This window comes from Nocardioides salarius, assembly GCF_016907435.1.
Lineage (GTDB): Bacteria > Actinomycetota > Actinomycetes > Propionibacteriales > Nocardioidaceae > Nocardioides > Nocardioides salarius.
The window spans coordinates 4,009,187-4,064,814 of the sequence record NZ_JAFBBZ010000001.1 but is presented as its reverse complement, the minus strand read 5'-3'; the positions used below and the strand labels follow the sequence as shown (position 1 = coordinate 4,064,814).

At 71.3% G+C, this 55,628-nt stretch carries 58 protein-coding genes, 2 tRNA genes and 3 rRNA genes; 20 read left to right on the top strand and 43 right to left on the bottom strand.

All coding sequences use genetic code 11. The features are described 5' to 3' along the window. Positions 1–111: 111 nt before the first annotated feature. Entirely contained in the window at positions 112–1,077 is a 966-nt protein-coding gene (locus tag JOE61_RS19530) for an alpha/beta fold hydrolase (protein WP_193670232.1), read from the bottom strand. Positions 1,078–1,367: 290 nt separating this feature from the next. On the opposite strand from JOE61_RS19530, the gene JOE61_RS19525 reads away from it, so the two are divergent. From JOE61_RS19525 to JOE61_RS19495, 7 genes are all read left to right on the top strand, one after another. Then, positions 1,368–2,561 carry a PucR family transcriptional regulator gene (locus JOE61_RS19525; protein WP_307823111.1) on the top strand — a complete coding sequence of 398 codons (1,194 nt, stop codon included), beginning with the start codon at positions 1,368–1,370 and terminating at the stop codon, positions 2,559–2,561. Positions 2,562–2,697: 136 nt separating this feature from the next. Beyond that, positions 2,698–3,882, top strand: coding sequence for an acyltransferase domain-containing protein (locus tag JOE61_RS19520; RefSeq protein ID WP_193670231.1), 1,185 nt, complete (start codon positions 2,698–2,700; stop codon positions 3,880–3,882). After that, positions 3,882–4,901 (top strand): beta-ketoacyl-ACP synthase III, encoded by a 1,020-nt coding sequence (locus JOE61_RS19515; RefSeq protein WP_193670230.1) that lies wholly within the window; start codon positions 3,882–3,884, stop codon positions 4,899–4,901. Before JOE61_RS19520 ends, JOE61_RS19515 begins: the two co-directional genes overlap by 1 nt. Positions 4,902–4,951: 50 nt before the next feature. Then, on the top strand, positions 4,952–5,197 hold the full coding sequence (locus JOE61_RS19510; RefSeq protein WP_193670229.1) for an acyl carrier protein: 246 nt from the start codon (positions 4,952–4,954) through the stop codon (positions 5,195–5,197). A gap of 105 nt (positions 5,198–5,302) precedes the next feature. Beyond that, positions 5,303–6,553, top strand: coding sequence for a beta-ketoacyl-[acyl-carrier-protein] synthase family protein (locus tag JOE61_RS19505; RefSeq protein ID WP_193670228.1), 1,251 nt, complete (start codon positions 5,303–5,305; stop codon positions 6,551–6,553). 17 nt (positions 6,554–6,570) lie between these two features. After that, a complete protein-coding gene (locus JOE61_RS19500) occupies positions 6,571–8,022 on the top strand; it encodes an acyl-CoA carboxylase subunit beta (RefSeq protein ID WP_193670227.1) in 1,452 nt (483 codons plus the stop codon). Between the two features lie 89 nt (positions 8,023–8,111). After that, on the top strand, positions 8,112–8,564 hold the full coding sequence (locus JOE61_RS19495; protein WP_193670226.1) for a hypothetical protein: 453 nt from the start codon (positions 8,112–8,114) through the stop codon (positions 8,562–8,564). A 9-nt stretch (positions 8,565–8,573) separates the two neighbouring features. On the opposite strand, the gene JOE61_RS19490 is transcribed toward JOE61_RS19495, so the two are convergent. Continuing rightward, positions 8,574–9,107: a DUF3145 domain-containing protein gene (locus tag JOE61_RS19490; RefSeq protein ID WP_193670225.1), complete on the bottom strand. Its 534-nt coding sequence runs from the start codon at positions 9,105–9,107 to the stop codon at positions 8,574–8,576. Between the two features lie 138 nt (positions 9,108–9,245). Beyond that, positions 9,246–10,181 carry an alpha/beta fold hydrolase gene (locus tag JOE61_RS19485; RefSeq protein ID WP_193670224.1) on the bottom strand — a complete coding sequence of 312 codons (936 nt, stop codon included), beginning with the start codon at positions 10,179–10,181 and terminating at the stop codon, positions 9,246–9,248. An 86-nt stretch (positions 10,182–10,267) separates the two neighbouring features. Between JOE61_RS19485 and JOE61_RS19480 the strand changes: the two genes are divergently transcribed. Continuing rightward, positions 10,268–10,789 (top strand): hypothetical protein, encoded by a 522-nt coding sequence (locus JOE61_RS19480; protein WP_193670223.1) that lies wholly within the window; start codon positions 10,268–10,270, stop codon positions 10,787–10,789. Between the two features lie 29 nt (positions 10,790–10,818). Here the strand turns inward: JOE61_RS19480 and JOE61_RS19475 are convergent, their stop codons facing one another. The 6 genes from JOE61_RS19475 to tyrS form a co-directional block, all read right to left on the bottom strand. Beyond that, a complete protein-coding gene (locus JOE61_RS19475) occupies positions 10,819–11,772 on the bottom strand; it encodes a tetratricopeptide repeat protein (protein WP_193670222.1) in 954 nt (317 codons plus the stop codon). Positions 11,773–11,851: 79 nt separating this feature from the next. After that, positions 11,852–11,968 (bottom strand): 5S ribosomal RNA (rrf, locus tag JOE61_RS19470). 151 nt (positions 11,969–12,119) lie between these two features. After that, positions 12,120–15,254, bottom strand: a 23S ribosomal RNA gene (locus tag JOE61_RS19465). 422 nt (positions 15,255–15,676) lie between these two features. After that, a 16S ribosomal RNA gene (locus JOE61_RS19460) occupies positions 15,677–17,200 on the bottom strand. The 16S, 23S and 5S rRNA genes sit together here, the layout of an rRNA operon. Positions 17,201–17,620: 420 nt before the next feature. After that, the gene (locus JOE61_RS19455) at positions 17,621–18,688 is read right to left on the bottom strand and encodes an alpha-hydroxy acid oxidase (protein ID WP_204797319.1); all 1,068 of its coding nucleotides are present in this window, start codon (positions 18,686–18,688) and stop codon (positions 17,621–17,623) included. Position 18,689: 1 nt separating this feature from the next. After that, positions 18,690–19,961: a tyrosine--tRNA ligase gene (gene tyrS, locus JOE61_RS19450; protein ID WP_307823109.1), complete on the bottom strand. Its 1,272-nt coding sequence runs from the start codon at positions 19,959–19,961 to the stop codon at positions 18,690–18,692. A gap of 162 nt (positions 19,962–20,123) precedes the next feature. On the opposite strand from tyrS, the gene JOE61_RS19445 reads away from it, so the two are divergent. Both JOE61_RS19445 and JOE61_RS19440 read left to right on the top strand, forming a co-directional pair. Next, positions 20,124–21,566, top strand: a complete 1,443-nt coding sequence (locus tag JOE61_RS19445; protein ID WP_193667311.1) for a serine/threonine-protein kinase — start codon at positions 20,124–20,126, stop codon at positions 21,564–21,566. Positions 21,567–21,614: 48 nt separating this feature from the next. Continuing rightward, entirely contained in the window at positions 21,615–24,860 is a 3,246-nt protein-coding gene (locus JOE61_RS19440) for a response regulator (protein WP_193667312.1), read from the top strand. A 1-nt stretch (position 24,861) separates the two neighbouring features. On the opposite strand, the gene JOE61_RS19435 is transcribed toward JOE61_RS19440, so the two are convergent. Next, on the bottom strand, positions 24,862–26,412 hold the full coding sequence (locus JOE61_RS19435) for an LCP family protein (protein ID WP_193667313.1): 1,551 nt from the start codon (positions 26,410–26,412) through the stop codon (positions 24,862–24,864). Positions 26,413–26,536: 124 nt separating this feature from the next. After that, complete coding sequence (locus tag JOE61_RS19430) at positions 26,537–27,157, bottom strand: sulfotransferase family protein (RefSeq protein ID WP_193667314.1); 621 nt, start codon at positions 27,155–27,157, stop codon at positions 26,537–26,539. 79 nt (positions 27,158–27,236) lie between these two features. Between JOE61_RS19430 and JOE61_RS19425 the strand changes: the two genes are divergently transcribed. Further along, entirely contained in the window at positions 27,237–27,479 is a 243-nt protein-coding gene (locus tag JOE61_RS19425) for a DUF3072 domain-containing protein (RefSeq protein ID WP_193667315.1), read from the top strand. 48 nt (positions 27,480–27,527) lie between these two features. Then, positions 27,528–28,376, top strand: a complete 849-nt coding sequence (locus JOE61_RS19420) for a formate/nitrite transporter family protein (protein ID WP_193667316.1) — start codon at positions 27,528–27,530, stop codon at positions 28,374–28,376. A gap of 72 nt (positions 28,377–28,448) precedes the next feature. Here JOE61_RS19420 and JOE61_RS19415 read toward each other — a convergent pair whose 3' ends face one another. From JOE61_RS19415 to JOE61_RS19400, 4 genes are all read right to left on the bottom strand, one after another. Beyond that, positions 28,449–29,189 carry a GAF and ANTAR domain-containing protein gene (locus JOE61_RS19415; protein WP_193667317.1) on the bottom strand — a complete coding sequence of 247 codons (741 nt, stop codon included), beginning with the start codon at positions 29,187–29,189 and terminating at the stop codon, positions 28,449–28,451. Between the two features lie 397 nt (positions 29,190–29,586). After that, complete coding sequence (locus tag JOE61_RS22650; RefSeq protein WP_204797318.1) at positions 29,587–30,693, bottom strand: tail fiber protein; 1,107 nt, start codon at positions 30,691–30,693, stop codon at positions 29,587–29,589. Positions 30,694–31,056: 363 nt separating this feature from the next. Then, positions 31,057–31,133 (bottom strand) — tRNA-Ile (locus JOE61_RS19405). 38 nt (positions 31,134–31,171) lie between these two features. Then, positions 31,172–32,056 (bottom strand): mechanosensitive ion channel family protein, encoded by an 885-nt coding sequence (locus tag JOE61_RS19400; RefSeq protein WP_193667318.1) that lies wholly within the window; start codon positions 32,054–32,056, stop codon positions 31,172–31,174. 66 nt (positions 32,057–32,122) lie between these two features. On the opposite strand from JOE61_RS19400, the gene JOE61_RS19395 reads away from it, so the two are divergent. The 3 genes from JOE61_RS19395 (at position 32,123) to JOE61_RS22325 (ending at position 34,315) form a co-directional block, all read left to right on the top strand. Further along, positions 32,123–32,893 carry a PIG-L deacetylase family protein gene (locus JOE61_RS19395; protein WP_193667319.1) on the top strand — a complete coding sequence of 257 codons (771 nt, stop codon included), beginning with the start codon at positions 32,123–32,125 and terminating at the stop codon, positions 32,891–32,893. A 180-nt stretch (positions 32,894–33,073) separates the two neighbouring features. Then, entirely contained in the window at positions 33,074–33,394 is a 321-nt protein-coding gene (locus JOE61_RS19390) for a hypothetical protein (RefSeq protein ID WP_193667320.1), read from the top strand. A gap of 105 nt (positions 33,395–33,499) precedes the next feature. After that, on the top strand, positions 33,500–34,315 hold the full coding sequence (locus tag JOE61_RS22325) for a tyrosine-type recombinase/integrase (RefSeq protein WP_193667321.1): 816 nt from the start codon (positions 33,500–33,502) through the stop codon (positions 34,313–34,315). On the opposite strand, the gene JOE61_RS19380 is transcribed toward JOE61_RS22325, so the two are convergent. Further along, on the bottom strand, positions 34,312–34,536 hold the full coding sequence (locus JOE61_RS19380; protein WP_193667322.1) for a hypothetical protein: 225 nt from the start codon (positions 34,534–34,536) through the stop codon (positions 34,312–34,314). The two genes, JOE61_RS22325 and JOE61_RS19380, sit on opposite strands and share 4 nt — an antisense overlap. A 99-nt stretch (positions 34,537–34,635) precedes the next feature. Between JOE61_RS19380 and JOE61_RS19375 the strand changes: the two genes are divergently transcribed. The 3 genes from JOE61_RS19375 to JOE61_RS19365 are packed head-to-tail and all read left to right on the top strand — an operon-like array spanning position 34,636 to position 36,198. Then, positions 34,636–35,115, top strand: a complete 480-nt coding sequence (locus JOE61_RS19375; protein WP_193667323.1) for a hypothetical protein — start codon at positions 34,636–34,638, stop codon at positions 35,113–35,115. A 28-nt stretch (positions 35,116–35,143) separates the two neighbouring features. Then, positions 35,144–35,491, top strand: a complete 348-nt coding sequence (locus JOE61_RS19370) for a hypothetical protein (RefSeq protein WP_193667324.1) — start codon at positions 35,144–35,146, stop codon at positions 35,489–35,491. Next, the gene (locus tag JOE61_RS19365) at positions 35,488–36,198 is read left to right on the top strand and encodes a hypothetical protein (protein WP_193667325.1); all 711 of its coding nucleotides are present in this window, start codon (positions 35,488–35,490) and stop codon (positions 36,196–36,198) included. The genes JOE61_RS19370 and JOE61_RS19365 overlap by 4 nt, the downstream gene beginning before the upstream one ends. Before the next feature lie 63 nt (positions 36,199–36,261). Here the strand turns inward: JOE61_RS19365 and JOE61_RS19360 are convergent, their stop codons facing one another. From JOE61_RS19360 to JOE61_RS19260, 21 genes are all read right to left on the bottom strand, one after another. Then, positions 36,262–36,711, bottom strand: coding sequence for a hypothetical protein (locus JOE61_RS19360; protein WP_193667326.1), 450 nt, complete (start codon positions 36,709–36,711; stop codon positions 36,262–36,264). A gap of 1 nt (position 36,712) precedes the next feature. Beyond that, complete coding sequence (locus JOE61_RS19355) at positions 36,713–37,087, bottom strand: hypothetical protein (RefSeq protein ID WP_193667327.1); 375 nt, start codon at positions 37,085–37,087, stop codon at positions 36,713–36,715. A 3-nt stretch (positions 37,088–37,090) separates the two neighbouring features. Further along, positions 37,091–37,243, bottom strand: a complete 153-nt coding sequence (locus JOE61_RS19350) for a hypothetical protein (RefSeq protein ID WP_193667328.1) — start codon at positions 37,241–37,243, stop codon at positions 37,091–37,093. Beyond that, a complete protein-coding gene (locus JOE61_RS19345; RefSeq protein ID WP_193667329.1) occupies positions 37,240–37,590 on the bottom strand; it encodes a hypothetical protein in 351 nt (116 codons plus the stop codon). Before JOE61_RS19345 ends, JOE61_RS19350 begins: the two co-directional genes overlap by 4 nt. 33 nt (positions 37,591–37,623) lie before the next feature. After that, positions 37,624–39,522, bottom strand: coding sequence for a hypothetical protein (locus JOE61_RS19340; RefSeq protein ID WP_193667330.1), 1,899 nt, complete (start codon positions 39,520–39,522; stop codon positions 37,624–37,626). Beyond that, on the bottom strand, positions 39,522–39,956 hold the full coding sequence (locus JOE61_RS19335; RefSeq protein WP_193667331.1) for a hypothetical protein: 435 nt from the start codon (positions 39,954–39,956) through the stop codon (positions 39,522–39,524). The genes JOE61_RS19340 and JOE61_RS19335 overlap by 1 nt, the downstream gene beginning before the upstream one ends. Positions 39,957–39,959: 3 nt before the next feature. Beyond that, positions 39,960–40,610 carry a M23 family metallopeptidase gene (locus tag JOE61_RS19330; protein WP_193667332.1) on the bottom strand — a complete coding sequence of 217 codons (651 nt, stop codon included), beginning with the start codon at positions 40,608–40,610 and terminating at the stop codon, positions 39,960–39,962. After that, on the bottom strand, positions 40,607–41,227 hold the full coding sequence (locus JOE61_RS19325; protein ID WP_193667333.1) for a transglycosylase SLT domain-containing protein: 621 nt from the start codon (positions 41,225–41,227) through the stop codon (positions 40,607–40,609). The genes JOE61_RS19330 and JOE61_RS19325 overlap by 4 nt, the downstream gene beginning before the upstream one ends. A 2-nt stretch (positions 41,228–41,229) precedes the next feature. Next, positions 41,230–42,069 (bottom strand): hypothetical protein, encoded by an 840-nt coding sequence (locus JOE61_RS19320; RefSeq protein ID WP_193667334.1) that lies wholly within the window; start codon positions 42,067–42,069, stop codon positions 41,230–41,232. Then, positions 42,069–42,407: a hypothetical protein gene (locus JOE61_RS19315; protein WP_193667335.1), complete on the bottom strand. Its 339-nt coding sequence runs from the start codon at positions 42,405–42,407 to the stop codon at positions 42,069–42,071. Before JOE61_RS19315 ends, JOE61_RS19320 begins: the two co-directional genes overlap by 1 nt. Before the next feature lie 6 nt (positions 42,408–42,413). After that, positions 42,414–42,551 (bottom strand): hypothetical protein, encoded by a 138-nt coding sequence (locus JOE61_RS19310; protein WP_193667336.1) that lies wholly within the window; start codon positions 42,549–42,551, stop codon positions 42,414–42,416. Positions 42,552–42,590: 39 nt separating this feature from the next. Continuing rightward, the gene (locus JOE61_RS19305; RefSeq protein ID WP_193667337.1) at positions 42,591–42,830 is read right to left on the bottom strand and encodes a hypothetical protein; all 240 of its coding nucleotides are present in this window, start codon (positions 42,828–42,830) and stop codon (positions 42,591–42,593) included. Between the two features lie 91 nt (positions 42,831–42,921). Further along, the gene (locus JOE61_RS19300) at positions 42,922–43,317 is read right to left on the bottom strand and encodes a hypothetical protein (RefSeq protein ID WP_193667338.1); all 396 of its coding nucleotides are present in this window, start codon (positions 43,315–43,317) and stop codon (positions 42,922–42,924) included. Positions 43,318–43,520: 203 nt separating this feature from the next. Next, on the bottom strand, positions 43,521–43,775 hold the full coding sequence (locus tag JOE61_RS19295) for a hypothetical protein (protein ID WP_193667339.1): 255 nt from the start codon (positions 43,773–43,775) through the stop codon (positions 43,521–43,523). A 3-nt stretch (positions 43,776–43,778) separates the two neighbouring features. Continuing rightward, positions 43,779–44,939 (bottom strand): hypothetical protein, encoded by a 1,161-nt coding sequence (locus JOE61_RS19290; protein WP_193667340.1) that lies wholly within the window; start codon positions 44,937–44,939, stop codon positions 43,779–43,781. 81 nt (positions 44,940–45,020) lie between these two features. Beyond that, the gene (locus JOE61_RS19285) at positions 45,021–45,170 is read right to left on the bottom strand and encodes a hypothetical protein (RefSeq protein ID WP_193667341.1); all 150 of its coding nucleotides are present in this window, start codon (positions 45,168–45,170) and stop codon (positions 45,021–45,023) included. Positions 45,171–45,398: 228 nt separating this feature from the next. Continuing rightward, positions 45,399–46,130, bottom strand: coding sequence for a hypothetical protein (locus JOE61_RS19280; RefSeq protein WP_193667342.1), 732 nt, complete (start codon positions 46,128–46,130; stop codon positions 45,399–45,401). Between the two features lie 127 nt (positions 46,131–46,257). Then, positions 46,258–47,247 carry a peptidoglycan recognition protein family protein gene (locus JOE61_RS19275; RefSeq protein WP_193667343.1) on the bottom strand — a complete coding sequence of 330 codons (990 nt, stop codon included), beginning with the start codon at positions 47,245–47,247 and terminating at the stop codon, positions 46,258–46,260. Then, positions 47,234–47,734 (bottom strand): hypothetical protein, encoded by a 501-nt coding sequence (locus JOE61_RS19270; RefSeq protein WP_193667344.1) that lies wholly within the window; start codon positions 47,732–47,734, stop codon positions 47,234–47,236. Before JOE61_RS19270 ends, JOE61_RS19275 begins: the two co-directional genes overlap by 14 nt. Continuing rightward, the gene (locus tag JOE61_RS19265) at positions 47,734–48,327 is read right to left on the bottom strand and encodes a helix-turn-helix domain-containing protein (protein WP_193667345.1); all 594 of its coding nucleotides are present in this window, start codon (positions 48,325–48,327) and stop codon (positions 47,734–47,736) included. Before JOE61_RS19265 ends, JOE61_RS19270 begins: the two co-directional genes overlap by 1 nt. Positions 48,328–48,573: 246 nt before the next feature. Further along, the gene (locus JOE61_RS19260) at positions 48,574–48,726 is read right to left on the bottom strand and encodes a helix-turn-helix domain-containing protein (RefSeq protein WP_239553333.1); all 153 of its coding nucleotides are present in this window, start codon (positions 48,724–48,726) and stop codon (positions 48,574–48,576) included. Between the two features lie 84 nt (positions 48,727–48,810). Between JOE61_RS19260 and JOE61_RS22750 the strand changes: the two genes are divergently transcribed. Then, positions 48,811–49,104 carry a helix-turn-helix domain-containing protein gene (locus JOE61_RS22750; RefSeq protein WP_193667667.1) on the top strand — a complete coding sequence of 98 codons (294 nt, stop codon included), beginning with the start codon at positions 48,811–48,813 and terminating at the stop codon, positions 49,102–49,104. Here the strand turns inward: JOE61_RS22750 and JOE61_RS19250 are convergent. The 5 genes from JOE61_RS19250 to JOE61_RS19230 form a co-directional block, all read right to left on the bottom strand. Continuing rightward, positions 49,066–49,138 (bottom strand) — tRNA-Asn (locus tag JOE61_RS19250). The two genes, JOE61_RS22750 and JOE61_RS19250, sit on opposite strands and share 39 nt — an antisense overlap. Before the next feature lie 55 nt (positions 49,139–49,193). Continuing rightward, positions 49,194–49,700, bottom strand: coding sequence for a hypothetical protein (locus tag JOE61_RS19245; RefSeq protein WP_193667347.1), 507 nt, complete (start codon positions 49,698–49,700; stop codon positions 49,194–49,196). Then, positions 49,697–51,619 (bottom strand): DNA primase, encoded by a 1,923-nt coding sequence (gene dnaG, locus JOE61_RS19240; RefSeq protein WP_193667348.1) that lies wholly within the window; start codon positions 51,617–51,619, stop codon positions 49,697–49,699. The genes JOE61_RS19245 and dnaG overlap by 4 nt, the downstream gene beginning before the upstream one ends. Before the next feature lie 30 nt (positions 51,620–51,649). Then, positions 51,650–52,585 carry a 2-hydroxyacid dehydrogenase gene (locus tag JOE61_RS19235; RefSeq protein ID WP_193667349.1) on the bottom strand — a complete coding sequence of 312 codons (936 nt, stop codon included), beginning with the start codon at positions 52,583–52,585 and terminating at the stop codon, positions 51,650–51,652. A gap of 9 nt (positions 52,586–52,594) precedes the next feature. Further along, a complete protein-coding gene (locus tag JOE61_RS19230) occupies positions 52,595–53,875 on the bottom strand; it encodes a deoxyguanosinetriphosphate triphosphohydrolase (RefSeq protein ID WP_193667350.1) in 1,281 nt (426 codons plus the stop codon). 43 nt (positions 53,876–53,918) lie between these two features. On the opposite strand from JOE61_RS19230, the gene JOE61_RS22320 reads away from it, so the two are divergent. Further along, positions 53,919–54,917, top strand: a complete 999-nt coding sequence (locus tag JOE61_RS22320; protein WP_193667351.1) for a GNAT family N-acetyltransferase — start codon at positions 53,919–53,921, stop codon at positions 54,915–54,917. Here the strand turns inward: JOE61_RS22320 and JOE61_RS19220 are convergent, their stop codons facing one another. Then, positions 54,918–55,538, bottom strand: coding sequence for a DUF4328 domain-containing protein (locus JOE61_RS19220; RefSeq protein ID WP_193667352.1), 621 nt, complete (start codon positions 55,536–55,538; stop codon positions 54,918–54,920). It lies immediately after the preceding gene. Positions 55,539–55,628: the final 90 nt, after the last annotated feature.

The window sequence follows — 55,628 nt, the reverse complement described above, 5'->3', positions numbered from 1 at the left end:
CGGAGCCCGTGGCACACGGGTGAGGGGCGACGACGACGGCCCCGGAGCAGCTGCTCCGGGGCCGTCGTCGCGCTCGCCCGGGGCGCGACCGGTCGGCGTACGCCGCTGGGGTCAGGCGCCCGCGTCGGCGGCCGTCAGCGGCACGACCTGGGCCACGGCGCCCGGCGGGCTGGCGGGACCGTTCTTGAGCAGGCGGCGCCAGCGGGCGCGCGAGTAGGTCGCCGGGCTGGTCGTGCGCACGAAGTCGTGCACGACCTCGACGAACCGCTCGGGGTGGTCCTTGTGCGGGAAGTGCCCGCTGCGCGAGATCACCTCGATGCGTGCCTTGGGCGCCAGCGCCGCGGCGTTGCGGGCGTGCCGCACGGGGATGACGTGGTCGTCGCGGCCCCACACCACGCACATCGGCATCGCCTCGGTCAGGTAGGCCCGGTCGGCCATCGTGACGATCTGGCCCTTCCAGTCCACGACCGCGCGCACCACGTGGCGGATCGCCGCACGGGCGCGGGGGTCCTTGAAGGAGTCGTAGATGTCGGCGACCTCGGCGAGGTCCCGGGTGGCCCCGGTGGGCAGCGCGGCCAGGCCGCGCAGGCCCGCCGCCCCCACGTGGCGCACGCCCGGCAGCGTCAGCAGGCCCATCGCGTGGTGGAAGCCGGGCGTGGTGATCGCGCGGATGGCCGGCGTCACCTCCGGGCCCAGCCCGCCCGAGGCGACCAGGATCATCCGCTCGGTGCGCTCGGGGAACTGGTAGGCGAACTGCATCGCGACCCCGCCGCCGAAGCTGTGGCCCACCACCGTGACCTTGTCGATGCCCAGCACGGTCAGCAGGTCGCGCACGCCGTTGGCGTAGCCGCCCACGCTGTAGTCGGCACGCGGCTTGTCGGAGAGCCCGTGCCCGAGCAGGTCGGGCGCGACGACCGTGTAGTGCTCGGCGAGCCGGTCGATCACCGGCGACCAGGTCGTGTGGTCGCAGCCCAGGCCGTGCAGGAGCAGCAGCGCCGGCCCCTCGCCCACCTTCACGAAGGCGCGCTGGTGTCCGTGGACGGTGAGGTGCTGGACGTGGTGACGGCTGGGGGGCACCGGTGTCCTCCTGTCGGGGCGACCGCGGCCGACTCCCCGCGTGGGGGTCGTGAGCACCACGGCGTCGGGACACCCTGTCGCACAAATCCCTTGCACGTAAGGGTTATCACCCCTTCGCGGCCAAAACTTGACCCTCCGCGCACGGTCGGCGCCGCCCGGAGCTGACGCGTGTGCATGAGTCCCCGGTCAGCCGGGGACTCATGCACTTGTCAGGGGTTGCAACACCTGACAAGCGACGGAGTCCCCGGCCGGCCGGGGATTCCTGCAGCCGGTCGCACTAGCCTGCAGGGGTGGTCGACCATCCCCCGGCGTCGCGCAGCCGCGCCGCCCAGACGCTGCTGCGCTCCACGGGGGCGCTGAGCACGGCCGCGACGGGGCGGATGGAGACCGCGCTGCCGTGGTTCCGCGACCTGGAGGCCGAGCACCGCTCCTGGGTGGGGCTGATCGTGCAGGCGGGCGTGCGCCACTTCGTCAGCTGGTACGCCGAGGACGGCGACAGCGCCCCGTCGGGCGAGGGGGCGCTGGCCTCCTCGGTCTTCGGCGCCGCACCACGCGCCCTGGCCGGGGTGATCAGCCTGCAGCAGACGGTCGACCTGGTGCGGCTGTCCATCGACGTGATCGAGGCCAACGTCGACTCCCTGCTGCAGCCGGAGGACGCGCTCGAGGTGCACGCGGCGGTGCTGCGCTACGCGCGCGAGGTCGCCTTCGCCACCGCCGAGGTCTACGCGCGCGCCGCCGAGTCCCGCGGTGCCTGGGACGCCCGGCTGGAGGCCCTGGTGGTCGACGCCGTGCTGCGCGCCGAGGCCGACGAGACCATCGCCTCGCGGGCCAGCGCCCTCGGGTGGCGGGGCCAGGGCCAGGTCGCGGTGGTGCTCGGCAACGCGCCGGCTCGCCGGGCCGAGACCGACCTCTTCGAGGAGGCCCGGCGCGCCGCCCAGGCCGCGGGCATGGACGCGCTCGGGGCGGTGCAGGGCGATCGCCTGGTCCTGCTGCTGGGCGGCGTCACCGAGCCGCGCGCCGCCGCCGCCCGCGTCGTGGACGTCTTCGGCGATGGCCCGGTCGTCGTGGGACCGGTCGCCGACAACCTCGACACCGCCCACCTCTCGGCGCGAGCGGCGGTCTCGGCGCACCGGGTCGCGGTCGGCTGGCCGGGCGCCCCCCGCCCCGTCCGCGCCGACGAGCTGCTGCCCGAGCGGGCACTCGGGGGCGACGGGCACGCGCGGCGCCACCTCGTCGACGAGGTGTACGTGCCGCTGCTGCGCTCGCGCGGCACACTGACCGCCACGCTGACCGCCTACTTCGAGTCCGGCACCTCGATCGAGGCGACCGCGCGCACCCTCTTCGTGCACGCCAACACCGTGCGCTACCGGTTGCGCCAGGTCGCCGACCTCGTCGGGCTCGACCCGACCGAGGCACGAGAGGCCTTCACCCTCCAGATCGCGCTCGTCCTGGGCCGGCAGTCCGGTCGATCCGCCGACGACTGAGCCCGACACCCCCGCCCGTACGCCGGCGGAGTGAGCGCCCCCCGCGGGTTCTTGTAGGAAACTCACAACAAAACCGCCCTCATTATCGTCAGTGGCGCTCGTGAGTCGTAGGACCTGCTGCGGCACAGTAGGAGTCGTGCTTGTCATCGTCGCTCCCGGACAGGGAGCCCAGACCCCCGGTTTCCTCACCCCCTGGCTCGAGGACACCAACTTCGCGCGCCGCTTCGAGTGGCTCTCCACGGTGGCGGGCCTCGACCTCGTGCACTACGGCACCGAGGCCGACGCCGACGCGATCCGGGCCACCGAGGTGGCGCAGCCGCTGCTGGTCGCCACCGGGCTGATCGCCGCCCTCGAGCTGTTCCCCCACCCCAGCGACGCCTTCGAGCGCATCGGCGCCGTCGCGGGCCACAGCGTCGGCGAGATCGGCGCCGCCGCGGGCGCCCGGGTGATCACCGCCGAGCAGGCCATGGTGCTGGTGCGCGAGCGCGGGCTCGCCATGGCGCGCGCGGCGGCCCGGACCCCCACCGGCATGACCGCGGTCCTCGGCGGCGACCGCGACGAGGTGCTGGAGTCCCTGGCCACCCACGGGCTGACCCCCGCCAACGACAACGGGCCCGGGCAGGTGGTGGCCGCCGGCACGCTCGAGCAGCTGGCCGCGCTCAAGGACGCTCCCCCGGCCAAGGCACGCCTGGTGCCGCTGTCGGTGGCCGGCGCCTTCCACACCCACCACATGGCCCCGGCGGTCGAGCACCTGGGGGCGCTGGCGCGCTCGGTCTCCACCCACGACCCGCGCACCCGCGTGATCTCCAACCGCGACGGCCAGGTCGTGCACGACGGCCGCGAGGTGCTGCGCCGGATGGTGGGCCAGATCGCCCACCCGGTGCGCTGGGACCTGTGCCTGGAGACGATGGAGGACCTCGGCGTCACCGGCATCCTCGAGATGCCCCCGGCCGGCACCCTGACCGGCATCGCCAAGCGCGCCCTCAAGGGGGTCGAGACCTTCGCCCTCAAGACCCCCGACCAGCTCGACGACGCCCGCGCCTTCGTCGACAAGCACGGCGAGTCGGCCGGGCTCGAGATCACCCCGACCTGGCGGGTCGTGGTCTCCCCCACCAAGGGCACCTTCCACCTCGACGAGGCCGCCGCCGCCAGCGCCGTGCTGAGCGCCGGCACGCCCATCGGCGACGTCGCCAGCTCGCGCGACCGGATCACCATCACCGCCGCGCACGGCGGCCAGGTCGTCGAGTGGCTCGTCGAGGACGGCGACCCGGTCTCCCCCGGCCAGCCGCTGCTGCGCCTGCACCCCGAGGGCGTCGCCTGATGGCCGGCACGACGACACGGCCCGCGCTGCGGCCCTCCGCCGGCGCCCCGTACGCGCGCCTGCTCGGCCTCGGGGCCTACCGGCCCTCGCGGGTGGTCCCGAACTCCGAGGTCGTCCTGGGCATCGACTCCACCGACGAGTGGATCCGCCAGCGCTCCGGCATCGAGGAGCGGCGCTGGGCCACCGACGACGAGACCCTGCGGATGATGTCGGTGGCCGCTGCCCGCCGGGCACTGGAGGACTCCGGGGTCGACGCCCGCCAGATCGACTGCGTCGTGGTCGCCACGGTCAGCCACTTCATGCAGACCCCCGCCCTGGCCACCCTCGTCGCGCACGACCTCGGCACCGACCAGGCGGCGGCCTTCGACGTCTCGGCGGCCTGCGCCGGCTTCTGCCACGGCGTCGCGATGGCCTCCGACATGGTCCGGGGCGGCAGCGCCCGCCACGTGCTCGTCATCGGCGCCGAGCGGCTCTCCGAGCAGACCGACCCCCACGACCGCGGCACCGCCTTCATCTTCGCCGACGGCGCCGGCGCCGTCGTCGTGGGTCCGGGCGACGAGCCGGGCATCGGCCCCGTCGTCTGGGGCTCCGACGGCGAGCAGTACGACCTGATCCGCTCGCGCGAGGACTGGCGCGACGTGCTGACCTCCGAGTCGCCGCGCATGCCGCACCTGGTGATGCAGGGCAACGCGGTCTTCCGCTGGGCCTCCTTCCAGATGGCCAAGACCGGCCTCCAGGCGCTGGACCGGGCCGGCATCGGGGTCGACGACCTCGACTGCTTCGTGCCGCACCAGGCCAACAACCGCATCACCGACGCCATGGCCCGGGCGATGAAGCTGCCCGACAGCGTGGCCATCGCCCGCGACATCGTCCACCAGGGCAACACCTCGGCCGCCTCCATCCCGCTCGCGCTGGACCGGATGCGCGAGGAGGGCCAGGCCCGCTCGGGCGACACCGCCCTGCTCATCGCCTTCGGCGCCGGCCTGGCGTACGCCGCCCAGGTCGTCGTCCTGCCCTGATCCCGCACCGTCCAGCACCACCCAACAAGAAACAAGGAGACAGCCTGCACATGGCCACCACCGAAGAGATCCGTACCGACCTCGCCGAGATCGTCAACGAGGTCGCCGGCGTCGAGACCGACGACGTCCAGCTCGACAAGTCCTTCGTCGACGACCTCGACGTCGACTCCCTGTCCATGGTCGAGGTCGTCGTTGCCGCCGAGGAGAAGTTCGGCGTCTCGATCCCCGACGACGAGGTCAAGAACCTCAAGACCGTGGGCGACGCCGTCGCCTACATCGAGCGCGCCCAGGCCTGAGCCGGCTGCCGGCGACCGCCCCCGGGCGGTCGCCGGCCCCGCAGCACCCAGCACCAGCACCAGCACCAGCACCAGCACCCACCCTCCACGTAAGGACACCCACGCATGTCGTCGAAGCGAGTCGTCGTCACCGGTCTCGGGGTCACCTCCCCGGTCGGCGGAGACGTGCCCAGCACCTGGGACGCTCTCGTCAACGGACGTTCCGGCGTCCGGCCACTGACCCAGGACTGGGCCGAGACGCTGCCCGTGCGCATCGCGGGCACCGCCGCGGTCGAGCCCACCGACGTGCTCGAGCGCGTCAAGGCCCGGCGCTGGGACCGTTCGACCCAGCTCGCGATGATCGCGGCCACCGAGGCGTGGAGCGACGCCGGTCTCGCCGACACCGCTGAGGGCGACGGGCCCGACGGCGACCGCGTCGGCGTCGCCTTCGCCTCGGGCATCGGCGGCGTCACCACGCTGCTGTCCAACTACGACGCGCTGCTCGAGAAGGGCCCGCGGCGCGTCTCGCCGCTCGCGGTCCCGATGCTGATGCCCAACGCGCCCGCCGCCAGCATCAGCCTGGCCTTCGGCGCCCGCGCCTTCGCCAGCACCCCGGTCTCGGCGTGCGCCTCAGGCAACGAGGCGATCTCGCTGGCCCTCGACCAGATCCGTCTGGGCCGCGCCGACGTCGTGGTCGCCGGCGGCACCGAGGCCGCCATCCACCCGCTCAACATCGCGGCGTTCGCCAACATGATGGCGCTCTCCAAGAGCACCAACGACCCGACCACGGTCTCGCGCCCCTGGGACACCGGCCGCGACGGCTTCGTCCTCGGCGAGGGCGCCGGCGCGCTGGTCCTGGAGTCCGAGGAGCACGCCCTGGCCCGCGGTGCGCGCATCTACGCCGTGGTGATGGGTGCCGGCGTGACCGCCGACTCCCACGACATCGCCCAGCCCGACCCGAAGGGGCGCGGCGGCACCCGGGCCATCGCCCGGGCCCTGCAGGAGGGCGAGGTCGATCCCGCCGACGTGGTGCACGTCAACGCGCACGCGACCTCCACCCCGCTCGGCGACATCGCCGAGGGGCTGATGCTGCACGCGACCCTGGGCTCCCACGCCACCGAGGTGGTGGTGACCTCGACCAAGTCGATGACCGGCCACCTGCTCGGCGGCGCCGGCGCCGTGGAGGCGGTGGCCACCGTGATGGCCCTGCACCACCGGACCTCGCCGCCCACCATCAACCTCGACGACCAGGACCCCGCCGTCGACCTCGACATCGCCACCAAGGCCCGCGACCTGCCGCTCGGCGACATCGTCGCGCTCAACAACTCGTTCGGGTTCGGCGGCGCCAACGTCGCCGTCGCCTTCGGCAGCGCCTGAGACCAGGAGACCACCACGTGAGCACCGCCTCCGCCCCTCCCACCACGCCCGCAGCGAAGCCGGCCAAGCTGCCCCGGGAGCAGGACCCGCGCCACCCCCGGCACCGGCTGGGGGCGCTGCTCGACGAGGGCTCCCTCGAGCTGATCACCCCCGACGACGAGTCCGGCATGCTGGCCGCGGTCGGCACGGTCGGCGGCGCCCCCGTGGTCGCCTTCTGCTCCGACGCCACCGTGATGGGCGGGGCGATGGGCGACGAGGGCTGCCGCGTGGTCGTCGATGCCTACCACCGCGCCATGACCGACCGGATCCCGATCATCGGGTTGTGGCACTCCGGCGGCGCCCGCCTGGCCGAGGGCGTGCTGAGCCTGCACGCCGTGGGCCGCATCTTCCAGGTGATGACCCAGGCCTCGGGACGCATCCCGCAGGTCTCGGTGGTGCTCGGCCCGGCGGCGGGCGGCGCGGCGTACGGCCCCGCCCTGACCGACGTCGTGATCCTCGGGCCGGAGGGACGCATCTTCGTCACCGGCCCCGACGTGGTGCGCTCGGTGACCGGCGAGGACGTCGACATGCTGCGCCTGGGCGGCCCCGAGCCGCACGGTCGCCGCTCGGGCGTCGTGCACGTGCTCACCGACTCCGAGGAGGAGGCGCTGCAGCGTGCCCGCAGCATCGCGAACCTGCTCGGGGCGCAGGGCAGCCTGCGGGTCGCCGACGTCGAGGACCGCGACCTGGCCGCCGTCCTGCCCGAGTCGAAGAAGCGCGCCTACGACGTGCACCCGCTCGTGGAGCAGGTCCTCGACGAGGACAGCGTCGAGGAGCTGCACGCCCGCTGGGCCCCCAACATCGTCACCGCCCTGGGTCGCTTCGGTGGGCGCACCGTGGGCGTGGTCGCCAACAACCCGCTGCGCCTGGGCGGCTGCCTCGACTCGCTCTCGGCCGAGAAGGCGAGCCGGTTCGTGCGGATGTGCGACGCGTTCGGCATCCCGTTGATCGTGCTGGTCGACGTGCCGGGCTATTTGCCCGGCGTGGGCCAGGAGTGGGACGGCGTCGTACGACGTGGCGCCAAGCTGCTGCACGCCTTCGGCGAGTGCGTGGTCCCGCGCGTCACCCTGGTGACCCGCAAGACCTACGGCGGCGCCTACATCGCGATGAACGCGCGGTCGCTGGGCGCCACCAAGGTCTTCGCCTGGCCCGGCGCCGAGGTGGCGGTGATGGGCGCGGTCGCCGCGGTCCGCATCCTGCACCGCCGCAGGCTGGCCGAGGTCTCCCCCGAGATCCGGCCCGCCCTCGAGGCCGAGCTCGCCGCCGAGCACGAGCGGATCGCCGGCGGCGTCGAGCGAGCCGTCGAGATCGGCGTGGTCGACGAGGTCGTCGAGCCCGCCGCGACCCGCTCCGCGATCGCCCGGGCGATCGACGAGGCCGTCCAGAGCGTCGGCGTACGCCGCGGGGCGCACGGGAACATCCCGCTCTGACGCCGGACGCGGTCGACGCAGGGCTGTGACGTACGTAACGTTCGCCGCGCACCTGCGTTGAACCGACGACGTCTCTCGTGGAGGACCGCATGACGACCCGCACCCGCCGCCTCACCGCACCGCTCGCAGCCGCCTCGGCGGCCCTGCTCACCGCCGGGCTGCTCGCCGGGGCGGTGACGCCGGCCGCGGCGCACACCGGCACGGACGCGCACGACGCGTCGGAGCATGCCCGCACCTGGGCCAAGGACCAGGTGCTGCGGCCCGGTTGCCGGTCCTACGCCTACCGCTACCGGGTGAGCCCGCCGAGCGACCAGGCGTGGGGGCTGGAGACCTTCCTGGTCGGCCCCGGCGGCAAGAGCGTGGCCTCGGGCGCGCTGCACAGCGGGTCCGACCGCCGCAAGGGGCGCGACACCTTCGAGTTCTGCAGCACCTCGACACGTCCGGGCAAGTACAAGATCCGCGCGAAGCTGACCTACTACGTCGGCTTCACCACGCACGACGGCTGGGCCGACAGGTCCAGGTTCCGCCTGCGCCGACGCTGAGCGGCCGGCTCAGACGACCTGGTGCAGCCAGCGCACCGGCGCACCGTCGCCCGCGTGGCGGAAGGTCTCGAGCTCGTCGTCCCAGGGCTTGCCGAGCAGCTTGTCGATCTCGACCAGCAGCGTCGTGTCACCGAGCGCGGCCTTGACCACCGCGGCCTTGAGCCGGTCCTCGGGGATCATGATGTCGCCGTGCATCCCGGTCACGGCGTGGTAGACGCCGAGGTCGGGGGTGTAGGAGTAGCGGGTGCCCTCGACACCGGGGCTGGGCTCCTCGGTGATCTCGAAGCGCAGGTGGTTCCAGCCGCGCAGCGCCGAGGCGGTGGCGGCGGCGGAGCCCACCGCGCCGGTCCAGGACAACTCGGCTCGGTAGCTGCCGCTCTGCGCCGGCTGGGGCGTCCAGTCGAGGCTCACGGGCATGCCGAGCACACCGCCCACGGCCCACTCGATGTGGGGGCACAGCGCGGAGGGTGCTGAATGGACGTAGAGCACGCCCCTCGTCGCGGTGCGGGTGGCAGTCGTTGCGGTCACCGTGACCTCCTTCATCTCCGGCGCGAGGTACGCCTTCCCCAGCGGTCTCGTCAGGAGTCTCGAAGGATCGAGTGACACATATGTGGTTTGCGACCATTGTGGCCCATGATGCGGCCGAGCACCAGTCCCGCGGGCCCGTGTCGCCGGCTGTCCTCAGGCCGGTGCGGCCGCACCGGCGCCACGGCGCGGGCCGAGATCCAGCAGGGTCCCCAAGACCTCCTCGACCACCCCGAGGCCTCCGAGGTGGCTCTCGCCCTCGATGACCGTCAGCTCGGCGTCGGGGAGCCGGTCGACGACGTGCCGGCCGTGGCGCAGCGGCACGATGTGGTCGTCGTCGCCGTGCCACCACCGCACCGGCACCCGCACGTCGGCAGGTGCGAAGCCCCAGTCGCGGCAGAAGAGCAGCAGGTCGCTGATCGGCGCCGTGGACTGGAAGCGGTTGCCGTTGAGCAGGTCGTCGACGAACATCGCCCGGAACTCCGGTCGCGACAGCAGGGTCTTGTCGCCGGGGGGCTGCACGGCGGCGTACAGGTCGAGGAAGGACCCCGCCACCGGCTTGGCGAGCCGCACGAGCTGGTTGAGGGCGACGCCCAGCGGCACGCGCCCCAGCGCGAGCAGCGGAGCCAGGCGCACCGCCAGGCTGATCGCCCCGCCCTCGGCGGCGTCCGGCCCCACCGTGGGGGCCACTCCGCCGAGCACCGCGATGCCGTGCACCCGCCCGGGCAGCGCGGCCCCCGCGGCGAGCACGTAGGGGCCTCCCCCGGAGAGCCCGACGAGGTGGGTGGCCTCCACACCCAGCGCGTCGAGCAGGTGCTCCAGGTCGTGGGTCCAGTCGAGCAGGTCGCGGTAGACGTGCGGCGTCGAGGAACCGATCCCCGGGCGGTCGACACCGATGATCCGCACGCCCTGCTCGAGAGCCAGGCGACGGGCCTCCACCGGCACCTGGCGACGGGCTCCAGGAGTCCCGTGCATCCAGACCACGGCCCTGCCCCGTGGTGCGCCGTACTCGGCGAAGCTGAGCCGGCGACCGTCCCGCACGGCCACGCTGCCCTCGAGGGCAGGTCTGTCCAGTGTCACAGGAGCGCTCATCGGCCCATCATGCCAGCGGCGGACCCCGGAACGAGAACACGTTCTCCCCCACGAGACGCCGGCTCCCCATGCCCTACGCTCCTGCCATGTCGCAACAGAGCCCCGGTCACGGTCTCGGGGTCGCGCCCGGGAGGCTCGTGCGACGTGCGGTCGCTGGTCTGGCCACCGCGGGTGCGCTCCTGTTCGCCTGGTGGTTCGTCACCAACCCGGCGGCACTGCCCACCCGCGACGGCCACGTCACGGCGGTCACCGCGGCAGGCAGGCCCGTCTACGTGGGGGTCTGGAGCGCCGGCGCCGACTTCGACCGCGAGCTGCACGTCGACGGGGTGCACCTGCGCGCCGACGCGACGGTCGCCGTCACCCTCGAACCGCTCCTGTGCCGCGGCGGCTCGGTGGGAGTCACCAGCGACCCCGAGCCGTTCTGCCGTGCCCTGCTGGACCCCGCGGGAGCCACGCTGGGCCCGGGCGACTCGATCGTGGTGCGCGTCGTGGGCGAGGAGCCGGGAGCGCTCTACCTGGACCGACCGGCGATCGCCTTCCGCGAGGGCCCCAGGTGGGGCAAGCGCGAGGCGGGCACCGAGGCCGTCCTCGCGATCCTCACCCCCTGACGCAGCGACCGGGTGCGGTCCCCGTCGGGTCAGCCCCGCTCGGCCTTCTCGAGGATGGCTGCGCGCTCGGCGGCGTCGGTGATCTCGTCGGCGTCGATGGCGTCGGTGCGGTGGAACCACGCCAGTGCGTCGGTGGTCCGACCGGCGGACTCGAGGGTGTCGGCGTAGGCGTAGCGCAGCCGCACGACCCAGGGAGCGCGGCTCTTCGAGAGCAGCGGCGCCAGCTCGAGGGTCCGCAGGGCGGCGTCCATCTGGCCCATGTCACGACGGGCTCCGGCCTCGACGATGGTCATCTCGGCCTTCGCCTCGGCCTCGAAGTTGGCCACCGACGGGCTCTTGGCGAGCTTGAGCGCCTGATCGGGCTGTCCCAGCGCGCGGTGGCAGTCCGCGATGATCGGCAGGTACGCGGTCGCGCCGTTCATCCGCTTCGCGGCCCGCAGGTCGGCCAGCGCCTCGGCGTAGTGACCCGCTGCGTACGCCGCCTCGCCGGCGGCCTCGCGCACCACGGCCAACCGAGGCGCGCGCGCACGCGCGGCCAGGGTGTGCTGGTAGGCGGTCTCGGGGTCCTCGTCGATGAGGGCCCCTGCCGCCGCGAGGTGGCGTGCCACCCGGGCCGCCAGCTTCTCGGGCAAGCCCTTGAGCTGGGCGATGACCGAGCGGTCGAGCTCCTTGCCGGTGATGTCGTCGGGCAGCTCGGGGCCGTCGTAGACCGCCTGGTCGGCGGAACGGGGTGCCTCCTTCTCGACCGAGCGGCCGCTTCCGGCCCCACGGGGCCCGGACTTGCGGTCGCGGGACTGGCCACCGCGTCCACCGCGGGAGTCGCGGTCACCGCGGGAGTCACGGGAGTCGCGCGAGTCCGAGCGTCCGCCGCGCTCGGGGCGACCCTCCGAAGACCTGCCCGAGGACGGACGGCCCCCGCCGGTGGGACGCCCACCCGAGGGGCGAGCGCCGGTGGGGCGCTGGTTGCGTCGCTGCTCAGCCACGGGATGCTCCTTCGTCGACCTGCTGGTCAGGGGTAAATGCACGTAGGGGCCACCTTGCGGTGGCCCCTACGGAGTGTATGTCCGGCGGCGTCCTACTCTCCCACAACCTCTCGGTTGCAGTACCATCGGCGCTGAAAGGCTTAACTTCCGGGTTCGGGATGGGACCGGGTGTTTCCCTTTCGCTATGGCCGCCGTAACTCTTGCGGCACACACACCCAGGTTGATGTTCACTGGGTGGTGGTGTGTGCCAAGCCATTATTCACATGTGGATGTGTCATGTGTCGTGGTTTGTGTGTGTGGATTCGTGGACGCGAGCAGCTCACCTTGTAGGTTCAGCTGAGTGGTTGTGGGACAAGCCCTCGGCCTATTAGTACCGGTCGGCTAGGCATTGCTGCTGTACACCTCCGGCCTATCAACCCAGTGTTCTGCTGGGGGCCTTACCCGGTTGACCCGGTGGGAAACCTCATCTTGAAACGTGCTTCCCGCTTAGATGCATTCAGCGGTTATCACTTCCGAACGTAGCTAACCAGCCGTGCCCCTGGCGGGACAACTGGCACACCAGAGGTTCGTCCATCCCGGTCCTCTCGTACTAGGGACAGCCTTTCTCAAGTTTCCTGCGCGCGCGGCGGATAGGGACCGAACTGTCTCACGACGTTCTAAACCCAGCTCGCGTGCCGCTTTAATGGGCGAACAGCCCAACCCTTGGGACCTACTCCAGCCCCAGGATGCGACGAGCCGACATCGAGGTGCCAAACCATCCCGTCGATATGGACTCTTGGGGAAGATCAGCCTGTTATCCCCGGGGTACCTTTTATCCGTTGAGCGACGTCGCTTCCACATGCCGACGCCGGATCACTAGTTCCGACTTTCGTCCCTGCTCGACATGTCTGTCTCACAGTCAAGCTCCCTTGTGCACTTACACTCGCCACCTGATTGCCAACCAGGCTGAGGGAACCTTTGAGCGCCTCCGTTACTCTTTAGGAGGCAACCGCCCCAGTTAAACTACCCATCAGGCACTGTCCCTGATCCGGATAACGGACCTAGGTTAGACATCTAGTACGACCAGAGTGGTATTTCAACGATGACTCCACACTCACTGGCGTGAATGCTTCACAGTCTCCCACCTATCCTACACAAGCCGAACCAAACACCAATACCAAACTATAGTAAAGGTCCCGGGGTCTTTCCGTCCTGCCGCGCGTAACGAGCATCTTTACTCGTAGTGCAATTTCGCCGAGTCCACGGTTGAGACAGCGCCCAAGTCGTTACTCCATTCGTGCAGGTCGGAACTTACCCGACAAGGAATTTCGCTACCTTAGGATGGTTATAGTTACCACCGCCGTTTACTGGGGCTTAAATTCTCCGCTTCGGTATTGCTACCTAACAGGTCCTCTTAACCTTCCAGCACCGGGCAGGAGTCAGTCCGTATACATCGTCTTACAACTTCGCACGGACCTGTGTTTTTAGTAAACAGTCGCTTGGGCCTGGTCTCTGCGGCCCTTCCCGCTCCCACCGCAAGGGTGTTCACGTTCCGGGCCCCCCTTCTCCCGAAGTTACGGGGGCATTTTGCCGAGTTCCTTAACCGTGGTTCGCTCGATCGCCTTAGTATTCTCTACCTGATCACCTGAGTCGGTTTGGGGTACGGGCGGCGCATAGCTCGCTAGAGGTTTTTCTCGACAGCATAGGATCATCCACTTCCCCCCAACGGGGTCCCCATCACATCTCAAGCCCGACATCGAAGTCAGAGATCCGGATTTGCCTAGATCTCGCCCTACATGCTTAGCCGTACACAACCATCGGTACGGTTGGACTACCTTCCTGCGTCACCCCATCGCTTGACTACTACCAGTTCGGGTCCCACGCTACGCACCCGCGTCTCGCCCCGAAGGGTCCGATCACGGATGTTTCAGATGGTTAGCATCACCAGGTTCGTCATGGGCGCTACTTTGCCGGTACGGGAATATCAACCCGTTGTCCATCGACTACGCCTGTCGGCCTCGCCTTAGGTCCCGACTTACCCAGGGCAGATTAGCTTGACCCTGGAACCCTTGATCATTCGGCGCACGTGTTTCTCACACGTGATTCGCTACTCATGCCTGCATTCTCACTCGTGTCGCATCCACACCTGGATCACTCCGGCGCTTCACTCGCGACACGACGCTCCCCTACCCATCCACACACCTGAACACCCATCAAGTGGGTGCTGGGCTTATGTGAATGCCATAGCTTCGGCGGATGACTTGAGCCCCGCTACATTGTCGGCGCGGAATCACTTGACCAGTGAGCTATTACGCACTCTTTCAAGGGTGGCTGCTTCCAAGCCAACCTCCTGGTTGTCAGTGCGACTCCACATCCTTTTCCACTTAGTCACCGCTTAGGGGCCTTAGCTGATGGTCTGGGCTGTTTCCCTCTCGACTACGGAGCTTATCCCCCGCAGTCTCACTGCTGCGCTCTCACTTACCGGCATTCGGAGTTTGGTTAACGTCAGTAACCTGGTCGGGCCCATCGGCTATCCAGTGCTCTACCTCCGGCAAGAAACACGCAACGCTGCACCTAAATGCATTTCGGGGAGAACCAGCTATCACGAAGTTTGATTGGCCTTTCACCCCTATCCACAGGTCATCCCCTCAGTTTTCAACCTAAGTGGGTTCGGTCCTCCACGCGGTCTTACCCGCGCTTCAACCTGCCCATGGATAGATCACTTCGCTTCGGGTCTTGATCGTGCTACTAAGTAGCCCTATTCGGACTCGCTTTCGCTACGGCTTCCCCACACGGGTTAACCTCGCAACACAACGCAAACTCGCAGGCTCATTCTTCAAAAGGCACGCCGTCACCCCGTCACACAAGTGTGAGCAAGGCTCCGACGGATTGTAGGCACACGGTTTCAGGTACTATTTCACTCCCCGCCAGGGGTACTTTTCACCTTTCCCTCACGGTACTTGTCCGCTATCGGTCATCAAGGAGTATTTAGGCTTAACGGGTGGTCCCGCCAGATTCACACGGAATTTCAGGGGTTCCGTGTTACTTGGGATATGCGCATCACAGCTCGCGACTTACACTTACGGGGCTATCACCCTCTACGGCGCCACTTTCCAGCGGACTTCAACTTCATCACGAGTTTCTTACTGTGTGGTAGGCCGGCAGACCCACCCATGCGATCCCACAACCCCACATACACAACCCCTGCCGGGTATCACATGTACGTGGTTTGGCCTCATCCGATTTCGCTCGCCACTACTCTCGGAATCACTATTGTTTTCTCTTCCTGTGGGTACTGAGATGTTTCACTTCCCCACGTTCCCTCCACACACCCTATATATTCAGGCGCGGGTAACTGGACATGACTCCAGCTGGGTTTCCCCATTCGGACACCCCCGGATCACAGCTTGGTTGCCAACTCCCCAGGGCTTATCGCAGGCTCCTACGTCCTTCATCGGCTCTTGATGCCAAGGCATCCACCATGTGCCCTTCATAGCTTGTCTCACAAACACTCAACAAAAACTACAAAGACTAGAATTAATTACATCTAGAAAGACACGACACCCACACCCACCCCACACAAGAGGCAGATGCGTACTGTCGCGTCAGATGCTCGCGTCCACTATCCAATTCACAAACAACCAGCCCACCAAGCCCCCAGCCCCACCATCCGGTGGACCTGGGATACCAGGAGGCATCGAGCAGACCAGTCACCTGATCCCTCAAAGCTCAACAGTGTGCCAACCCCACCCCAACAAACGAGAGCCTCCAGGTTCCACACCCCCACACCCACTCAAAGAGCGCGTGTACGAGTAGTACTGAGAAGACCCCGCCCACAGGGGCGAAGCATCATCGACGATTCCACTAGTGAACACCACCATACGTACCAGAACAGGCGTCTGGCATCGGGGCGTGTGCTCCTTAGAAAGGAGGTGATCCAGCCGCACCTTCCGGTACGGCTACCTTGTTACGACTTCGTCCCAATCGCCAGCCCCACCTTCGACGGCTCCCTCCCACAAGGGGTTAGGCCACCGGCTTCGGGTGTTGCCGACTTTCGTGACGTGACGGGCGGTGTGTACAAGGCCCGGGAACGTATTCACCGCAGCGTTGCTGATCTGCGATTACTAGCGACTCCGACTTCATGGGGTCGAGTTGCAGACCCCAATCCGAACTGAGACCGGCTTTTTGGGATTCGCTCCCCCTCACGGGATCGCAGCCCTTTGTACCGGCCATTGTAGCATGCGTGAAGCCCTGGACATAAGGGGCATGATGACTTGACGTCATCCCCACCTTCCTCCGAGTTGACCCCGGCAGTCTCCTATGAGTCCCCACCATCCCGAAGGACGTGCTGGCAACATAGGACGAGGGTTGCGCTCGTTGCGGGACTTAACCCAACATCTCACGACACGAGCTGACGACAGCCATGCACCACCTGTACACCGACTAAAAGGGGCTACATCTCTGCAGCTTTCCGGTGTATGTCAAACCCAGGTAAGGTTCTTCGCGTTGCATCGAATTAATCCGCATGCTCCGCCGCTTGTGCGGGCCCCCGTCAATTCCTTTGAGTTTTAGCCTTGCGGCCGTACTCCCCAGGCGGGGCGCTTAATGCGTTAGCTGCGGCACGGAATCCGTGGAATGGACCCCACACCTAGCGCCCAACGTTTACGGTGTGGACTACCAGGGTATCTAATCCTGTTCGCTCCCCACACTTTCGCTCCTCAGCGTCAGGTAATTCCCAGAGAACCGCCTTCGCCACCGGTGTTCCTCCTGATATCTGCGCATTTCACCGCTACACCAGGAATTCCGTTCTCCCCTGAATACCTCTAGTCTGCCCGTATCGGAAGCAAGCACTGAGTTAAGCCCAGTGTTTTCACTCCCGACGCGACAAACCGCCTACGAGCCCTTTACGCCCAATAATTCCGGACAACGCTCGCACCCTACGTATTACCGCGGCTGCTGGCACGTAGTTGGCCGGTGCTTCTTCTGTAGGTACCGTCACTTGCGCTTCGTCCCTACTGAAAGAGGTTTACAACCCGAAGGCCGTCATCCCTCACGCGGCGTTGCTGGATCAGGCTTCCGCCCATTGTCCAATATTCCCCACTGCTGCCTCCCGTAGGAGTCTGGGCCGTGTCTCAGTCCCAGTGTGGCCGGTCACCCTCTCAGGCCGGCTACCCGTCGAAGCCTTGGTAGGCCATTACCCCACCAACAAGCTGATAGGCCGCGAGCACATCCCCCACCGAAAAACTTTCCACCACCATCACATGCGTGAAGTGGTCATATCCGGTATTAGACCCCGTTTCCGAGGCTTATCCCGAAGTGAAGGGCAGATTACTCACGTGTTACTCACCCGTTCGCCGCTCGTGTACCCCGAAGGGCCTTACCGCTCGACTTGCATGTGTTAAGCACGCCGCCAGCGTTCGTCCTGAGCCAGGATCAAACTCTCCGTTGAAAAACAACACCACACCAACCAAAAAGGTCAGCGCAGAAAAAGAGATGCCTGACAAGAGAACAAAACTGACAATTGCCAGAATCATCGTCTTACCAAAGAAACCATCAACCACATCAACCCCCGAAAGGACATCCATGATCAACGGGGCATAACAAACTAATTCGTCGACTATGACACACTGTTGAGTTCTCAAGAATCAGACGCACACCGTCCCAGCACCTCTCGGCACCAGCGGCGGGGCTCTGCGCTCCGCAGCGCGGCAGACCGCGATGTGGAGCTGTGGTCGTCCTGGGGCCGGGAGCCCGGCCAGACCGGCCTTGCTCCCCGCCGCTCCCTGGCGACATGGAAAACATTAGGCGAACGGCTGCCACACGACAAATCGAGTTGGGGTGACCCGGAGCACATCCGCGTTTGTGCAGGTCAGACTGGGTATGGCCCCTCGTCCGCGTCATCGGCCAGCAGGTCCCGGGTGTCCGCGGGCGTACGGCAGCCGGCCAGGCGCAGGGCCTCCACGGTCTCGGTGAGGAGGGCGGCGTGCCAGCGGGCCACCCCGGCCTCCCCCTCGACCAGGGCGTGCAGGACGGGCCGGCCCACGAAGACGGCGTCGGCGCCGGCCGCGAGCGCGGTCACGACGTCGAGCCCGCTGCGCACTCCCCCGTCGACGTAGACCTCGGCATCGGCGCCGACGGCGCGGCGCACCTCGGGCAGGGCCGCCGCGGTGCTCAGGCTGCGGTCGAGCTGGCGGCCGCCGTGCGTCGACACCCACACTCCTGCGGCGCCGGCCTGCACGCACCGCCGCGCATCGTCGCCGCGCAGCACGCCCTTGACCACGACGGGCAGCCCGGTGCGCTCACGCAGCCAGTCGATGTCGTGGGGACCGAGGTCGAGCGCCTTCTCGGAGCCGGGCTGGTCGTCGTAGCCCGGGTCGAAGTTGACCCGGGTCCAGGCCGGGTCGGCCAGGTCCCAGATGAGTGCCTCCGAGGGGTGCCACGTCGCCACCACGGGGGTGTCGACCGTCAGGACGACGGCCGTCGCACCGGCAGCGACCGCCCGGTCCAGCAAGGGACCGGCCAGGGTGCGGTCGGAGGGCAGGTAGACCTGCAACCACCAGGTGACCCCGGTCGCGGCGATGTCGTCGAACGTGCTGCCGGCGTTGCTCGAGACCACCATGACCGCGCCGGCCGCCGCCGAGGCCCGCGCGGTGGCCAGCTCGCCGTCGGGGTGCACGGCCCGCTGCAGGGAGGTCGGGGCCACGCCCCACGGCACCCGGCTGGAGCAGCCGAGCAGCTCGACCGTGGGGTCGACGGAGGTGACGTCGCGCAGCACGTGCGGTCGCAGGCGCAGCCGGCCCCAGCCCGCCGCTGCCTCGCCGGCGGTGACACCGGCGCCGGCGCCGTGCTCGACGTACTCGCGCAGGGGCAGGGCCATCGACCCCGCCGCGCGGGCACCGAGCCCGCTCAACCAGCTGCCGCCGCGCGCGTCGCCCACCTCAGACGACCTCGACGCCCTTGAAGCTCTTCTTGCCCTTGCGCAGCACCAGCCAGGTGCCGCCGAGCAGGTCGTCGGCGCCCGGCACCCGGTCGGGGTCCTCCACACGCACGTTGTTGAGGTAGGCACCGCCCTCCGCCACCGTGCGCCGGGCGTCGCCCTTGCTCTTGGCCAGCCCGGTCTCGACGAGCAGGTCGACGACCGAGGGCAGCCCGCCCGCCGACTCCAGACGCAGCACCCCCGTCTCGCGCAGTGCCGCGCCCAGGGTGTCGGGGCTCAGCTCGGCCATGTCCCCCCCGCCGAACAGCGCGGCGGAGGCCGCCTGGATGCGGGCCGTCTCCTGGGCCCCGTGCACCAGCGTGGTCATCTCCTCGGCCAGCGCCTTCTGGCCCGCGCGCAGGAACGGCTTCTCGGCGTGCGCGGCCTCGAGCTCCTCGATCCGCGCCCGGTCGAGGAAGGTGAACAACCGCAGCAGCTCGCCGACCTTCTCGTCCTCGACGTTGAGCCAGAACTGGTAGAAGGCGTAGGGCGAGAGCATCTCGGGGTCCAGCCACAGTGCGCCGCCCTCGCTCTTGCCGTACTTGGTGCCGTCGGCCCGGGTCACCAGCGGGGTGACGAAGGCGTGCACCCGCTCCCCGTCGGCGCGACGCACCAGCTCGACGCCGCCGGTGATGTTGCCCCACTGGTCGGAGCCGCCGAGCTGGAGGGAGACGCCGTGCTCGCGGTGCAGGTGCAGGTAGTCCATGGACTGCAGCAGGATGTAGGAGAACTCGGTGTAGCTGATGCCGTCGTCGAGCCGGTTGCGCACCACGTCGCGGGCCAGCATCCGGTTGACCGGGAAGTGCTTGCCGATGTCGCGCAGGAAGTCGATCGCGGAGACACCGGCGGTCCAGTCGAGGTTGTTGACCATGGTGGCGGCGTTCTCGCCCTCGAAGGAGAGGAACGGCTCCACCTGGTGGCGGATGCGTTCGACCCACTCGGCCACGGTCTCGAGCGTGTTGAGCGTGCGCTCGCCGGAGTCGCGGGGGTCGCCGATCATGCCGGTCGAGCCGCCGACGAGCACGAACGGCGTGTGGCCGCCACGCTGCAGGCGCATCGCCGTGACGATCTGCAGCAGGTTGCCCATGTGCAGGCTCGGCGCGGTGGGGTCGAAGCCGACGTAGTAGCGGACGCTGCCCTCCACGAGCGCGGCGCGCAGCGCGTCGCGGTCCGTCGAGTGGGCGACGAGGCCGCGCCACTCGAGGTCGTCGAGGAGGGTGGGGTCGATGCTCACGTCTGGTGCCTTCTCCGCTGCGGGGCGCGGACAACGCAGTCCGCCGGACGACGCCAAGCCTGCCTCATCGTCGATCGGGACGCCCACCGGGTTCACGACCCGTCGGCGCGGGGGCGTCGCTGCCCGACGCCCTATCCTCGTGCGCATGGAGGTCGAGCAGGCGTGATCGCGGGCAGGTACACGCTCGAGCGGGAGATCGGGCGCGGCGGGATGGGCGCGGTGTGGCTCGGTCGCGACGAGATGCTCGGCCGGCCGGTGGCACTCAAGCGCCTCGGTGCCGTCCCCGGCCAGGACCCCGACGACCGCGAGCGCGCGGAGCGGGCCGAGCGCGAGGCCCGGCTGGCCGCGCGGCTGAGCCACCCCCACGTCGTGGCCGTCTACGACCTCGTCGAGGAGGACGGCCAGCAGTACCTGGTGATGGAGCACGTCGACGGCACCAACCTCTCGGGCTACCTGCGCGCCGAGGGGCCCCTGTCCCCCGACCGGGCCGCGCAGCTGCTGGGGCAGGCGGCCGAAGCGCTCGCCGCCGCCCACGAGGCCGGGATCGTGCACCGCGACGTCAAGCCGTCCAACATGCTGGTCACCGCCGACGGCCAGGTGAAGCTCTCCGACTTCGGCATCGCCCGCGCCGAGACCGACCCGTCCCTGACCCAGACCGGGCTGGTGACCGGGTCGCCCGCCTACCTGGCCCCCGAGGTCGCCTCGGGAGCCACGGCCACGGCACGCAGCGACGTGTGGTCGCTGGGCGCGTCGCTCTTCCACGCCCTGGCCGGCCACCCGCCGTACGAGGTGAGCGATAACGTGCTCGGAGCGCTCTACCGCATCGTGCACGAGGAGCCCCCGCGCGTCGACGAGCCGGGATGGCTCGGGCCGCTGCTGCGGGCCACGATGTGCCGCGACCCCGAGCAGCGCTGGGACATGGCCACCGTGCGCGACGTGCTGCTGCAGGGCCCGGGGGCCGCCGAGCCCCTCCCTGCGCTGCCGAGCGGTGACGACACCCGGTCGATGGAGGAGATCGCCCCCCTCAACACCGGGGTGCAGCCCACGGTCATCCCCGCACCGTCCTCCGCGTCGCCGCCGGCGAGCGCCGGTGGTGCGTCGCAGCGCCGTCGACGGGGAGCGCTGGCGCCGGTGGCGCTGGGTGCCGCGTTGCTGGTCGTGCTCGTGGTCATCGCCTTCGCCGTCGGCCAGGGACGCGACCCCGGCGACGAGGCACCCACCGCAGCGGGGACGAGCCCGGGACCGACCTCGAGCAGCCCGACCGAGGACCCCTCGCCGACCCAGGGCCCCACCGCCGAGGACATCGAGGAGTTCGCCGCCGACTACGTGCGCACCGCCGCGGCCGACCCGGACGCCGGCTACGCGATGCTCACCCCCGCCTACCAGCGCGAGAGCGGCCGGCTGCGGGGCTACACCGGCTTCTGGGGCAGCGTGCGCGAGGTCAGCGACTTCACGATGGAGGGTGCGGACCCCGGGGCCGGGACGGCCACCTACACCTACACCTACACCCGTGCCGGCTCGGGCACCGTGACCGAGACCATCGAGCTCACCCTGCAGGAGCAGCCGGACGGCGGGTTCCTCATCTCCGGCGCGCGCCGGATCTGACAGCGCGGCAGGCCCCGAGGCCCTATCGTGGGGCGGGGCGGAGGTGTGATGACGGCAGGTGGGATGTACCGCGACATCGTCGAGCGCTCGCCGGACGGCATCTGGGTCATCGACCTGACCGGACGCACCATCTACGCCAACCCGGCCATGGCGCACCTGTACGGCGTGCCGCACGACCGCATGCAGCACGTCCCCATGCAGGACAGCCTCGACGAGGTCGGCCGCCCCCAGCTCGAGGCGCACCTCGCCCGGGTGCGAGAGGGACACGTCAACCACGACGCCGTCGAGGTGCAGCTCGTGCGCCACGACGGCGGCGTCACCTGGGTGCTGGTGCGCGAGTGCCCGGTGCTCGACGAGGAGGGCCGGCCCACCGCGCTGCAGCTGACCTTCAGCGACTACGACGACCGGCGCGCGGCGGCGCTGGCCCACGAGGAGAGCCGGCAGCGCCTCGAGGAGACCCAGGAGATCGCCCGCATCGGAGCCTGGACCTGGGACCTCACCGCGGGCGCGATCATCGGGTCGGAGCAGATCGACCGGCTCTTCGGGGTCGACACCACCACGGAGGCCTGGACCCTGGAGCGCTTCGTCGAGAAGGTCCATCCCGACGACCGCGACCTGGTGCGCCAGCTGGTGGCCGGCAGCCTCGCCGACGGCAGCACGCTGGACGTCACCGTGCAGGTCCTGGCCAACGAGGAGTGGCGGTGGGCCCGCGCTCGCGGCGTGCTGCAGCCCGACCCCCACCACCCGCGCATGGTCGGCACGCTGCAGGACGTCACGGAGACCAAGCAGACCGAGCTCGCGCTGGCCGACCAGGCGGCCCAGAACACCCTGATGCAGACCGTGGCGACGGCCGCCAACGACGCCGAGACCCTGGACAGCCTGCTGCGCCAGGCCCGCGACCTGGTCCTGCTGCACGACGACTGGTCGCGTGCGCGGGCGTTCACGATCGATGCCGAGGGAGTGCTGCAGCCGCTGTACGTCGACCCCCGGAGCGCGGCCGAGGACGACGCCGACCCGGCCACGGCCGACGCCGAGCTGGCGCTGGCCCGCTCGGTGCTGACGGCCAGGGAGACCCGCTGGGACGAGGCACGTCTGACGATCGCCTTCCCCGTCATGGTGCTCGACGAGGTCCGGGCGGTGCTGACCCTCACCTCCGACCCGCCGCTCTACCGCCACGCCATGATCGAGCAGATGGTGGGGCACGTGGCCGAGCAGATGGGCCGGGTGGCCTGGCGCGAGCAGGTGCACCAGGAGCTGGCCGAGGCACGCGACCAGGCGATGGACGCCTCGCGGCAGAAGTCGGAGTTCCTGGCGACCATGAGCCACGAGATCCGCACCCCGCTCAACGGGGTGATCGGCCTCAACGACCTGCTGCTGCGCACCACGCTCACCGGTGAGCAGCAGCGCCTCGCGGCGGGCGTGCAGGTCGCCAGCCGGGCACTGCTGGGAGTCATCAACGACATCCTCGACTTCTCCAAGATCGAGGCCGGCCGTCTCGAGCTCGAGGTCCTCGACTTCGAGGTGCGCCCCGTCCTCGACCAGGTCGTCGGGGTGCTCGCGGCACAGGCACGCGCCAAGGGCATCGAGCTGACGCTCTCGTGCGCGGCCGAGGTGCCCCGGGTGCTGGCCGGCGACCCCACCCGCCTCGCCCAGGTGCTGACCAACCTCGTCTCCAACGCCGTCAAGTTCACCGACCACGGGCGGGTCGACGTCGAGGCCGGCGCGCGCCCCGCCCCCGACGCCGGCACCACCCTGGTCGTCTCCGTCACCGACACCGGCATCGGAGTGCCTCCGGAGAAGGTCGCCGGCCTCTTCGACCCCTTCACCCAGGCCGACGCCTCCACCACGCGCGTCTACGGCGGCACCGGCCTCGGGCTGGCGATCTCCCACGAGATCGTCCAGGCCCTGGGCGGGACCCTGGCCCACCGGCCCAACCCCGGCGGCGGCGCCGTCTTCACCGCGGAGGTCCCGCTGGCCCTGCCGGCCGGCGACGTGGTCGACGTCGCCGACGAGCAGGCACGCTCGCTGCTCGCCGGACGCCGCGTGCTCGTCGTCGACGACAACCCCGCCAACCGGATGATCCTGGTCGAGCAGCTCGGCTGGTGGGGCCTCGAGGTCGACGTCACGACCTCGGTCGACGAGGCGCTGGCCGCCGTCGCCCGCAACGACCGGGAGGCCGGCGAGGATCGCGCGGCGGCGTACGCCGCGGTGCTGCTCGACATGGCGATGCCTCGGCGCGACGGCCTCGACCTGGCCCGCACGCTGCGGGCCGACCCCGCGCACGGCACGACCGTGCTGCTGATGCTCACCTCGATGACCCACCTGGACGACGTCGAGGTGCGCAGCGCCGGGCTCGACGACTACCTGGTCAAGCCGGTGCCCGCGGGCGTGCTGCGCAGCACGCTGGTCGAGCACCTGTCGAGCGCGACCACGCTCGCCGCGTCCGCGCCTCCGGCTCGTCGTGCGCACCGCGTGCTGGTGGTCGAGGACAACCCCGTCAACCAGATGGTCGCCGCCGGGCTCCTGGAGCACCTGGGCTACGACCATGCGACCGTCGACGACGGGCGGGCCGCTGTCGAGTCGGTTGCCCGTGGCGGTTGGGACGCGGTGCTGATGGACGTGCAGATGCCGGTGCTCGACGGGTACGCCGCGACGCGTGCCATCCGGGCCGCGGAGGCGGCCGCCGGCTCCGCCCGGCTGCCGGTCATCGCCATGACCGCGGCGGCCGTGGAGGGTGAGCGCGAGCGCTGTGCCGAGGCCGGCATGGACGACTACCTGACCAAGCCCGTCGACCCCGCCGCCCTCACCGAGACCCTGGCCCGGTGGCTCGACGCCCCGGGGCCCCCTGCCGGTCCCGACGACGAGCCCCAGCCCCACCACGAGGAGATACCCATGCCCGAGCCCGTCCCGCCCACGGACGACCCGGCCCTGGCCGGTCTCGACCTCGACCGGCTCGAGATGCTGCGCGAGCTCGACGAGGACAACACCGACTACCTCGACCGCGCCATCGCGAACTTCGAGCGCAACTGCGCCGAGGCGATGGAGGCGATGAGCGCGGCCGTCGACGCCGGCGACGCCGACGCGTTGCGCCAGGTCTCGCACAAGCTGGCCGGCGGCGCGCTCAACCTGGGCGTCGTCTACGCGGGCGAGGCGGTGCGCCGGCTGGAGGCCGTGGCCGACACCGGGTCGGTGGGCGGTGCCGCCGACCTGCTGCCCTCCACCGAGGAGGCGCTCGCCCGAGGCCGGGGAGCGCTGTCGGTCTACCAGGAGTGGTACCGCTCGCTCGGCGGCTGAGTCAGCCCGTCCCCGGCGCCGACGAGCCGACGCCGGCGTCCACGACGTCGGCGTCCTCCCCGGTCCAGGCGCACGACCCCTCGGTGCCCCGGGCACGGTCGGGATCGGCCTTGCGCACCGCGCGCTCGGGCGGGTCGATGGCACGCGCCACCATGGCCCGCACGTGCTCGTAGTCGGGGTCCGCGGAGGAGAAGCGCTCCGAGGGCCTGAAGACCACGGAGCGGACCTTCGCGTCCTTCATCCGCAGCCCCAGCCCGACCAGATCCGGCAGCAGCTCGCGCGGGATGTCCGTGGTCACGATGTCCATGCCGGCCTCGGCCAGACCGGTGTAGCGGCGCAGCAGCGTCATCGGGTCGGCCGCCTCGATGATCGCGTCGACCGCGCAGCGCTGGCGCTCCATGCGCCGGTAGTCGTCGGAGCCGTAGCGGCCGCGGGCGAACCACAGCGCGTGGAAGTCGTCGAGGTGCTGGTCGGGGCCCGGCTCGATCCAGGCCGTGGGCTCGATGCCGGCGTCGGTGTTGCCGTTGATGGCCACCGGCTCGTTGACGTCGACGGTGATGCCGCCGATCGCGTCGACCACCTGCTCGAAGCCGCGCAGGTTGACCAGCACGTAGTAGTCGACGTCGATCCCGAGCGAGCCGGCCACCGCGAGCTTCAGCGCGTCGGCGCCCTCGTCGGCCCCCTCGGCGGCGCTGGCGCCGAGCACGCCCGGGTGCAGCAGCGGGACCTGTCCGTAGACGGCGTTGAGCATGTACGCCGCCGGGTCGCCCTCGCCGGTGAACCCGTCGGGGTAGAGGTCGTGCAGCGCGCTGTCCTCGGGGAACTGGGCGCGCATCAGGTTGCGCGGCAGCGAGAACAGCACGGTCTTGCCCGTCGCGGTCTCGATGCTCGCCAGGATCAGGCTGTCGGTGCGCACCCCGGCGCGCGAGTCGGAGCCGTCGCCGCCGAGCAGCAGCACGTTGACCCGGTCCCGCCCGCCCCACGGGTCGGCCTCGGTGACGTCGCGCGGGATCGTGGCGCTGAGCGGCGCCTCCTCGAAGACGGTCTCGACGAGGTCGGCCTGCACCGTGGCGTAGCGCGCGGCCAGCCCCAGGGGTGCGCCGACGACCACGACCAGCAGCAGCACGAACGCGTTGCCGGCCACGGTGGCCGCGCGCGTGCGGCGTACCGGTCGGGCGTGGTGGTAGGTCAACCACACGGCGCCCGCCCAGAGCACCAGCGCGAGCACGGCGACAGCGGCGAAGGTCTTGAGCCGCGCGGGGTCCATGGCCAGGTCGACGAGGGTGCGCAGGTCGGCGACCCTGCTGGCCGTCCCCGCGGCGTACGCCGTGGCCAGCAGGAAGGGCACCAGGACCAGGAGCCCGAGCAGCCGGCGGCCGGTCCACACCAGGCCCGAGCCGGGCACCACGGCGCCCATCAGGGTCACCCCGATGGTGCCGCGGAGGCCTGCGGCCCGGCGTCGCGGCCGGAGCCGGCGCCGGCGGCCACGCCGGGGCGTGGGAGGCGGGCCGGGGTGCTCCGGCGTGGTGGAGCCGTGAGGCGGCTCGGCCATGACGACCTCGCAGGCTGGGGAAGCGGGCGCTCGGAAGGTAACAGTCCGTCGCCCGCGCGTCGGGGACCTCGGCTCCCCCGCGCTCGAGGCTTTGCCGTGGCTCGAGGCTTCGCCGTGGTCGGGGTCAGTCCCCCGCCAGGCGTCCCGTCGCGACGTCGCGGTGCAGCGCCAGGTCGGCGGCATAGGTCTGCTCGACGAGGTCGCGCGTGGCCGCGGAGGTCTCGTGGGCCCGGTCGGGCGAGACGTTGCGCTGGCGCAGCTCGGTCTTGCGCGCCTTCTTGGGCCCCAGGCACGCGCGCAGCCAGGCGAGGCACTCGTCGAGGTCCTCGTAGCGGTAGAGCCGGTCGACGCCCGGCGTGCCGTCGGCGCGGTTGACGTAGCTGGACTGCGAGGGCAGCTCGATCTCGCCGGCGGCGACCCGGCCGACGAACTCGTCGAAGCTCATGTCGCCGGTGTACGTCGAGGTGCCGACGATGCCGGGCCGGGAGCGGTAGCGCCACCACGACGACATCCACGACACCGGGTCGCGCACCAGCGCGCAGGTCTCGTAGTCGGCACGGGCGTACCCGTGCTGGTCGAGCAGCGGCGCGATGTCGCGCTCGAACCCCTCCGCGCCGACGTGCTTGAGCGAGTGCGGTCCCGAGGTGACCAGCTGGGCGTGCCGGGCGAAGGCCGCCTCGAGGGCGGTGGACCCCGACTTGGGCACGGCGAGGACGACGAAGCCGTACTTGGGCGCGGCGATCATGACCCCAGTCTGCCGCCTGCCGGCCGCTCACCCCACAGGGGCCTTGGGGTCGGTGCGTCAGGTGGGTAGCGTCGTGGGCATGGAATCGAACGCACGTGCGAACACCGACCAGCCCGACGTCCTGGGTGCCGAGGCGCCCGACCCCACCGCGACCGAGAAGGACCCGCAGGACTGGGTCAGCGGCGACGAGCCCGCCACCGGCGCGCAGAAGAGCTACCTCGACACCCTGGCCCGCGAGGCGGGCGAGACCATCGACGCCGACCTGACCAAGGCCGAGGCCTCCGAGCACATCGACCGGTTGCAGGGTGAGGGCCGCGGCTGAGCGGCGCGGCACCCGTCAGCGGTGGTGGCGCGGACCCAGGATGAGGCCATGAGCGAGCACACGGACGGGGGTCGCGACCACGCCGAGGACTCCCCCCGCGACCAGGGCCGGACCGACGGCCCGCTGGAGGACGAGCTCGAGAGCGCCATCGACCGCCAGCTCGACGAGGGCGTGCAGCGGATGGGTCGGGGCGTCGTCACCACCGGGGTCACCGGGTTCTTCGGCGGCTCCGAGGTCGCCTTCGGGGTCCTGGCGATGCTGGCGGTCTACCACGAGACCGGCAGCCACCCGCTCGCCGGCATCGCGTTCTCGCTGGGCTTCGTGGCGCTGCTGCTGGCCCGCTCGGAGCTGTTCACCGAGGGCTTCCTGATCCCCGTGGTCACGGTGGCGGCGCGCCGCGCCCGGGTGCGCTCGCTGCTGCGGCTGTGGGGCCTGACCTTGATCGGCAACCTGCTCGGCGGCTGGGTCATCATGTGGCTGGTGGTGCAGGCCTTCCCGGCCTACCACGCCGACCTGGTCACCTCGGCCACGCACTTCGTCGAGGCCGGGCTGTCGCTCGAGACCTTCTCGCTGGCCGTCCTGGCCGGCGCCGCGATCACGCTGCTCACCCGCATGCAGCAGGGCACCGACGACATGGCGGCCAAGATCATCGCCGCGATCGCCATCGGCTTCCTGATCGCAGGCCTGCAGATGTTCCACTCCGTCCTCGACTCCCTGCTGGCCTTCGGGGCCCTGCACACCGGCGACGCCGGCTTCGGGTACGTCGACTGGGCGCGGTGGTTCTCCTGGACCGTGCTGGGCAACATGGTCGGCGGTCTGGGCCTGGTCACGATGCTGCGGCTGGTGCGCAGCCGCGACCGCGTCCTGGAGGAGCGACGGGTCTCGAACCAGGGCTGACCGAACCAGGGCTGACCGAACCAGGGCTGACCGACCGGGGATGGGCGGGCCAGCAGGTCTGGGCCCGCTCGCTCAGCCGACCTCGGGCGGGCCGCCCTCGCCGCCCGGGCCGCCGCCCGAGACCGCGCGGACCAGTGCCTGCGCCAGGACCCGCACGGGCACCCCGGCACGCAGCGCGGCGTCGTGCAGCACCGCCTCGGCGTCGTCGACGCCCACGCCCAGGTGGGCGGCGAGCATGCCCGTCGCCTGCGCCAGCACCGCCGCATCCTTGAGCACGCCGGGCGCGCGCTGGGCCTCCTCGCGGGTGCGGAAGGACAGGTCGGCGTTGGTGACCGCACTGGGCGCCCAGCCACCCAGCACCTCGGCCAAGGCGTCGTGCTGGTCGTCGAAGGCCGCGCGGGAGGCTGCGTAGAGGTTGGCGGTGCCGACCACCGAGCCGTCCTCGAGGAGCGGCATGGTCAGGCTGCTGCGCACCGCCGTCGCGGCCGAGAGCTCGGCGAAGGCCTGCCAGGCCGTCTCGTCGAGCACGTCGATGTCGCGGACGTCGGTGCGCTCCCCGGCCTCGATCGCCTGCACGCAGGGACCGCCCAACGCGTACTGCACGGCGTCGAGGAGGGCGATCTCGTCGTCGGTGGCCACCAGGGTCAGCACCACCCCGTGGCGTCGCCACGCGATCGACATCCCGACGCAGTCGGGCACCAGCTCGCGCACCCTCGCAGCCAGGTCCTGCAGGCTGGCGCGCAGGTCGTCGCCCTCGGGGTGCTCGGTCGCGAGCTCGTCGAGGGCAGCCTTGGTCTCCTGGATCGGTTCCACAGGAGGAGTCCACCAACCTCCCGAGGGCGTCTCTACACCCTGGTGGGCTGGGTCCCCCACGTACCGGCCGTTGGTGGGGCGGGTGGGGCTCGCCTGACCCGTGGCGCTCGCCCGACCCGTCGTCCGGGTCTTTCGGACCCCGTCCGTGAGCGTTGCGTAGCAGCGACGTTGCAGCCCCCCGGAGGCTGCCAGCCGCGCCGCTGCTGGCCCTGCTGGCGACCGTCGGCCGCGCACGGGGGCCCGGGTGCCGCGACGGTCCGGGCTGGAGAAGGCGATCGAGCGTGCTCACCGGGACGGACGGCGACCTTTCGGGCTGCTGACCGGCTGGCGGCAGAGCTGCTGGGGCTGACGCCGTGGGAGGTGGGGGGCGCGGCGTGCGTCGAGCTGATGTCTGCGCTCAGAGCCGCGAGGGGTAGATGCCCTGGTCGCAGATCATGTAGGACATCCCGTTGGGTGCTGCGTCACGCAGGTCGGGGAGCGCGAACGTGGTTCTGCCGTCACCGCCGTAGGTGGTGCCGAGCAGCGAGAACAAGGCCTGGTTCTGAGAGATGCTCAGCAACTGGCCACGAGCGGGGAGGCCTCCGCCAACGACTGCAGCTGTCAGCGTGATCTCGCCCATCGTGCATTCCCAACCGCGACCCGCGGCGGCGTTGCCTGTGTTGGTGCCGAACAGGTCGGCGCCGGGACCGGCAGGTCCTTCGGGTCCGACGGGCCCCGTGGGTCCGGTTAGCCCCTGGATGCCCTGCGGACCCTGGGCGCCGTCCTTGCCCGCGTCGCCCGGCAGACCCTGGAGGCCCTGCTCACCGCGCAGGCCCTGTAGACCTCGCTCGCCCTTCTCGCCCTGGGGCCCCTTGAGCGAGATCCCTGTCGGCCACGTGTCGTCGACCTTCGGGCCGTACAGAGTCGTGGCGGTGGTGTCGTAGTAGAAGTCGCCGTTGCCGCCGTAGCCGATGGCCGGAGCACCTTCTCCGCTCAGCACGGTGTTCCCGTCAACCCCAGCGAGGCCATCGAGGCCATTCCTCCCGTCGGAGCCGTCCTGGCCGTCCTGGCCGTCCTGGCCGTCCGTGCCATCGGCCCCGTCCTTGCCGTCAAGGCCGGGCAGACCCATGGGACCGATCAGACCGATCGGGCCCACCGGCCCAGCAGGACCCACGGCACCCCGGGGGCCCTCTGCGCCGGGCTCCCCCATCGGTCCCTGCGATCCGTCCTGGCCATCGGCCCCAGCAGTGCCGTCGGCACCCGCCAGACCGTCAGCTCCGGGCAGGCCTTCCTCGTTCCAGGAAATGCGCTTCTCCCGCAACCTCCACTTCGGCGCGTCCGTGGCGCACGGCCGGTTCGCCTTCTCGAGGCGCAGGTCGCCGGTCTTGAGCCGGAAGCAAGCGTTAATGACGCCATCGTCCTCGTTGGCCGCCGAGGTGGCGTAGGCGCCGCTCACGGCGGCGGTGAGGGCGACAGAGGCCACGGCAACGCTGGCGACGCGCGTCCGGTTGATGCGGAAAGCCACGAAAAACTTCCTTGCGATTGAGAGGCAGAGACATCGAAGAGTCCCACCAGCTCCCGTCAGGCCGCAGCGGATCGACTCAACAACACTGGTGGGCTGGACCGCCCGAGGCCCCGATCAACAACGCCCCGGCGTCCGCCTCACGCAGGCGAGCGCCGGGGCGGCTTCGTCACGCGTGGGCGCTCTCAGGTACGGCCGTCAAAGGCACCACTAGTGACACGGAGGACCTCGCCAGGCGCTCCTGCAACAGCGCAGCCACATGGCCCGAGATGACGCAGGTTTAACCGCGTTGGTAGGAACGTATGAACGGCCCCCGCCGGCACAATGCCGACGGAGACCGTGTACGCCGCTGAGCTGCAAGGACAGTGGTAGGGCGGGTGGGGCTCGAACCCACGACCCAAGGATTATGAGTCCTCTGCTCTGACCGACTGAGCTACCGCCCCTCGCCGACGTACCCTAGCCAGCCGCCCGCGGGCGTCTGCTAGGCGGGGCGAGCCCGCACGCCGCCGCCCGGCGTCACCTCGGCCTCCCCCGAGATGGCGGCGCGCAGGCTCGGCGTGGCCTGGAGGACGACGATGTCGGCCGGCATCTCGATGCCCGCCTCGTCCAGCGCCGCCTTGACCGCACGGGTCGCCGCATCCACCGCCAGCACCACGTCGTGCTGGTCGGGCCCGCACCAGAACCGCGCCTCGATGTCGACGGTGGAGACGCCGAGCCGGGTCACGACCGCCTCGGGCGCAGGAGTGTCGTCGAGGAGGGGAAGCCCCTCGCCGAGGGCGGCGCGGATGACCCGGCAGGCCTCCGCAGGGTCGTTCTCGTAGGCGATGCCGACCACGACCGAGATCCGCCGGCTCGCGAAGTGCGTGCTCACCGTGATGACCGCCTTGTAGACGTCGCGGTTGGGGACCAGCACGAGCTGCCCGTCGAAGGTCTTGAGCCGGGTCTCCCGGATGGTGATCGCCTGGACGGTCCCCGAGACCTCGCCCACCGCGATCTGGTCGCCGGACCTGAAGGGCTGGCGCAGGACCAGGAGCAGCCCGGAGAGCAGGTTCTCCAGGATGTCCTGGAAGGCGAACCCGGCCGCCACCGAGAAGAAGCCCAGACCCGCCAGCATGTTGACCGGCTCGACCGAGGGGAAGACGACCACGATCGCTGCCATCACGGCCAGGAAGAGCAGCACCCAGCCCGCGAGCTTGCTCATCACGGCGGCGAAGCTCGGAGTGTGCCGAGGCGCCAGCAGCCGGTGCAGCACCCAGCGCAGGCCCCGCGAGACCAGGTAGCCGACGACCACGACGACCACGGCGAGCAGCACCCGCGGCCCCGCGCTGGCGAGCGAGTCGAGCAGGTCGGCGACCTTGGTTCCCATGCGCGGCAGGGTAGCCGCGCGCCGTGGGGGGTGCGCGGCGGCGAGCGGCGTGCCACGCTCGGGAGCATGTCGCCACAGCCCGAGACACCGCAGCCCCTGGAGCCCCTCGACGAGACCTGGCAGCGTCTGCTGTGCGTGGTCGCGCACCCCGACGACCTGGAGTTCGGTGCCGCGGCAGCGGTCGCCCGCTGGACCGGGCAGGGCAAGGACGTGGCCTACTGCATGGTCACCAGCGGCGAGGCCGGCATCGACGGCCTGCACCCCGACGAGGTCCGGCCGCTGCGCGAGCAGGAGCAGGTCGACAGCGCCCGGGTCGTGGGGGTCGACACCGTGGAGTTCCTCGGTCTGCCCGACGGCATCCTCGAGTACGGCGTCCCGTTGCGCCGCGTGATCGCCGAGGTGGTGCGCCGGCACCGGCCCGACGTCGTGCTCACCGGCAACTTCCGCGAGACCTGGGGCGGTCGCAACCTCAACCAGGCCGACCACATCGCCGTCGGCCGCGCCGTCGTCGACGCCGTGCGTGACGCCGGCAACCGCTGGGTCTTCCCCGAGCAGCTCACCGGCGAGCGCTCGGTCGGCACCCTGGAGCCGTGGGGCGGGGTCCGGGAGGTGTGGGCCTTCGGCTCACCGCAGGCCACGCACGCGGTCGACACCACCGACACCTTCCGGGCCGGCGTCGCCTCGCTCGAGGCGCACCGGGCCTACATCGACGGGCTGGGCTGGCAGGACTTCGACGCCGCCGAGTTCCTCGAGGGCGGAGCCCGCGCTGCCGGTCAGCGGCTCGGCTCCGCGATGGCCGCACCGTTCGAGGTCTTCCCGATGGGCTGGGGCGAGTAGCCGGACAACGGCCCGGAGAACACCGAAGGGCCCGCCGCGACGATGTCGCGTGCGGGCCCTTCGGTCTCTGCTCCCCCGGTTGGACTCGAACCAACAACCCTCCGGTTACCCGTTCGCCCTGGTCAGCAGCGGTGTGAGCAACGTGGTAAGCCTGGCCGCGCGGCGCGTCGGGCGGGCGTCGTGAGCCACTACACGACCGGTACCGGTCGCCCCTACGTCGAGTGCGACGACCCGATGCGCCACCACGCCGGCGGTCCGCTGCTGCGCTGCCAGCGGCGCAGCTACGGCACCCGCGAGCGGTTCGGCACCGGTCCGCAGCTCGACCTCTTCGACCTGCCGCGCGGCTGGGCGGTCGCGCCGTACCCCGACGACTTCGAGCATGGCGCCACGCGGCGCAACCTGCTGGACGGCGGGACGGTCGAGCCGCTGCTGTGGCTGGTCGGCATCACCGGCGACCTGCACACCTGCCCGACCTGTCGCGTCAGTCGCCAGGGTCGCTAGCACATGAACGCGCGGGGGGCTGCGTTCTGCTGGTGGGACTCGACACCTGGGAAGGCTGTGCATTCCCGGGACGCCTGGGGCTCGTGGGGCTGAGGATTCGCACCTGTGACCCGACCGAAGCGGCCCGCCACCTGGCCGGCCGCGATGCATGAGTACGCGACCGCGCAGCGCGCGGCCAACCGCTCCCCCGCCACCATCCGCCTGCACCGGCACTACCTCAACCAGCTGATCGAGGTGACGCCGACGCCCTGGACGATCACCCACCGCCACCTCGAGACCGCGATCGGCAACGAGCGGTGGGCCGGGGAGGCGCGCAAGTCCGCGCGCACGGTCTACCGCGGCTTCTTCCGCTGGGCCCACGGGCACGGCTACATCGACGACGACCCGGCGTTCGCGCTGCCTTCGGTGCGCGTGCCCCAGGCGGTCGCGCGCCCGGCCCCGGAGTTCGTCGTGAAGTACGCCGTGACCCGGCTCGACCCGCGGCTGACCCTGATGATGCAGCTCGGCGCGTTCGGCGGGCTGCGGGTGCGCGAGATAGCCGCGGTCCACTCCCGCGACGTGCTCGACGACGTGCTGCTGGTGCACGGCAAGGGCGGCAAGCAACGCCTGGTCCCGATCGAGGAGTACACGCTGCACGGCCGGCTGCAGCTGCTCGACGGCTACGCCTTCCCCAACCGCTGGACCGGCCAGCCGATCACCGCCGGCCACGTCTCGCGGATCATGTCGGCCGCGCTGCCCGAGGGCTGGACCGCGCACAACCTGCGCCACCGGCTCGCGACCCGCTCCTACGAAGGCACCGGCGACCTGTTCGCGGTGATGCGGCTGCTCGGGCACACCAAGCCGGAGACGACGCTGCGCTACATCGGCCTGGCCGACGCCCGGGTGCGCACCGCGGCCCGGGCCGGGCTGCTGGCCGGCTAGTCGGTCGAGGCGGCCGCGAGGATCTGGACCACGGTCGGCTGTGTGAGCCCCGCCGCTCGGGCGGTGGCGGCCTGCGTCATGCCGGCCTCGTCGACGGCCAGCACGATCAGCTGGTCCCGCACCTTCTTCTCGGTCGCCGCCGCGGCCAGCAGCTCGCGATACCTCTCCGCCGAGGTCGCGATGCGCTGGGGCAGTCCGTCGAGCTCTTCGATAATCGTCACAGCAAAGCCGCCTTCCGAGCGTGATCCACGCTCCTCGGGGTGCGACACGCGCCGAGTTATTGCCGCGTCATGCACCGGGTTTGCTCCCACTATCAACGGGTGTCCGCACCCACTCCCGCATCTGCTCGGCGCGTCAATGTTCGCGGCGTCTGCGCCGCCGGCCACGTGACCGAGCGCCAGACCGAGAAGCCGCGCCAGACCACCTGGACCGGCACCTGCTCGGCGGACGGCTGCGACCTGACGGTCAAGGCCCGTCGTACGCCGGCGGCGCAGAAGCCTGCTGACCAGGCACCCACCCCCGCGCCGTCGAGCGCGCCCACCGTGAAAGAGGTCACCTACGATGCCCCCCAGCCGAAGCCGCGAGGCCGCAAGCAGCCCGACCCCGAGCCCGGAGCCGACGACGGCGGACCTGCCCCTGACCCCGCCGGAGGACCCGACCCCGAGCAGCCCGTTGTTCATGCCGAGCACCAGCCAGGATCGGCCGGAGACGGAGCCGGAGTGGTCGGAGAGTCCCGACGCGAGCAGCGAGCCCGCCGACGACTCCCCCGCTACGCCTTCCGCTCCCCGCTCGACCAGTAGGGCCAAGCTCCGCGCGATCAAGGAGACTGTGCGCCAGGCGGTCGCGACCGCCGGCGGCGCCGCCCACCAGTTCCTCACCCGCGACGGCACGCCCGAGCGCGACGCCGGGCTGTACCTGCCCGACGACGACGACCTGGAGGCGATCAGCGACCCGCTGGCCGGCCTCGCCTCGCGCCGGGCGCCGTCGGGGGTGGAGAACCCCGACGTGACCGACCTCGTGCGCCTGGTGCTCGGCGTCGTGGGCTACGCGGTCAAGCAGCTGAACACGCGGGCCGCGATCGCGACCTACTACGCCGAGGAGCCCCAGCCGGCGCCGCCGGCCGACCTGGGCGCCGACGACGGCACCGTGCCGCCGCGCGACCCCTGGCAGGCGTGAGCGAGGGCGCAGCGCCGTTCCCGGCGCTGGACCCCGACCTCAACCAGCTGATCCTCTGCGTGGGCCGCAAGGGCTCGGGCAAGAGCGTGTGGGCGCGCGAGGTGTTCCGCAACTGGCCGGCGATCGACAAGTGGGTGATCGACCCGCACGGCGACGCCGACCCGGGCGAGGACATCGGCACGGTCACGGTGGCCAAGCTGCCGACCGAGCTGCCGATGCCGAGGAAGCGCGGCGAGCACACCGTGACCCGCTGGATCGCGAACCCCGGCAGCCCGACGTACCGCGAGGACCTGGACCGCGCGGTGGGCCTCGCGCTGCACCCGCGCAGCCGGCGCACGCTGACCTGGATTGACGAAGCGGGCGAGGTGTTCCCCTCGAACCGCACCGGCCCGCACGCCAGGATCCTGCTCCAGCAGAGCCGGCACTACTACGCCTCCGCGATCCTGTGCTGTCCCCGGCCGGTCACCATCGACCCGCTGGTGCTGGCCCAGGCCGACCGGGTGGTGATGTACGACGTGCCGAACCCCAGCGACGTGCAGCGCATGGCCGAGTCGATCGGCGTCGAGCCCGCGGTGCTCAAGCGCACCCTGAACGAGACGCGGGCGCGCGGGCCCTACTGGTACACGCTCTACGACGCCCGGGAGCACGCGCTCTACCGGTGCCCGCCGATCCCGATCAGCGCCGGCTATCGGCACGCCCAGCAGTAGCTCAGCGCAGCGCGAGCCCGACCAGGGCGGCGCCGGCCAGCGGCCAGGCCAGCGCCAGCGCGATCAGGGCTTGACGGTGGCCCACAGCGCCGCGGCCCTGGTCTCGAGGTCGGCCAGGACCGCGGCGGCCTCCGGGCTGGCGTCGCCGCGCGCGGTGGCCGCGTCGTACGCCGCCTGGATCGCGACGAGCTCGCCCAGCGCCGTCACGCGCGCCGCGGCCCAGCTCGGCACGTCCGGCGCGGGCTGGAGGTCGCTCAGAATCGCGCTCAGCGAAGCGATCGCGGCATCCGTGCTCACCAGAGCGGCCTCGGCCGCGGCCAGGACGTCGGCGGAGCCGAGGGCGTCGCCCTGGATCGCCTGGACAATGGACCGCACCTGCCCCACGGCGTCGTCGGTGCTGACCAGGGCCTCGTCGACGGCCGCGCGCACCTGCGCGTAGTCGATCACGACGTCTGCGACCGCCTGGGCGATCAGGTCGTAGTTGATCGGCTGGGCCGGGTTGCTGAACCCCATCTCAGCCGACCTCTTCGAGCTCGACGCGCAGGAGCGCCTCGCCGGTGACCGGCTCACCGGTGCCGGTGCTCCACACGGCGACCAGCGGCAGGCTGCGCTCGACGTAGAGCGGCTGGTAGTAGTCGGCCACGTCGAGCTCGCCGGCCTGGGAGCCGTCCGCGAGGCTGGTCGGGCCCGGCTCGCCGGTGTAGAGCCGGCAGATCGACCCGGGCGGGCCCTGGAGCACGATCCTGCGCGCGAGCCACCCGAGGTCCCGCGCAGGCACGCGCGCGACCAGCGCGCCCGAGGGCTCGACGGTGGCCTGGGCCACGACGTTGTACCTGGCGCCACCCCCCGAGGCGGCGCCGCCGCTCTGGACGGGTCGTGGCAGCTGCACGGCTCAGGCTCCGGGGAGAAACTTGACCATGAACGGCTTGGTGCGCCCGCGGCCCTCGTAGGCGTCGTACAGGGCCGCGGCGCCGAGCAGGATCCCCCCGTAGCCGATCAGCAGCGCGGTGCTGCGCCGCCGGAAGTGGATCGGTGCGCTGGTCATGCTCGGGGCCCGCCCTGGTCGGCCCGTACGTCGGTGGGATCGACCGCGCTCAGTGGCTCCCGCTCGTCGAGCACCTGGTGCACCGCGGTCATGATCTTGCGGTCCATCTCGCCGTTGAGCACCCGGTCCAGCTTCTTGTTGGCCTTCTTGCCCAGCACCGCGTTGAGCACGGTGGGGATCGAGGTGCCGAGGAAGCCGAGCACGATGGTCAGCGTCGCTGCCTGGTTCTTGCTCTCGGGGATCGCGACCAGCACGCCGATGATGGTCGCGCCTGCGATCGCGAGCACGCCGATCACCAGGACGGCGGTGCTGTTGGTGACCGTGGGACGGTCGGTTGTGGTGGTCATGGGTCTTCTCGCGTTTCTGGTGTGGGTCGGAACTCAGTAGGGCGCGGCGGGGGCGAGGACGGGGACGAGGGACTTGGCCGCGCCGATGCCGAACACCCGGCCGGTGATGTCGAAGTAGCCGTTGCCTGCGGTCGCGCCGACGATCACGCTGATCAGGTAGGGCTCCTCGTCGATCGCGTTGACGTCGCCGGGTCGGAAGTAGGACCGGCCGTTGCCGTCCATCGGGAACGGCTGGCCGTCCGCGCTGTAGAGGCGAGTGCCGTTGACACCCGAGCCGCGCACCGTCACTGCTCCCGCGACCCGGAAGGTGTAGACCATGCGCTCGCCCGCGGCCCAGTCGACGTAGGTGCCCAGCGACAGGATCTGTGCGTTGTAGTCGATGTACTTGCCCCACTTGTTGCTGGTCACGCTGGCCGCGAGCGCGTCGACGACTCCCTGGGTCCGGTTGTTCAGCGCTGCCGGGGAGACATAGGCGCCGTCCTTGACGTGCTGGTACGTCCCCAGCGCCCGGAGAGCAACCGCGCCCGGGGGCCCGTAGAACTGTGTCGCGACACCCGCGATGCTGGTGGTCCGGTCAACCGAGAGGCCGCGGGGGATGTCCTTCGCGGCGTCCTGGGCGACCGCGGCAGGGTGGGTCTGGCGGGGGATCGGGATGCCGAAGGTGATGCACAGGGCGGCGAGCAGCGGCCGGTAACCGGCCTGGGTGGGGTGGGTGAAGTCGCCGGAGTAGGACTGATCGGCCGGGTTGTAGTTGGTGGCGGCGTAGTAGAGCTCGATCGTCTTGCCGACGCTGGCGGGGTCGTCGCCCAGCCAGGTCTCACCGTGCCAGTCGAGTACGGTCACGTGGCTGTGTCGCCGCTGGTCGAGCAGGTAGTCACGCATCTCGACGAAGGTGGCGTGGTTGGCGTCGACGGTCCGGCCGTAGTGTGCGCCGGCCTCCACGACGACGAGGAGCGGCTTGCCGAGCTTGCGGGTGTTGTCGACATGCCTGTCGACGGCGCTCTTGAAGGTCGGCAGGTTGCCGGCCCCGAGTCCGGCGTCGTTGACGATGTGCGCGAGCACGGCCATGTCGTAGTCGTCGACTCCGAAGTAGGAGTCCAGACCCACGTTGGCGCCGATCGCGATGCCGGCGACCTGCGCGCCGGACGGGGCACGGACGGTGACCATGTTCGCCAGGCTGGACCCGCCGAGCGATCCGTCAAGGAACTCGATACCGGCAGCGCCCGCGACGGCAAATTCCACGAACTCGGCGTAGGCGTAGCCACTGGCCGGAGGGATCAGCCGGACGGCGTGGATGCCCTTGGCGACCGTGAAGGTGGCCTGGTTCTGGTAGCCCTGGGCACCGTTGCAGTCGACGCTGCCCACCACGACCCCGTCGACCTCGACGCCGAATGTGCCGCCGTCGAGCTCCTTGCTGTAGCGCACGGTGAGCGTGTCGAAGTAGGCCGCGTCCAGGGCCGTGCCGGTCAGCGGAGTGCTGGCGCTGTCACCTCGCAGGCGGACGAAACCCGGGCCGCCGTAAGGCTGCTTCACCCACCCGTTGACCGTGTTCTCGTAGGAGCCGGCGAAGCCGCCCAGGCTCACGACGTAGGTCTGCGCGTCCCCGTGGATTCGCTTGAGCTGCTCGACCGCAGCCCGGTACCCCGAGCCGCTGGCGTTGCCGATGCTGGTGGAGGCGAACTTCAGTCGGAACTTGCCCGTGCGGGCGCGCTGGACCTGAGCCAGGGGGCGAAGGCTGGGGCCCTCGATGTCTCGAGCCTGGGTCTTCAGGTCCTCGATGTCGGCGGCGGCCGCGGTGACGCTGGCGGCCGCGGTCTCAGCGGCGTTCTTGGCCGCCGTCGCGGCGGCCTCGGCCGCCTGGGCGTCGGTGACGGCCTGGGGCAGGTTGGACAGGTCGTTGAGGACCGCGGAGAACGCGCCGGAGGCACCCATCAGTAGTCACTTCCTCTCAGGAAGACCGAGCCGGTGGTGAGGCCGCTCGGGTCGTGGTAGACGAGTCCGCGGGACAGCGAGACGCCGGACATGCCGAACCACTCGCGCGCGGACTCGGACGGAGAGAGCTCGATCTCGAGGATCAGGTGCCCGTCCTCGACGCTCTCGCCGTCGATCAGGTGCACCGTGCAGGGCAGCTCGTAGCTGGTGTTCTTGAGGCTGAACCCCATGAGGCTGTTGGCGCCGCTGGTGGCCGGCCGGCTGATCGCGCCGGGGCTCTGGCCCACGGGCACGGCACGGGCGCCGCGCACGAGCACGCCGGCGACGGACTGCGCGAGCTCGCGCTGCAGCTCGGCGCCCCACTTGAGCAGCGTGACGTCGCGGTCGTCGGGCTCGGTGGCCGGCGGGTCCGGCTTCTTCTTGCCGAGGCTCATGGATCAGCTCGCTTTCTTCCGAGGGCGGGAGCCCTGCGCTACGCCGGTGGCGACCAGGGCGACGCCGCCGAGCACCACGCCGCCGACGATCACGAGTCGTCGTACCTCGGCGGCGAGGGAGTCGGTCAGGTCGCCGGTGGAGACCCCGGAGGGCACCACGGCGGGGTTGGTGATGACGCCGCCCGGCTGGGCGTCGTTGGGGAACGTGGGCAGGCTGGGCGAGTCCTGCGCGCCGGAGAGGTACGGCGCGGGGTCGCGGTGCACGCCGTTGACGCGCACCTCCAGGTGCAGGTGCGGGCCGGTGGTGTTGCCGGTGGAGCCGACCTTGCCGATCCAGGCGCCGGCGCCGAGCTGCGAGCCGACCCCGGCGAGGATCTCGCTCAGGTGGCAGTACCAGGTCTCGAACCCGGGGGCGTGGCTGACCACGATGCGCGTGCCGTAGGCGCCGGCGGGGCCGGCCTGGGTGACGCGCCCGGCCGCGACCGCGTGCACAGTCTTGCCCGCGGGCGCGGCGAAGTCGGCGCCGGTGTGCATCCCCGAGGACCACATGGACCCGCGCTGCCCGTAGGGCGTGCTGATCTTGTGCCCGGGGACCGGGTGCACCCACTTCTTGGCCGGCAGCGGCTTGTGGCGCTTCGCGCCGGTGATGCTCACGACTCGCCCCTGTCGACCGAGCCGCGCCAGGCGCCGATCACGATCAGCGCGAAGCCACCGACCAGGCCGGCGCCGATCAGCACGGCCGGGGCCAGGCTCTTGACGAGCAGCCCGACCACGGCGCCAGCGGTGCCGCTGGCCGCCCCGCCCACGGCGCCGCCGAGGTCGCTCAGCACGTCGCCGGGGTCGGGGACCTCGGGCAGCGGGCCGGGCAGGTCCCAGCCGACCGGGCTGGGCTTGCCGCCGGGCGCCTGGGCGCCGCTGCTGACCTCGGCGCGCACCTTGGTCAGGTGGGTGCGGTACGCCCCGTTGGTGTAGATCGTCCACGGGGTCCAGTGCGACCCGCCGAGGCTGATCGCGGCCATGCTGCGGGCGTTGAACTCCGGCGACTTGAGCCGGGTGGCGTCGCGGGTCTTGCCGGTGCCGCTCTCGGCCTTGACGGACCGGACCTGCCACAGCCCGATCGAGGGGCCCCACGTCGCATCCGTCAGGGAGGTGTCGCCCACGGCGCCGGGGTTCAGCCCGGACTCACCGATCGCGATCGCGGTCGCCATGACGGCGGCCTCGTGCCCCAGCCCGGCCCCGCGGGCCAGCTGGTACACCTGACGGATGGACATGCTCACTTGCGGCCGGGCTTCCTGATCGGGTTCTTGCGCACGGGCGCGCTCTTGCCCTTGGGCGCGGGCACGGGCGCGTTCTTCTTCTGGTTGCGCGGGGGCGCGGTGACCTTGGGCTGGGCGTTGCGGACGGCGGCCGCCTGGCGGCCCCCGCGCACGGTGGAGGCGGGCTTCGCCCCGGGGCGACGTCCCGGCGGCGAGGGCGGCGCCCACGGGAGCCCACCGGGCACGTAGTCGGTGATCGGCGGGCGTACGCCGCCGGTGCCGGGGTTGCCGCCCTGCTCCTCGCGCTCCTCGCGGCGCGCACGCCGCCGGCGGCGCTTCTTCCGCTCGGCGGGGCTGGTGCGGTCCTTCTCCTTCTTCGGCTTCTTCGGCCGGCCACCGCGACCACCGCCGGCCTTGCCCGGCTTGCCCTTGGGGCCACGGGGTCCGCGCGGACCTCGGGGGCCGGGCTCGACCTCTTCGGGCTCCTCGGGGGTGCCCGGGGTGACCGGCTGGGACAGGTCCAGCACGGCGTCGTTGAGGTTGCCGAACTGGTCCTCGACGCTGCCGCTGAGGTTGTCGAGCCCGACCTGGAGCCCTTCGAGCTGCGGCTGCAGCTCGCCGTACAGGTCGGTGGCCGTGGTGTCGGCCTCCCCGAAGTCCTGGCTGCCCCCGCCACGGCGGCCCATCACCAGGGCGAGCACGGCCACGGCCGCGGCCGCGGCGCCGAGCTGGGCCTTCTTGCCGAGCTTGATCCCGGACCGTCCCCCAGCGGCAGCGGACGGCCCGGAAGAGGCGGCGGGCGCGCTGGGGCCCGTGCTGGAGGTCTCCAGCGGACCCTCGAAGCCGGCGCGAGCCATCAGACCACGCTCCGGCCGCGGCGCAGCCGCTCAGCGAACTGCCGCGAGGCGCCCGAGGCTTCCTCGGTGACACCGGTGGCGATGTCGGCGCCACCCATGTCGCGGATCAGGTCGGGGGTGGCGATGCCCATCGCGGCGCCGACGATCTGCGCCTGGACCTGCGGGGCGTAGGAGCCGCCGTAGCTGGTCTCAGGCGAGCCGTCTGCGCCGTGGTAGACGTGCAGCCCCATGCCCTGTGTGCGTCGCAGGATCGCGCGACCGAGCCCGAGCACGATGCTCTCGCGAGGATCGCGCCCGGCCTCGACCACGACGGTCTGGCGGACGTTGGCCCAACCCATGTCAGATCACCGGCCCTGGAATGCCTTGATGATCTGCGCGCTGCCGGCTGCGCCCTTGGTCAGGACGGTGCCGGACTTCGAGCCGTTGTAGACGATCAGGTAGATCGCCAGCAGCCCCGCGCCGTACTTGAGGGAGTTCTTCATGGTCGTGCTCGCTTCCTTGGTGGTTGTGGGGGGTGGTGCTCAGCCGTCCTGCGACTTCTTGCCCTCGCCCCAGCCCTCGGTGCCGGGCTCGGGGCCTGCGTCGTAGCTGACGCCTGCGAGGTCGGGGATCGCGGGTGTGCCGGGGTCGAGCGCCGCGCTCACCAGGTCTGCGATCCACTCCAGGCCGGACCCGACGCGACCGGCGCTGTCTCGCGAGGAGACCACCGCCTGGAGCGCGATCAGGGCCAGGGAGCCGGCGAAGATGCCGCGCCAGCTCACTCGACGACTCCGAGCCGCTGGAGCGCCTCGCCGGCGGTGACCTGGGTGATGATCCAGACCCCGGCCACGACAATGACCAGCCCCGCGAGCCTCACGTCAGCACCCGTACGCCGGCGTCGTCGCGGGTGGTGCCTCGTGCGCCGTCCTCGGCCCCGCCGTCGTCGGGCGGGGTCCATGGACGGTTGACGAACTTGGCCCCGAGCCAGCCGGTCACGCCCTCCTTGCCGTAGCGCAGGTAGTTCAGCGCCAGGACGTAGAGGAAGAGACCGCCGAGGAAGCCGGCGCCGTCGTTGGCCGTGAGCCGGCGCGGCGGGGTGAGCGTGAGCCCGCCCGCCGTCCGGGCCGCGGAGTCGAAGCGGCGCTCAGCCCCGTCGAAGAAGCCCTCTCCCCCGCGTGAGCCCTTCGAGCTCTGCGGCTGCGACTGCGCAGCTCGCATCTGCTCGGCGGTCTCCTCGAGGGTCGACGGCGAGGCGGTCTTGCTCGGCACCGGAGCCGGCGCAGGTGCGGCCGGCGCGGGTGCCGGTGCAGCTGCGCGCGAGCGCGTACCGGTGGCGGGGCGGCCTGCCGTGCGAGCCCCGCCACCGGCCGCGGCCTTGCGGCCGCCGGCGGTGGTCGCGCCGCGGCCAGCAGCCGCTCCACGACCGGCCGCTGCGCCTCCACGCGCAGCGGCGCCGCCGACGGCCATGACGCTCACTTCCCGACGCCCACGGACGCCGAGATCGGGCCGACCCGCACCGACGTGGAGTAGGCCATGAGCCCGACCGACGCAGCGGCCACGATCCCGAACCAGAAGAGCGGGCTCTGCGGGCTCAGGGGCGAGGCGCTGGTGCCGGGGTGGGGACCCGCGACGTTCGCCAGCTCGCGGGCCTCGTCGGACTGCTGGGGGCGGTTGGTGAGGAAGCCGCCGCCGTACTTCTCCTCGGCGCTCTTGATCCACTGCGACATGGCTCAGGCCCCAGCGACGAAGATCGACTCCGCGACGTACTCGGCGGCCGCGTTGGTCAGGGTCAGCCCCGACGCGAGCTCGACGAGCTGGCGGAACTCGGACGTGGTGCCGAGGTCCACCGTGTCGCGGAAGGCGTTCTCCTGCGCGAACTCGTGGCAGAAGAAGCCGTGCGCCTTGCCGATGTCGGTGTTGTAGTACCGCTCGTTGAGGGCGCGGAGGATGATCCCGCTCTCGAGCTCGTCGGGCGTCTCGTTGCCCGAGTAGCGCCAGCCCAGCCGGCCGTAGTTGGCGTCGGTGACCGCGAGCGGCGCACCGGCGCCGGCGCCGTTCCAGACCTGCGTGAAGAGGCGGAGCAGCGTCTTGCCGGCGCCCTGGCCGGTCATGCGCAGCTCGTTCACGCCGAGGCTGAGGTTGGTGTAGCGGGTCTGGATCAGCGAGTGGAACTGCGAGAGGTCCGGCACGACGATGTTGCCGTCGCTGATCGGGATGCTGAACCGCTTGGCGATCACCTGCACCTTGCCGGCCAGGCCGGCCGCGCCGTTGCCCGCGAGGGCGAAGAGCTCGGCGGGCGTGGCCCAGTCGAGCACCAGCGACAGGTCGGTGCTGGAGGTCGCGCAGAAGATCGCGCCCATGAGGTCCACCTGGTCCTCAGCGATGGGCAGCACCCACTCCAGGTCCACGTCGTAGGTGCCGCCGGCGATCGCGGTCGCACCGGAGCCGACGCCCCACGACTCGTGGGACTGCGACAGGGTGCCCTGCTGGATCGTCGACCCGGCGATGGACTGCTGGACGCCGCGGTCGTTGAGGTCGTGGTGGTGCATGAACTCGCGCACCTTGAGCTTGGCGCCCGAGCAGTTGATGAGGTTGCTCTGACCGTTGGCGGTGAAGCGGACCTGGCGCAGCAGGTCGTAGGGCCAGCGGCGGGTGGTGGCGACCGAGCCGGAGCCCGGGGTGACGGTCAGCTGCCCGACGAAGCGGACCGTGACCTCGCTCAGGATGTCGGTCTTCTTGATCTCCACGACGTCCTGCTGGGCCAGGCCCGCGAACGTCTTGGAGACCTCGGTGCCGAGCTTGCGGCGGGTGCGCGCGAAGAACTCGGAGGGGCGGACGGCGGACTCGGGGACCGCGATCCCCTGCATGTAACGCTCAGCGGCCTGGGCCATTGGGGTGTTCCTTTCAAGAACGGGGGTGGTGGTTGCCCCCGGGCACGGCCCCGGCGGACGGGTGGGACATCGGTACGGCGGTCAGCCGTTGCGGCGCACGACGAAGTCGCGGAAGTCCCCGAGGCCGGGGACCGGGAGCCGGTCGGCCGCGAGGTTGAGCATCGTCAGCGCCACGAGGCTCGTGCCGCCGACCGCGGTCCAGAACGCCAGACCGCGAGCGGGGCGAGCCATCAGCCGCGCTTCCCGTACTTGTCGTAGGCCACGACGACGGCCAGGGAGACGGCCGCGGTGTAGATCAGACCCTTGGTGGACATCGGTTCTCCTTCGAGGATGGGGCGCCCGGGTCGGCGTGGGTTTGCCGCGCCGACCCGGGCGTGGGTTCAAGGCGAATCCGATGCCTTTGTCGAGGGAATAACTTGCTATTTGCTCGGCGTGTCGCCTTGATATGGCCCGACCGGACTACAGATCGACGTTGTAAACGAACGCCACGTGATCGACCTTCTCGGGCCGCTTGGTCTCGGCCAGGTGCGGCCAGCGGGTCGGTGCACCGACCACGTGCGCGGTGTCGATCACCCGGCTCCCGTGGGTGCCCTTGCCCGCGGGCGGGAGGCAGCCGGTCCACACCGACTCCGCCCCGAGGGTGTGGGTCAGGTAGCCGCGCCAGTGCGGTGAGCGCTGGTCGAGGTTGGCGTCCATGTGCGCGAGCACCACCCCGGGCGCAGCTGCGATCCGCTCCCCCCAGGCGACGAAGCCGCGGCGAGCGGCCAGCACCCGGTTCTGCTCGGGGTTGCGTCGCCAGCTCGCCGTACCGCCCTGCACGCCCGAGGGCGCGTGGCCGGCCTGCACGCGCACCCGCTCGCGGGAGTCTCGAGCCCGGAGGTCGAGCTGCCCGACCAGGAAGAGCTTGCTCAGCGACCCCATCGACCAGAAGCGCAGCGGCGTGAGCACGATCAGCCTGGCGCGACCGGCCTTGCTCAGACGGGTGGTGTCCCACACGAAGAGGTACTCGTGGCGACGCAGCACCCGGTAGCGCTTCGGCAGGCGGGCGCGGACCTTCTTGACCAGGGCCCGCGACCGCGACTCGGTGGTGGTCAGCAGCCCGAGGTCGTCGACGACGACCAGGCGCGCGACGTACGCCGCCAGGGCGTCGGTGTCGGCGTCGAATCGCAGCGACGCGTGGCCGGCCTTCACCGCGGGCCCCGGAGCAGACCGGCGGTCAGCAGCTTGCCGATCGTGCCCACCTCGCCCTCGGTGCGGCCCTTGCGGCGCCCGGCGACGTAGGCCGCCAGCACCACCGCGGTCATGGACCCGAGCCCCCTCACCTGCGGCTCCGGGCCGCGCGCTGAATCTGGCGCCAGGTCAGCGGGTTCATGCGCCCGCTCTCGACCTTGCCGGGGCGGTCGCGCTGGAACGCCTTCACCCGGTCCAGCGTCCACTTGGTCACGGTGTCGCGGGCCTCGTGGGTGCTCTTGCGGTTGGCCGGCAGCGACAGCAGCCAGCCCTCCAGGCGCTTCACGTGGCCGTCCTTGCACTGGTGGTGCAGGCCGAAGTGGTCGGCGCCGGGCCAGGGCACGAGCGCGCGGCGCAGCTGGGCGGAGACGTCGGCGCGGGCCTCGTCCATGTCGATGTCGTCGGGGTCGGTCTTGCGGCCCGGCGCGTACTCCTTGTGGGCGCACAGCGCGTTGGTGGGCTTGGCCCGGAGGTGGCGCAGGATCGCGGCCGTGCCGCGCACGAGCGACTCGTACATGGCCTCGGGGGTGTCCTCGCCGGTGGTGTTGTCGGTCTCGACGCCGATCGCCTCGGCGTTGCCGGAGTCGTCCCCGATCGCGCCCCAGCCGTCGCCGTAGCCGGCGTGGTTGGCGCGGCCAGCGGCCAGGACGTGCCAGGTGCCCACGGGGTGCTTGCCGCCGCACCCGAGGCAGACCCACAGCTGCGAGAGCGGCGCGGGGATGCCCTCGCTCGGTCGGCCGATCTCGGCCAGGAACGCCGCCAGCGCCGGCGAGGGGCCGGGGGCGGAGGCGTCGTGGTGCCACATGACGCCCTGCGGGTCCCAGGGCCCCGTCGAGCGGGGGCGGCCGCGGGTCTTCCACCCGGGGTACTCCACGACGTCGCAGCCGGCGGCGCGCAGCACGTCGGCCAGCCACGTGCACATGCTGTAGTCGGCCGCGAAGCCGGTCAGCCGCGCCAGGTCGGGGTTGAACGCGGTCGGCTTGACGTCGAGCCACGAGCGGGCTTCGAGGTCAGTCATCGCGAGCTCGTCGGGCAGGTCGACCGGCTGGGTCGCCTCGGTGCGGTCAGTGCTGGGCATGGTGCAGCTCCTTCTCGGTGGTGGTGGCCGGCTTGCGGGCTGCGAGCTCGGCGCGGACCTGGGCGAGGACTTCGCCGGGGTCGCGGGTGTGGAGGACTTCGCCGGTCGTCTCGTCGACGGCGGCGGATCGGGGGCCGGCCGGGGTGAAGGCGTGGCCGTCGTCGGGCAACGCGGCCAGCTGCTCGCACCGGGCCTGCCCCTGGTTGCAGATCGCGCAGCGCTCGTGCGCCTCCAGGGGCCGGCGGGTGACGACGCTCGACGCGGTGCGCCAGTGCTCGCCCTGGAGCGGGATCACGCCCGGGGTGCGGTTGGTGGCGGACATCGCCGCGCGGATCGCTGCGATCGCGACGTCAGGGCCGGGCGCCAGGTCTCGGGCGTACCCGATCTGGGCCACGATCCCGGCCGTGTCCCAGTCGCCGCGCAGCTCGTGGAGGAAGGCCGCGAGGGCGGTCGCCTGCCGGTGGGTGATGTGGGGCCAGCTGCTCATCATTCATTCCTTCCGAAGTCCAGCGGATCGGTGACGCCTGGCGGGTACAGCTCGTCCGGCTCGGCCCCGTACAGACCGTGAGATGAATGAATGCCGGACCCCGAGAGTTCGAGGCGGGGTTCCTCTGGTGGTTCTCTTGATGGTTCGGGGGGCGCTGGCGCCAGGGGGCGGGGGGCGTTTACGCCAGGGGGTCGGGGGGCGCTGGCGCCAGGGGGCGGGGGGCGTTTACGCCAGGGGGTCGAATTGCCGTCCCACAGGTCCGTATCCGAGGTGCGAACGTCCCGGTGCTGAGCCGATCGGTCACACCAGGAGGGACAGCGCACGAGCACCTCGTAGCGGTTCGGGCGCCGGTAGTCGGGCATCCGCTCGCCGCCTCCGTGCTGCACCGAGATGTGCAGCTCCCCGAGCTCTTCGAGGGTCCGCAGCGCGCGTCGCACGTTGCGGTCGTCCACGCCGGCGTAGCGGGTCAACGTCCTGATCGACGGCCAGGCGCCGCCGTCGCCGGCGTGGTTGGCGATGCCGAGCAGCAGCACCTTCGCGGTGCCGGTCGCCTGGGAGTGGTTCAGCACGACGGCCATGTGCTCGACGCTCATCCGCGACACCTCCGGCACTTCCCGCTGGGGTGGGTGGTCCGCTTGCCGCACACGCACGTCGATTGCAGCGGCGTGGGGTGGTGGTGCGCGTAGGCCGCGCGGGCGCGCTCCTGGGCGCGGTTCCAGCGGTCGAGCTCGGCCAGGCGCGCGTCGGCGTCGGCTACCACTGCCGGGCGCGGAGCGCGATCGCGATCCCGGCGACGCCGAGCACCAGGCCGAACGCCTGGAGCACGTAGGTCAGGGCGATCACGACGCCGCCTCGGTCATCGCTGCGACGTCGGTCGCCTGGATTCGGTAGTCACGCCCCACCTTCACCGCCGGCAGCGTGCCGGCCTTGATCCAGCGGCGGACAGTCACCTTGTTGACCCGCAGGGCCTCGGCCACCTCGGGCACGGTCATGAGATTCGGCATGCCCCGGAGTATTAGCCGCGTCGTGACTAATTTTAGGTAGACACGCCGACACATCTAGTCACTTCACGACCGATGAGCGCACACGGCGGTACAGTTGCGAACATGACGACCGCACAGAGCGAGGCGATCTCGATCGCCGTCGAGGTAGGCGCGAACATCCACCAGCAGATGTGGCGCAGGAAGATCAACCAGACGCAGCTGGGCGCCGCGATCGGCGTCTCTCAGTCGACGGCTGGGAAGAAGGTGCGGGGCGAAGTCCCGATCACGGTGGTCGAGCTAATGCAGATCGCCCGGCTCCTTGGTGTGGAGCCGGGCGACCTGGTGAAGCTCCCCCGGTTGGACTCGAACCAACAACCCTCCGATTAACAGTCGAATGCTCTGCCAGTTGAGCTACAGGGGATCGGTGCAGCGCGCACACAGTAGCAAGGCGCTCGTGGCGTGAGAAATCGAGGTCCCTAGCGGCCCTCGACCTGCTGCCGAGCGGCCGTGAGCGCCTCCTGGGCAACCTCGCGGACGGCCGGGTCGGCGGGGTCCACGCCCTCGTCGTACTCGAAGAACCAGCGCAGCTCCTCGCGCCCCGAGGGAGCCCGACGCGCCACCACGCGCAGGTGCCGCCGGGGCGCCACGCGCACCTGGTGCTGGTAGACCACGCTGGCCGTCACCCGTTCGCGGACCAGCTCGAGCAGCCGGGTGGCGCCCTGCAGCTCGACCCGGTGCTCGACACGCTCCTCGCCCCAGGAGCCGAGCTCGCTGACGCGCAGGGTCCCGGTCTCGGCGTCCCAGTCGGCCGCCTCGACCTGCTCCCACGGCAGCCGGCGCACCGGGCCGCCGTGCAGGGACAGGTAGAGGGCGTCGCGGGTGCCTCCGGCCACGGCGTCGTCGGTCTCGGCCCAGGCCAGCAGCCGCTCGCCGCGCGCGACGTCGAGGTCGGGCCGGCCGGAGCCGGGCAACGAGAACCTCATGTGCCCACCACCCGGTCGCGCAGCGCCCGGCGGTGCTGCTCGAGCGCCGCCAGCTCGCCGAACATCCGGTTGTAGGACTCGGGGTCCTCGACCGGGTTGGTGCGCTGCAGCCGCGACTTCACCTCGGTGATCCGTCGCGCGGCGGTCAGCTCGAGGAGGCGCAGCACGTGGTGGCCGACGTACGCCGCGTCGGGCTCCTTGTCGGTCAGCAGCGGCTCGACGGCCAGCATCGAGATCGCGGCCAGCACGTCGGGGTCGGTGGTGGCATCGCGCAGCCGCCCGGCCCAACCGGGGTCGCCGGCGCCGGCGGCCGGGCCGCCCGCCGCGGCCACGACCGCCCACACGCCCCGGTAGGTGGGGTGGGTGAAGTCGTCGGGGCCGATGTCGGCGGTGCTGCGCCCGATGGCCATCGGGTGCTGCACGACCAGCTTGAGGGTCTCGCGCTCGAGCTCGAAGCGCGGGTCGCGCAGGTCGGGCAGCGCCTGGCGCACCGGAGCCGGCGCCTCCCCCGTGCCACCTGGGCCTCCTGGGCCTCCTGAGCTCGTGCTCGCGGAGTCGCGGCGGTCGGGCCGGCCCGACTTCTGCGGCCCGCGCGCGGCCGCCCGGCGTACCTCGGAGCGAGCCTCGTCGGGGTCGGTGCCGACCATCTGCGCCAGCTCGCGGGCGAAGGCGTCGACCTTCGACTTGTCGCGCACGCTCGTGACCAGCCTGGCACCCTCGCGCAGCGCGTCGACCCGGCCGTCGGCCCGGTCGAGGTCGAAGCGGGAGACCACGTTGGAGAGCACGAAGCGGTAGAGCGGCACCCGCCGCGCGACCAGCTCGCGCACCGCGGCGTCGCCCTGCTGGATGCGCAGGTCGCAGGGGTCCATCCCGCCGGGCTCGACGGCCACGTAGGTCTGGGAGACGAAGTTCTGGTCGCCGCCGAAGGCGCGCAGCGCGGCCTTCTGCCCGGCGGCGTCACCGTCGAAGGTGAAGATCACCTCGCCGCGGAACTCCTCGTGGTCGTTGAGGAAGCGGCGCAGCACCTTGGCGTGGTCGTCGCCGAAGGCGGTGCCGCAGGTGGCGACCGCGGTGCCGACCCCGGCGAGGTGGCAGGCCATCACGTCGGTGTAGCCCTCGACGATCACGGCCTGGCTGGAGCGACCGATCTCGCGGCGGGCCAGGTCGATGCCGTAGAGCACCTGGCTCTTCTTGTAGATCGGGGTCTCGGAGGTGTTGAGGTACTTCGCGTCGATGCGGTCGTCGTCGAAGATCCGCCGGGCGCCGAAGCCGATGGTGTCGCCGGAGGCGTCGCGGATCGGCCACAGCAGCCGGCCGCGGAACCGGTCGTACGGCGAGCGGCCGACCGCGACCAGCCCGCCGGTGGTCAGCTCGTCGACGCTGAATCCCTTCTGGCGCAGGTGCTTGAAGAGCGCCTCCCCGTCGCGGGGGGCGAATCCGACGCCGAAGGTCTGCGCTGCGGCCTGGTCGAAGCCGCGCTCGTCGAGGAACTGGCGGGCCACGAGGGCGTCGGGCGTGCCGAGCTGGTCGGCGTACCAGGCCTGTGCCTCCTTGTTCGCCTCGATCAGCCGGCCGCGCTGCGGGCCCTTGGGCTTCTCGTAGGTGCCGTCGCCCTCATCGCGCATCAGCGCCACGCCGGACTTGTCGGCCAGCCGCTCGACGGCCTCGCCGAAGGAGAGCCCGTCGATCTTCATCACAAAGCTGATGACGTCGCCGCCCTCCTGGCAGCCGAAGCAGTGGAAGAAGCCGCGGGAGGGAGTGACGTGGAAGGACGCGGACTTCTCGTCGTGGAAGGGGCACAGCCCCTTCATCGACCCGCCACCGGCGTTGCGCAGGGTCACGTACTGCGAGACGACCTCGTCGATACGGGCCTTCTCGCGCACCTCGGCGATGCTCTGCTCGCGAATCCTGCCCACCACGTCGGCGATCCTACGGGCGGGCGGGCGCGCTCAGTACTCGCCCGTCATCTGGTTGTGGAGGGGCTCCCCCGCGGCGTACCTCTCGAGCTGCTCGCGCACCAGCCGGTGGGCCCGCGGCCACATCGCCGAGGTGGCTCCGCCGACGTGCGGGGAGACCAGCAGACCGGGGGCGTCCCACAGCTGGTCGTCGGCGGGCAGCGGCTCGGTGTCGACGACGTCCACGGCCGCCAGGAGGCGCCCGGCGTGCAGCTCGGCCAGCAGGTCGGCGGTGACCACGACCGGGCCGCGGGCCATGTTGACGACCAGCGCGCCGTCCTTCATCCGGGCCAGCAGGTCGGCGTCGACCAGGCCGCGGGTCTCGTCGGTGAGCGGCACGATCAGCACCACGACGTCGGCGCTGGGCACCAGGTCGGCGAGCTCGTCGAAGCCGTGCACGTGGCCCCGGTCGGTCTCGCGGGCGGTGCGGGCGACCTTCACGACCTCGCACTCGTTGGGCAGCAGCCGGTCCTCGATCGCCTGGCCGATCGCGCCGTACCCGACCAGGAGCACCTGCTTGTCGGCCAGCGAGGGCCGCCACCGGGTGTGCCACCGGCGCTGGTCCTGGTCGCGCACCATGCCGGGCACGTCACGCAACGCGGCGAGGACGAGCGTCAGGGTCAGCTCGGCGGTCGAGGTGTCGTGGATGCCGCGGCCGTTGCACAGGGTGACGCCCTCGGGCACCCGGCTGCGCACGTTGTCGACGCCGGCGCTGAGCGTCTGGACCACCTCGAGGCCGCTCATCCGCTCCAGCACGTCGCCCACCTGCGGGCCCATGGCGTAGGGCGTCGCGTAGAACGCGACGTCGCCGACCGAGTCGGGCACGTGCTCGCGCGGGTCGACGACCTCGTAGCGCAGCCCGCTCGGCACCTCGCCGAGCTCGGCGGGGTCGAAGGGCAGCCAGACGAGCCGGTCACGCTGTTCGCTCATGGCGCGAGGCTAGCCGCGGGCGCGCAGCAGCTCCCAGCGCGCCACGGCGCTGGCGTCGGTGAGCGAGGCGACCTGGTCGACGACCACGCGCAGCCGGCCGGCGTCGTCGCCCGCCTCGCGCCAGTCGTCGGCGAAGGGCCGGTCGAGGGCATCGGGGCCCCGGTCGAGCAGCAGCGCGACCAGCTCGGCGACGAGCGCGCGCTGGCGCACCATCACCGCGATCCGGTCCTCGGCCTGCATCACGTAGTGGGCCGCGACCCCCTTGAGCACCGCGATCTCCAGGCGGGTGCGCTCGGGCACCACGAGGTCGGCGCGGTAGCGGACGAAGGGGCCGTCGGCGGCGGCGAAGGTCGCGGCCTGCACCTCGCCGCAGAAGCGGCCGATCAGGTCGCTGGTGAGGTTCTTGAGCGCGGCCAGGCTGCGCCGGGAGGCGTCGTACGCCGTGGTGGGCCACGAGCCGACCGAGCGGAGCCCGGCGAGCACCTCGTCGAGCACGTCGTCGTCGGCGCCCGGCTCGTACCAGGAGCGCACCGTGGCCCAGACCGCGGCGGTGTCGAGGTCGGTCAGGTCGACGCGGCCCGCCACGGTGCCGTCCTCGACGTCGTGCACCGAGTAGGCGACGTCGTCGGCGAGGTCCATCACCTGCGCCTCGAGGCAGCGGCGTGCGCCGGAGCCCGGCACCGGCGCGCGCATCCAGTCGAAGACCGGCAGGTCGTCCTCGTAGACGCCGAACTTGTGCACCTCGCGCGGTGAGCCGTCGGCGTGGACGCCGCTGGGGGCCTCGGCGGCACCCCGGGCCCACGGGTACTTCGTGCAGGCGTCGAGAGTGGCCCGGGTCAGGTTCAGCCCGACCGAGCGGCCCTCGGCGTCGATGGTCTTGGCCTCGAGCCGGGTCAGCAGCCGCAGCGTCTGGGCGTTGCCCTCGAACCCGCCACAGGCCCCGCTGAGCTCGGCCAGCACCCGCTCGCCGTTGTGCCCGAACGGCGGGTGGCCCAGGTCGTGGGCCAGCGCGGCGGTCTCGGCGATGTCGGGCAGGCTGCCCAGCGCCCGCGACAGGTCGCGGGCCACCTGGGCCACCTCGAGGCTGTGGGTCAGCCGGTTGCGCACGAAGTCGTCGCTCTGCGGGCCGACCACCTGGGTCTTGGCCGCCAGCCGCCGGGAGGCGGCGGCGTGCACCACGCGGGCGCGGTCACGCTCGAAGGGCGTGCGCTCGGGTGCGTCGACCCGCTTGGGGGGCTCGGGCACCAGGCGCTCGCGCGCGTGCTCGTCGTACAGGTCCAGGGCGTCCATGGCGCCGCCACCCTATGCGGTGCCTCCCCCCTAGACTCACGCCGTGCTGCCCCTCGGAGGACCGGAACCCGCGACCTGGGACGCCCTCGCACTGGCGGCGCGCAACCTCTTCGCCACCCACGCCTGGGCCAGCACCTGGTGGGCCGAGTACGCCGACGGCGCGACCCCGCACGTGCTGGTCGACGACCCCGCCGCTCCCCGGGTGGTGCTCCCGCTGCACGTGCGCGGGCGGGGGCTGCGCCAGGTGCGCTGGATCGGCCACGGCCCCGCCGACCTGCTCGGGCCGGTTTGCGCCCCCGAGGACCTTCCGCGTGCCGCTCCCCTGCTGCGCGCCGCGCTGGAGCGCGGGGACCTGCCGGCCGACGTGGTGCTGCTGCAGGACTGCCCGGTCGCACAGCCCTGGTGGGAGCCCCTGGGGGCGCGCGTCATCAGCACCGAGGTCAGCCCGGTGCTGCGCTTCGCGGCGGACCAGACGTGGGAGTCGTGGCTGGCCTCGAAGAGCAAGAACTTCCGCGGCCAGGTCAACCGCAAGCCCCGCACCCTCGAGCGCGGCCACGACGTGGTGGTGCGCCTGGCCACCGCCGAGACCCTCGAGGCCGACCTCGACGCGCTGTTCGCGCTGCACGCGGCCCGGTGGGAGGGCGACAGCCCCCTGCTCGACCCCCGCCAGCACCGCTTCACCCGCGCCTTCGCCGCGCTGGCGCTGGAGCGCGGGTGGCTGCGGCTGTGGTCGATGGACGTCGACGGCCGCTGCGTCTCCTCGCTGCTCACCTTCGCCTTCGGCCCCGACGTCTACTGCTACCAGTTCGGCCGTGACCCCGGCATGGACCGCGATTCCGTCGGGTTCGTGCTGCTGGTGCACGCGGTGCGCGACGCGCTCGAGCAGGGCGCCCGGGAGTTCCGGTTCCTGCGCGGCGACGAGGACTACAAGTACCGCTTCGCCGACGCCGACGCCCCCGTCGGCACCTTCGCGCTGCCCCGCGGGCTGCGCGGCCGCGCCGCCGTCGCGGTGGCCGCGCGGCGCCGCGCGGGCGAGGGCTGATCAGGCAGCTGCAGAGGCCGGGACGTGCGGCGACTGCTCCACCAGCCGGGTGGTGCTCCTGACCACCAGGATGCCGAGGACCGCGGCGGCGACCCACAGGACCGACCCCACCACGTCGGACAGGTTGGCCGAGGCGATGGCGGAGATGGTCTCGGAGTCCGAGGCGCCGGCCCCGCTGACCAGGGCAGCGGTGACGCGTCCGGCGATCGAGGCGCCGACCACGCTGAGCCACCACGCCAGGACGACGTCGGACTGGCGACCGAGGGTGCTCTGGCTCGCCACCCGCACGTCCTCGACCACCTGGTAGGGCCGCACCAGGTTGAGGAACGGCACGAACCACCCGCCGATCGCCCAGCCGGACCTGTGCTCGAGCCGCGACGGGTCCATCCGATCGCTGCGGTGGGCCTGGAACAGCCAGGTGATCATCAGCACCAGCACGGTGAGGTGGACGAGGGTCAGCACCAGTGCGGCGACCGCGGTGCCCGCGTCGTACGCCGTGGCCTGCCCCAGGTCGACGGCGGCGGGCTCGTCGACCCACCCACTGAAGGTCCGCCAGGCCCAGAACGAGAAAGCGCCGTTGAGGAGGTTGCCCAGCAGGGCCAGCCCGAGGAGGGCCACCACCGCCTGGGAGAGGATGGTCGCCGAGCGGTCACTTTCGCACCATCGAGCAGTCAGTTTCGCACCGTGCAAATCGTCTCGAAAAAAGTTTCG

Excerpts from the sequence above, each read along its gene's own strand:
- JOE61_RS19345 (WP_193667329.1), bottom strand. The coding sequence starts at position 37,590 with ATGACCACCACAACCGACCGTCCCACGGTCACCAACAGCACCGCCGTC.
- JOE61_RS19510 (WP_193670229.1), top strand. The coding sequence starts at position 4,952 with ATGGCCACCACCGAAGAGATCCGTACCGACCTCGCCGAGATCGTCAAC.
- JOE61_RS19495 (WP_193670226.1), top strand. The coding sequence starts at position 8,112 with ATGACGACCCGCACCCGCCGCCTCACCGCACCGCTCGCAGCCGCCTCG.
- JOE61_RS19310 (WP_193667336.1), bottom strand. The coding sequence starts at position 42,551 with ATGAAGAACTCCCTCAAGTACGGCGCGGGGCTGCTGGCGATCTACCTG.
- JOE61_RS19275 (WP_193667343.1), bottom strand. The coding sequence starts at position 47,247 with ATGCCCAGCACTGACCGCACCGAGGCGACCCAGCCGGTCGACCTGCCC.
- JOE61_RS19440 (WP_193667312.1), top strand. The coding sequence starts at position 21,615 with ATGACGGCAGGTGGGATGTACCGCGACATCGTCGAGCGCTCGCCGGAC.
- JOE61_RS19350 (WP_193667328.1), bottom strand. The coding sequence starts at position 37,243 with ATGACCAGCGCACCGATCCACTTCCGGCGGCGCAGCACCGCGCTGCTG.
- JOE61_RS19285 (WP_193667341.1), bottom strand. The coding sequence starts at position 45,170 with ATGGCTCGCCCCGCTCGCGGTCTGGCGTTCTGGACCGCGGTCGGCGGC.
- JOE61_RS19335 (WP_193667331.1), bottom strand. The coding sequence starts at position 39,956 with ATGAGCCTCGGCAAGAAGAAGCCGGACCCGCCGGCCACCGAGCCCGAC.
- JOE61_RS19420 (WP_193667316.1), top strand. The coding sequence starts at position 27,528 with ATGAGCGAGCACACGGACGGGGGTCGCGACCACGCCGAGGACTCCCCC.
- JOE61_RS19245 (WP_193667347.1), bottom strand. The coding sequence starts at position 49,700 with ATGAGGTTCTCGTTGCCCGGCTCCGGCCGGCCCGACCTCGACGTCGCG.
- JOE61_RS19480 (WP_193670223.1), top strand. The coding sequence starts at position 10,268 with ATGTCGCAACAGAGCCCCGGTCACGGTCTCGGGGTCGCGCCCGGGAGG.
- JOE61_RS22750 (WP_193667667.1), top strand. The coding sequence starts at position 48,811 with ATGAGCGCACACGGCGGTACAGTTGCGAACATGACGACCGCACAGAGC.
- JOE61_RS19490 (WP_193670225.1), bottom strand. The coding sequence starts at position 9,107 with ATGAAGGAGGTCACGGTGACCGCAACGACTGCCACCCGCACCGCGACG.
- JOE61_RS19395 (WP_193667319.1), top strand. The coding sequence starts at position 32,123 with ATGTCGCCACAGCCCGAGACACCGCAGCCCCTGGAGCCCCTCGACGAG.
- JOE61_RS19485 (WP_193670224.1), bottom strand. The coding sequence starts at position 10,181 with ATGAGCGCTCCTGTGACACTGGACAGACCTGCCCTCGAGGGCAGCGTG.
- JOE61_RS19230 (WP_193667350.1), bottom strand. The coding sequence starts at position 53,875 with ATGGACGCCCTGGACCTGTACGACGAGCACGCGCGCGAGCGCCTGGTG.
- JOE61_RS19320 (WP_193667334.1), bottom strand. The coding sequence starts at position 42,069 with ATGGCTCGCGCCGGCTTCGAGGGTCCGCTGGAGACCTCCAGCACGGGC.
- JOE61_RS19265 (WP_193667345.1), bottom strand. The coding sequence starts at position 48,327 with ATGAGCGTCGAGCACATGGCCGTCGTGCTGAACCACTCCCAGGCGACC.
- JOE61_RS19290 (WP_193667340.1), bottom strand. The coding sequence starts at position 44,939 with ATGGCCCAGGCCGCTGAGCGTTACATGCAGGGGATCGCGGTCCCCGAG.
- JOE61_RS19360 (WP_193667326.1), bottom strand. The coding sequence starts at position 36,711 with ATGGGGTTCAGCAACCCGGCCCAGCCGATCAACTACGACCTGATCGCC.
- JOE61_RS19515 (WP_193670230.1), top strand. The coding sequence starts at position 3,882 with ATGGCCGGCACGACGACACGGCCCGCGCTGCGGCCCTCCGCCGGCGCC.
- JOE61_RS19260 (WP_239553333.1), bottom strand. The coding sequence starts at position 48,726 with ATGACCGTGCCCGAGGTGGCCGAGGCCCTGCGGGTCAACAAGGTGACT.
- JOE61_RS19295 (WP_193667339.1), bottom strand. The coding sequence starts at position 43,775 with ATGTCGCAGTGGATCAAGAGCGCCGAGGAGAAGTACGGCGGCGGCTTC.
- JOE61_RS19430 (WP_193667314.1), bottom strand. The coding sequence starts at position 27,157 with ATGATCGCCGCGCCCAAGTACGGCTTCGTCGTCCTCGCCGTGCCCAAG.
- JOE61_RS19425 (WP_193667315.1), top strand. The coding sequence starts at position 27,237 with ATGGAATCGAACGCACGTGCGAACACCGACCAGCCCGACGTCCTGGGT.
- JOE61_RS19400 (WP_193667318.1), bottom strand. The coding sequence starts at position 32,056 with ATGGGAACCAAGGTCGCCGACCTGCTCGACTCGCTCGCCAGCGCGGGG.
- JOE61_RS19325 (WP_193667333.1), bottom strand. The coding sequence starts at position 41,227 with ATGTCCATCCGTCAGGTGTACCAGCTGGCCCGCGGGGCCGGGCTGGGG.
- JOE61_RS19435 (WP_193667313.1), bottom strand. The coding sequence starts at position 26,412 with ATGGCCGAGCCGCCTCACGGCTCCACCACGCCGGAGCACCCCGGCCCG.
- JOE61_RS19340 (WP_193667330.1), bottom strand. The coding sequence starts at position 39,522 with ATGGGTGCCTCCGGCGCGTTCTCCGCGGTCCTCAACGACCTGTCCAAC.
- JOE61_RS19270 (WP_193667344.1), bottom strand. The coding sequence starts at position 47,734 with ATGAGCAGCTGGCCCCACATCACCCACCGGCAGGCGACCGCCCTCGCG.
- JOE61_RS19505 (WP_193670228.1), top strand. The coding sequence starts at position 5,303 with ATGTCGTCGAAGCGAGTCGTCGTCACCGGTCTCGGGGTCACCTCCCCG.
- JOE61_RS19235 (WP_193667349.1), bottom strand. The coding sequence starts at position 52,585 with ATGAGCGAACAGCGTGACCGGCTCGTCTGGCTGCCCTTCGACCCCGCC.
- JOE61_RS19315 (WP_193667335.1), bottom strand. The coding sequence starts at position 42,407 with ATGGGTTGGGCCAACGTCCGCCAGACCGTCGTGGTCGAGGCCGGGCGC.